Below are 55964 nucleotides of genomic sequence, written 5' to 3' on the forward strand. Positions count from 1 at the left end.
GAAAGCTCGACCGCACGGCGCTTCGGAGGCACCGGGCTGGGCCTGTCGATCAGCCGGCGGCTGGTCACACTGATGGGTGGGGCGATCGGGGTGGAGAGCGCGCCGGGGGTGGGCTCGACCTTCTGGGTGGAGCTAACGCTGGGCGCCGTGGCGGAGCACGCCCCACCCGAAGCCCCCTCGGTCCTGGCTCCCCCGGCAATCGCGGAGCCGGATCTTGCCGGTCTGACCGTGCTCGTCGGCCTGCCGGAAACGACGGAGCGCCGGATCGTCGCCGACTATCTGGAGGCCGCCGGGGCGCGGGTGCTGGCCGCCGGGGAACCCGGTGCCCTGGCCGCGCAGGCCCGGACGGCCCGCGAAGACAACGGAGCGCTGAACGTCGTCGTGGTGGACGAGGCGCTGCACACCCCCGCGGCCGCCCGGGCGCCGCAATTGCTGGGGCGCCGCATCGGGGAACCGCGGGTGCCGACGGTGCTGCTGCAGGACCCGACGGCCCACGGCGGCCGCCCCACCGACGAATCGGTCCCGGTGAGCCGCCCGGTCCGCCGCGCGCCGCTGGTTCGCGCGGTGGCGGAGGCGGCCGGGCGCATCATGGCGGACACCGCTCCAGCCGAAGTCCCGCTGTCCGAGGGGCTCCGCGCCCCGGCCCCGCTGAGTCCGGAGCGCGCCATCGCCGAGGCGGAGGCCCTCGGGCGTCTGATCCTGGTGGCGGAGGACAACGCCATCAACCGGAAGGTTCTGCAGATGCAACTGGCCTCGCTGGGCCACACGGCGGAGCTGACCAACGGCGGGGCCGAGGCTCTGGCCGTGCTGGGGCGGCGGCGCTATGCCCTGCTGCTGACCGACATCCAGATGCCCGAGGTGGACGGGTTCGAACTGACCCGGCGCATCCGCGCGGCGGAACGCGCCACCGGCGCCCATCTGCCGATCGTCGCCCTGACCGCCAACGCCGCCCCGGCGGACATCGAGAGCTACCGCGCCGCCGGCATGGACGAGGCATTGAGCAAGCCCCTGGACTTGATGAAGCTCGACGCCGCGCTGTCCCGCTTCCTGCCGCCTCCGATGTCGGACCAGGCAACGCCGCGCCTCTCCTCCCAGCCATTGGAGAACCCGCCGATCGACCTACCGCCGATCGACCTGCCCCCCATCAACGTGGATGTGCTGCGCCGGCTCTGCGACGACGACCGGGCGCTGATGGAGGAATTGCTGAACGATTTCCTCGGCATCGGCCGCCACATCGCCGACGAGGTCGCCGACGCCGTCGCCGCGCGGAACGCAACGGCGATCCGCGCTGGTGCCCACAACCTCAAGGGCTGCTCCCGCAACGCCGGGGCGACACCGCTCGGCGACGCGGCGCAGGCGCTGGAGCAGGCGGTGATGCAGGACGCCCCCTGGGAGCGGGTGATCGCGCTGGCCGCGGCCCTGGAACAGGCGATGCGGGAGGTCGAGCGCTTCATCGCCACCGCTTCGCCCCCCTGAAGTCCCCAAAACAGCCTTTGTCCGTTCGAACCGGCGTCCAGTTGGGGTATCGTCCCCACGACCCGCCACGCCGCGAGACGCGCATGAACCGTCGCCAGTTCTCCAGCCTGCTGCTTTCCCTGCCGGTGCTTCCCTACGCCGCCCCGATCGCCGCGCAGGAGAAGGTTCCCACCCTGGGGGAGGAGCTGACCCCCTTCGGTGCGGTGCGCGGCGCCAGCCGGACGCGGGCCATTCCAGCCTGGAAGGGCGGGCTGACCCAGGCGCCCGACGGCTGGACGCCGGGCACTCCGTTGCCCGATCCCTACGACGAGGATGGGCGCTGGTTCACCGTGCGCCCGGCGGATCTCGACCGCTACAAGGTCCGCCTGTCCGGCGGCCTTCAGGAGATGCTGAGCAAACACCCGTCTTTCGAGATCCCGGTCTTTCTCAGCCGCCGCAGCGCCGCCGCCCCTCAGCGCGTCTACGACGAATCGATCGCGAACGCCAGGCGCGCCAAGCTCGGCGAGAACGGTCTGGCGCTCAGCGGGGCGCGGATGGGCGTGCCCTTCCCCATCCCGGCCAACGGCGTGCAGGCGATGTGGAACCACATCCTGCGCTGGCGCGGCAATTCATTCAGCCGCACCGGCGCCACCGTCCTGCCGGAGGCCGGCGGCATTTACACCGCGGCGGTCTATCGTGAGGATTGGCAGTCCAGCTACGCCGCCGGAATCGACGGCGGCCGCCCCTTCCATTACCGCCGCACCACCCTGATGCCCAAGGCGGAGGCCGGAACCACCCTTTTGCTGCACGGCACGCTGAACCCGATCCAGGCCGGCTTCTCCGCCTGGTTCCGCCAGGGAGAAACCGGCAAGCCCGTGCGCGCGCCCGACTTCGTCTACGACACGCCGGACCCGGCCAGCGGCGGCATCCGCACCGCCGACATGCTGGACATGTTCAGCGGCCCGCTGGACCGGTTCGATTTCGCGCTGGTGACCCGGCGGGAGATGTATGTGCCCTACAACGCCAGCCGGATGAACGCCCCCGGCCTGGCACCCGTGGATTTCCTGTGGCTGGGCCACCCCAACCCGCAATTCCTGCGCTACGAGATGCACCGGGTGTGGATCGTCGAGGCACGGGTCAAGCCCAATTTCCGCCACGCCCTGCCGGAGCGCACCTATTATCTGGACGAGGATTCCTGGCAGATCGTCATGGCCGACCATTACGACGCCAAGGGCGATCTGGTCCGCTACGCGGAGGCGCACGGCGTCGCCTATCCCCAGGTGCCCGTCTTCGCTCCGGCGCTGGAGATCACCTACGACCTCACCGGCGACCGCTATGTGGTGAACGGCCTCGACAACCAGCTCGCTCCGCCGGACTTCGCCAAAACCCTGCGGCCCGAGGACTTCGCCCCCGACACGCTGGAGCGCAAGCGGCGGCGCTGGTGACGGGGCGGGCGCCGGTCAGTGGGCGGCGATCAGTGGGCGGCGATCATTGCGCTGCGGTCAGTGGCGGACCGGACCGGCCACCCATTGGCTGACGATGGTTTCCGCCTGGAAGGGCGGGGTTTCGGGATGGTGGTAGCGAAAGACGGTCACCGCCGCCTCCAGCGCGTAGCGCTCCGGCTGGCCGCAGTCGCACAGGCCGGCGTAGCAGCGCTGGACCGCGTCGCGGCAATTCAGGCTCACCGTCGGGTAGGGATCGATCGTCAGCCAGCGCATGCTTTTCATCGACGCTCCCCGCTTTTCCCAGAATTGTCATCCAGCGCGTCGCCGCCGTCGATGGAAACGCCGTCGAGCGGAACGCCGTAGATCTCCAGCCGGTGACCGACGATGCGGTAGCCCAGTTCCCGCGCGATGCGCTCCTTCAGCGCCTCCAGCTCCGGGCTGGCGAACTCGACGATCCGCCCGCTGCGCGTGTCGATCAGGTGGTGGTGATGATCGGTGGACGCCTCTTCATAGCGGGCGCGGCCGTCGCCCAGATCCACCTTCTCGATCACCTGCGCGTCTTCGAGAAGGCGCATGGTGCGGTAGACCGTGGCGATGGAGATTCGCGGGTCGATCAGCACGGCGCGGCGATGGACCTCCTCCACGTCGGGATGGTCGTCCGACTCCGACAGGACCTGGGAAATGACCCGGCGCTGGCCGGTCATCTTCAGCCCCTTTTCCAGGCACAAGGATTCGAGACGCGACGTCATTGCCCCACCGCCTTTTGCCATCCGTTGCGGCGCCGTGTCCCGCGATCCGGGGCGCCATGCTGCAGCGCCCATCATAATACTGAAATTCATTCGCAATCCTATACCCCGTTTTTTTGTCCGGGAATTCACGCGTCAAAATGCCTCACCCATCGCCGCAGCACGCTCCGCCATCCCCAACCGTCCCCCGAACCCGCCGCCCGGCCCAGGGACATTTCCGGTCCGGAACCGGGCCAAGGTCCTTGTTTGCTTGCCAAAAGCCGCCCCACCCCCTATGTGTGGTCGGTCGATTTTGCTTTGGGGCTGCCGGCTCCTCGTCGTCCCGGTACCGGCGCCGCTTGCGCCTTCCCACGGTGAATTGATGGCTCCGCGCACTCCCGCGGCGGAGCGCCCCAAGCCACGCCGCCCCGGAAAAGTCCGGGCACGGCCCAGGTGCAGCCTCTGTTCACGTGACCAGGACCCTCCCCGTATGACCGAATTCAGTGGCCTCGGCCTGATCGAGCCCCTTCTGCGCGCCGTCGCCGAAGAGGGTTACCAGACCGCCACGCCGATCCAGGCCGGCGCCATCCCCGTTCTTCTGGAAGGCCGCGACGTGCTCGGCCTCGCCCAGACCGGCACCGGCAAGACCGCCGCCTTCACCCTGCCGATCCTGCAGCGGCTGTTCCAGAACAAGAAGCGCGTGCAGGCCAAGGCGCCGCGCACGCTGATCCTGACGCCGACGCGCGAGCTGGCGCTGCAGATCGGCGAGAGCTTCCGCACCTACGGCCGGCACCTGCCGATCCGCCGCACGGTGATCCACGGCGGTGTCGGGCAGAGCCCGCAGGTCGCGGCGCTCGCCCGCGGCACCGACGTGCTGGTGGCGACGCCGGGCCGCCTGCTCGACCTGATGGCCCAGAAGCAATGCGTGCTCGACCAGATCGAGATCTTCGTCCTGGACGAGGCCGACCGCATGCTCGACATGGGCTTCATCCGCGACGTGCGGAAGGTGGTCGCGGTTCTGCCGAAGCAGCGCCAGACCCTGCTGTTCTCCGCCACCATGCCGGAAGCCGTGGTCGAGCTGGCGCACAGCATCCTGACCGACGCCGAGCGGATCGAGGTGGCGCCCCAGTCCACCACGGTGGAGCGCATCGCCCAGCGCGTGCTGTTCGTGGACCGCGCCGACAAGCGCCGCCTGCTCGCCGACCTCCTCCAGGAGGGCGCCATGGAGCGGACGATCGTCTTCGCCCGCACCAAGCACGGCGCCGACCGCATCGCCGACCATCTGAAGAAGGCCGGCGTCCCGGCCGACGCGATCCACGGCGACAAGTCGCAGTCGGCCCGCGTGCGCGCTCTTGAATCCTTCCGCAGCGGCGACCTGAAGGCGCTGGTGGCGACCGACATCGCGGCGCGCGGCATCGACATCGACGGCATCACGCACGTCATCAACTTTGACCTGCCGAACGAGCCGGAAAGCTACGTCCACCGCATCGGCCGCACCGCCCGCGCCGGCACCGACGGCAGCGCGGTGTCCTTCTGCGACGCGGAGGAGGTGGCCTATCTGAAGGCCATCGAGAAGACCATCCGCCAGCCGGTCCCGGCCGACCACGACCACCCCTACCACGCGTCGGTGGTGGCGGCGATCCACGCCTCTTCCGCCAAGCCGCCGAAGCCGGCGCCCAAGCAGCCCCGTCCAGGCCGCGGCCAGCCGCAGCAGCAGGCGGGCGGCAACAAGCCGCAGGGCCAGAAGCCGCAGGCGCCGAAGGCCCACGGCGCGAAGCCGCCGGTGCCGCAGGGCGCACGGGTTGCCGGCGCCGCCGGCGACCAGCCGCTGAAGGCCAAGGCTTCGGCCAACCAGCAGAACCGCCACAACCGCCGCCCCGCCCCGCACGGCGGCCAGCCGGGCGGGAGCAAGCGGTCCGCGGCCTAAATAAAGTCTGTTCGATGCGCGGCGGGATCATCGCCCGCCGCGCACCGCCCAGTCCGCTGCCCGATTCGCCGCGGCCTGTTCGTCGATCACCGCGCCACGCGTCGGCGCCGTACCGCTGTCGCCGTAGCGCTGGACCTGGACGGTCCCGCCGAGCTGTTTGGCGATGGCCGCGGCGATCACGTCCCGCCGCTGCGCTTCGGACATGGCGGCGGTCTGCCGCTCCAGCGCGGTCCAGTCGAGCCGCGACGCAAGCCCGTTGCTCATCTGCGTCTGACCGTCCCGCCAAACGGCGGCGACGACCTGACCGCCCTGCCGAAACACGGTGTGGGCCTGCACGGCGCGGCTGCGCGCCGCGACCGCCGGGTCCACGGCGTTGGGATCACCGGCGATCCTCATCTGCTGTTGAAAGGCGGAATCGCCGACCCCGACCCGTGCCATCATCTCCGGCGTGGCCTTGGTCGCCGCCGAAAAGCGGGTGACCCCGCCACCGTTCAGTGCGTACGCGCCTGACGGGCCATATCCCGGCGCGGAAACGGACAGGCTGCTCATAAAACACCTCCTGGTTGATCTCTCTCTTCCCTTCGGCAACTTGCCCCTTAGCAGTTTCCATGCCATCACTGGCGGCGCCTGATCGCAGGCAACCGCCGCAGCGGAAGAGGGCGGCTGAACCGGATGCGCAGGGCCGAATTTTCCCAGCGAGGGTGAAAGAAATGCCGATGGCGTCGAACCATTTCCTTGCCCATCGAAGAAAAGCCGCCGCGATGGCCGCGGCGGCTTTGCCGTTTGGTGATGATGGACCGGTCAGAGCAGCGTCGTCAGATTGACTGCGTAAGAGTCGGAGCTGTACAGATACTCGATGGTGTTGTTGCCACCCAGATAGAAGTCCTGGATGATCACGCCATCATTCAGATAGCCATCGCTGAAATCGGCCACACTGGAGATCCACAGGTCGTTGCTTCCCGTCGGACGGAAGAAGGCGAGGTTCGCCATCGTCACATCGGTGAAGTACACGACGTCGGACGTTCCGCCGCCATAGCCCGGCATTCCGGCTTCCGACTTGTCATCGTTGATGAGATCGACGCCGCCATTCGCCGAATGATAATAGACGTCGTTGCCCGCCCCGCCATACAGCGTGTCGTCACCGGCTTCGCCCAGCAGGTGATCGTTCCCCGAACTGGCCAGAAGGCTGTCGCTCCCGTTGCCGCCATACAGCGTGTCGTTGCCGTCGTCGCCGACCAGAATGTCGTTTCCATTGAAACCGTAGAGGAGATCGGCGCCGCTCCCCCCCTGGATCACGTCAGGATAGCTGCTGCCATACACGGTGTCGTTGCCGGCACCCGCCGCGGAGCCGTTGGCGGTCTCGTACGGTCCGGGGACCAATCCCCGCAGATCGATCACTTCGGACGCGGACGTTCCATTGATGACGCTCATGTCGAATCCCCACTTATTTTATGCATCGTCGAATGAATGTTCGGAAGGTTTTCTTGTTTGGTCGACCGCGCAGCGTTCACCGGGTCGGTCGATCATGTTTTCCGAACAGAGGCCCTTCAGCTGCGCTCGCCCATGCACACAACAGCATGTGGTTGAACGCAACACCTGAAATGCTCTCAAAACGAGATCTGTCATGGAGACAACAAACAGTCAACAACAATAAAATACACACGAAAGCATTAACTTCATTACTTATCTATCTAATCAAAAGCAAAGCAAAAACTGGAGCAGCAAAAGATACACCCGGCCCTGCGCCTTTCATCCGTGTTTCTATTGATACACGAACAGAACGGGGTGGAGGGTGCGGATCGACAGGAAAAGGCCCTCCACCCGGTGAGGGGGAGGGCCAATGCTCTCTTGAAAGACAAACCGTCCCTACGCGTCCATCACCGCGCGAAAATCTGCCCCATGTCCTGGAAGCTCTTGAACTCCAGGGCGTTCCCGCTCGGGTCGAGGAAGAACATGGTGGCCTGCTCGCCCGCCTGGCCTTTGAAGCGGATCTGCGGCTCGATGAGGAATTTCATTCCCTCCGCCTTCAGCTTGTCGGCCAGCGCGTGCCAGTCGTCCCAATCCAGGATCACGCCGAAATGGCTGGCCGGCACGTCCTCGCCATCGACCGGGTTGGTGGCGCGGGTCCCGGCCTCCTCGGTCACATGGGCCACCACCTGATGGCCGTACAGGTCGAAGTCGATCCAACGGTCGGATTCCCGCCCCACACCGCAGCCCAGCAGGCCGGCGTAGAAGGCGCGCGCCTCCTCCTTGTCGCGGACGGGGAAGGCGAGGTGGAAGGGCGGAACGGGTTTGCGGTCGGTTGCACTCATGCTCGTCGGGGTCTTCGCCCCCTCCCTGCTGGTGATTGCCCGAGCAGTCTACTCGGGCAATCACCAGCCTGTCTCGGGATCGAACAGGTGAGTCAGGCGATCCCTTCCGCCGCCAGCGCCGCCGCCACAGCCGGACGCTTGGCGACGCGGGCCATGTAGGCGGTGATGTTCGGGTAGCCGTCCAGAGGCAGGCCGACCCGCGGTGCCCAGCGCAGCACCGTGAACCCATAGGCGTCGGCCACCGTGAAGCGGTCGCCGGTCAGATAGTCCTTGCCGGCCAGCCCGGCCTCAACGACCGCGAACTTGGCCGTCAGCGCCTGCTTGGCGATGTCCTTGAAGGCGTCCGGCGTGGTGGGGCGGAACAGCGGGCTGAAGGTCTTGTGCAACTCCGTGCCGATGAAGTTCAGCCACTCCAGCACGCGGTAGCGCTCCATTGTCCCGACGGCCGGCAGCAGACCGGTCTCCGGCACGCGGTCGGCGACATACTGAACGATCGCCGCCCCCTCGGTCAGGATGGCGCCGTCGTCGAAGGCCAGCGTCGGCACTTGGCCCTTCGGGTTGACGGCCAGGAAATCGCCGCCGTCCTCCAGCTTCTTCGTGGCGAGGTCGACGACCGCAGCGTCGAAGGCCAAGCCGCTTTCGCGCAGGACGATGTGCGGCGACAGCGAGCAGGCGCCCGGCTTCAGGAAGAGCTTCATGGCGTTTCTTATCCTTTTTTGACGGGACATGACGGATCGGCAGGGAGGCACGGGGCGGCGGCGAATGCAACAGCGCCGCCACGCTCGATCCGGACCCGCTCAATCCGGCAAACGCCGCCCGCTCTCCGCGTCGAACAGGTGCAGGGCGTCGGGCGCCGCGCCGACGCGCAGGGTCTCGCCCTCGCGGCAGGACGGCAGGCCGGCGACCCGGACCACCAGCGCCTCGCCGTCCGGCAGGCGGCCGTAGACCACCGTGTCGGCGCCCAGCGCCTCCACCAGATCGACCGTGACGATCAGCGGCCCGTCGCTGGGGGTGACGGCGAGATGCTCGGGCCGCACCCCCAGCTTGACCGGTTGCCCGGCCATGTCGGGGCGCGGGCGCGGCAGGAGGAAGGCGGTGCCGCCGGGCAGCGCCACCGACCGACCGGCGCCGTCGAAGCGAGCGTCCAGGATGTTCATCGGCGGCGAGCCGATGAAGCCGGCCACGAACAGGCTGGCCGGGCGCTGGTAGACCTCCAGCGGCGTGCCGACCTGCTCGGCCACCCCGTGGTTCATCACCAGGATGCGGTCGGCGAGTGTCATCGCCTCCACCTGGTCGTGCGTCACATAGAGGCTGGTGATGCCCAGACGGTCCTGGAGCCGCTTGATCTCGACGCGCATCTGGGTGCGCAGCTTGGCGTCCAGGTTGGACAGCGGCTCGTCGAACAGGAAGGCGGCGGGCTCGCGCACGATGGCGCGGCCCATGGCGACGCGTTGCCGCTGCCCGCCCGAAAGCTGGCTGGGCCGGCGGTCGAGGAAGCGGCCAAGCTCCAGGATCTCAGCGGCTTTCGCCACCCGCGCCTGGATCTCCGTCTTGGGCAGGCCGCGGATCTTCAGCCCGTAGGCCATGTTGTCGAACACGCTCATGTGCGGGTAGAGCGCGTAGTTCTGGAACACCATGGCGATGTCGCGGTCCTTGGGCTCCAGCCCGTTGACCACCCGCCCGCCGATGGCGATCTCGCCGCCGGTGATGCTCTCCAGCCCGGCGACCATGCGCAGCAGCGTGGATTTGCCGCAGCCCGAGGGGCCGAGCAGCACGAGGAACTCCCCGTCCGCGACGCTGATGTCGATGCCCTTGATGGCCTCGACGGCGCCGTAGGACTTGCGGACCCGATTCAGATCGACCGTTGCCATTTCTTATTTCTCGCTGTCCACAAGGCCTTTGACGAACCAGCGCTGCATCAGCACGACCACCGCCACCGGCGGCAGCATGGCCAGCACCGTCGTCGCCATAATGAGGTTCCAGTCGGTCGCGGCCTCGCCGTTGCCGATCATCTTGGTGATGCCGATGACCACCGTCTCCATCTCCGCGCTGTTGGTGATCAGCAGCGGCCAGAGATACTGGTTCCAGCCGTAGATGAAGAGGATCACGAACAGCGCCGCGATGTTGGTGCGCGACAGCGGCAGCACCACGTCCACGAAGAAGCGCAGCGCCCCCGCCCCGTCGATCTTCGCGGCCTCCACCAGTTCGTCCGGAATGGTCAGGAAGAACTGCCGGAACAGCAGCGTCGCCGTCGCCGAGGCGATCAGCGGGATGGTCAGCCCGGCGTAGCTGTCGATCAGGCCGAGGTTGGCCACCACCTCGTAGGTCGGGATGATGCGCACCTCGACCGGCAGCATCAGCGTGATGAAGATCATCCAGAAGAAGACCATGCGCAGCGGGAAGCGGAAGAAGGCCACCGCGTAGGCCGAGATGATCGAGATGGCGATCTTGCCCAGCGCGATGACCAGCGCCATGACGAGGCTGTTCCACATCATGATGCGCACGGGCGTGTGCATGACGCGGTTGCCCTGCGACTCGCTCCAGGCCGAGGCGTAGTTGTTCAGCATCTCCCCGCCGGGCGTCAGCGGCAGGTTGCCGCGTCCGATGGTGGCGGCGTCCCAGGTCGAGCCGATGACCGTCACGTAGATCGGGAAGGCGAAGATCAGGACGCCCATCATCAGGATCAGGTGCGGGACCATGTCCATCAGGCGCCCGCCGGAGCGCGGAGTGGCGCGGTCGGGATTCATGAGTAATGCACCTTGCGCTCGACGAAGCGGAACTGGATGGCGGTCAGCGCGATGACGATGACCATCAGGATCACCGACTGCGCCGAGGAACCGCCGAGGTCGTGGTTGACCACGCCGTCCTGGTAGACGCGGAAGATCAGTGTCTCGGTCGCCTTGCCCGGCCCACCGTGGGTCAGGGCGTGGATCGTGCCGAAGGTCTCGAAGAAGGCGTAGACGATGTTCACCACCAGCAGGAAGAAGGTGGTCGGCGACAGCAGCGGGAAGGTGATCGTCCAGAAGCGGCGCACCGCCCCCGCCCCGTCGATGCTCGCCGCCTCCAGCACGGAGCGCGGGATGGCCTGCAGGCCCGCCAGGAAGAAGATGAAGTTGTAGGAGACCTGCTTCCAGCTCGCCGCCAGGATGACCATGGTCAGCGCCTGTCCGTCGTTCAGCCGGTAGTCCCAGGCGTAGCCGAGGTTGTTCAGCGCGCGGCCCAGGATGCCGATGTCCGGGTTGAAGATGAACATCCACAGCACCGCCGCCACCGCGGGCGCCAGCGCGTAGGGCCAGATCAGCAGCGTCTTGTAGGCCGACGACGCCCGGATCTTCGAATCGGCCGTCACCGCCAGGCCCAGCGCGGAAGCCAGCGACAGGATGGTCACCGACGCGCTGAAGATGATGGTGGTCTTGACCGTCTCCAGATAGTTCGGGTCGCTCAGCACCGCCTGGAAATTCTCCAGCCCGACGAACTGGCTGCGCAGCCCGAAGGCGTCCTGGAGATGCACCGACTGCCACAGCGCCTGCGCCGCCGGCCAGATGAAGAAGATCAGCGTCACCGCCACCTGCGGCGCCAGCAGCAGGTAGGGCAGCGCCTTGTTGTCGAAAATCACGCGACGTTGCATGGAATCCCTTTCAACCCTCTCCCCTCCGGGGAGAGGGAGGGACCCGCCGCGAAGCGGTGGAAGGGTGAGGGTGCCGGCAAGGATGGGTTCCTTGATCCTCGATCGACCCTCACCCGCCCGCTTCGCGGGCACCCTCTCCCGGGACGGGAGAGGGGATAAGCCACAGAACCACTCAGTTCTTGTTGGCGCGCTCGAAGTTGCGCAGGACCGTGTCGCCGCGCTTCACCGCGTTGTCCAGCGCCTGCTGGGCGGTCTGCTGGCCCTGGAATGCCTTTTCCATCTCCTCCTGGATGATGTTGCGGATTTCCGGCAGGTTGCCCAGCCGCAGCCCCATGGTGTTCTCCGTGGTGGCGGTGCGGGTCAGCTGCTCCGCCGGCACCTCGGCGCCGGGGTTCTTGTCATAGAAGCCTTCCTTCTTTGCCAGTTCGAAGCCCTGGAGCGTCACCGGGACGTAGCCGGTGTCCATGTGCCACTTGGCGTCCACCTCCGGACGGGCGAGGTAGCTGAAGAAGGCGGCCACGGCCTTGTACTCGTCGGCGGTGCGCTTGGGCGAGGTCATCACCCAGAAGGAGGCGCCGCCGATGATCGAGTTCTTCGGCGAGGAAATGGCGTCCGGCCAGTAGGGCAGCGGCGCGGCGCCCCAGTTGAACTTGGCCTCCTTGACGATGCGCCCGCGCAGGCCCGACGAGGCCTGGATCATCGCGCATTCACCCGACGGGAACAGCGAGTCCGCAGCGTTGTCGCGGCCGCCGTAGCGCAGCGCGCCTTCCTTCTGCAGGTCAATCAGCGTCTGGAGATGCTTCACGAAGAACGGGTCGTTGATCTTCAGCGTGGCGTTCAGCCCGCCGAATCCGTTGGCCTCCGACGCGAAGGGCTTGTCGTGCAGCGCGCCGACCTGCTCGAACTGGGTCCAGGTCGGCCAGGAGAAGGTCATCGGGCAGGTCACGCCCGCCGCCTTCAGCTTGCGCGCCGCGTCGGCCACCTCGGGCCAGGTCGCCGGCGGCTTGTTGGGGTCGAGCCCGGCCTTCTGGAAGGCGTCCTTGTTGTAGAAGGTGATTGTGGTGGAGCTGTTGAACGGCAGGGCCATCATCTTGCCGTCCTTGGAGCTGTAATAGCCCCGGACCGCCGGGATGTAGGCCGCGGCGTCGAGGCCCGATCCCGTCTCGCTCATCAGCTGGTGCACCGGCTTGATGGCCGGGCCGGCGGACAGCATGGTGGCGGTGCCGACCTCGAACATCTGCACGACGTGCGGGGCGTTGCCGGCGCGGAAGGCGGCGATGGCCGCCTGCATCGTCTCCGGATAGCTGCCCTTGAAGGTCGGGTTGACCTGGACCTTGTCCTGGCTGTCGTTGAAGCCCTTCACCACCTGCTCGAGCTGGCCGCCGAGCGGCTGGGGCAGGCCGTGCCAGAATTCGACGACGGTCTTCTGCTGGGCGTGGGCGGCGCCGGTGAAGCCGGCGGCGAGCGCGAAGGCGGCCGTCGAGACGGCGAGCTTGCGGCGGGTCAGCATGGTGGTCTCTCCCTGGAACCAATCGATTGCGTGATGTGCTGACATGCAGGGCGCGGGTTGCGGTCCCGCGTCGGTCTTGTGAAGATTTGATGACGTGTCCGGAACGCGCGCGCAGAGGCGCGCCGCATCCGCTCCTGGCGGTTGCAACGTCGGTCCTGCGTGGGGCACGGAACGGGACTTAGGATGGTGACGGGTGCTGCGCCGACATCGATGGTTTTCCTCCCCGTATGAGTGTTTCTTTTTTGCAAGCCTTAAGGACAGAGGGGGAGGCTGTCAATCAGCCGTACGTATCAGTACGGACTATCACCCTTACGTCATCTCTCGGGGTGCCAACTTTGGGCAAGCGCCCAGAGTGCGTTGTCGCCGCGGCACAGGGAGCCGGCGAGTTGCGACAGGCTGTCCCCCATCAGGCCGGAGGAGCGCAGCAGGCAGTAGGAGCGGCTCGGCGCCGACAGATAGAGCGACGCCGCCGGGGCCGCGACCGGCGGCGCGGGATACAGCGCGGCGGGCGGCGGGCAATAATAGGGCTGCGCGCCGGGGTTGTAGCCGGACACCAGCCGGTCCAGCCCGGGCCGGGGACCGAAGACGCAGCCGCGCTGGTCCCAGTCCAAGCTCGTCGTCTGCGCGGCGACGGGCAGGACGACGAAGGCAGCCATCGTCATCCCCGCCAGACAACCGGCCAGCCGGCACCCTGCTTTGCGATGCATGCTTCCCTCCGATCCCAGGCCGCGCCCGTGGCGCACCCAGACCATGACGCCGGGGCCGGCGGGCCGTGAACGGCCCCGGCCTTCGGAGGAAGTATGCGCGCTCCATCGACGCCCGGCGCGGCGCCGATGGACGGGTCGGCGAGCGCAAGCGAGGACGGCGCTCTCTGTTCGTTCGGTGGGAAGGAGGAAAGGCGGCTCCCCGCCCCGTCACGCCGCGCTGCTGCTCTCGACCGGCAGTTCCGCGGCGCTCTCCGCCGCCAGCGGGACGTCCACCGCGAAGACGGAGCCCTTGCCGGGCACCGAGCGCAGCGAGACCGGCAGGCCCAGCAGCGTCGCGAGACGCCGCACAATGGCAAGGCCGAGCCCCAGCCCGTGCCGGCGGTCGCGGTTCGGGTTGCCGAGCTGGCGGAAGTCGTCGAAGATCGCCGACTGGTCGGCGGGGGCGATGCCGAGGCCAGTGTCCCACACCTCAATGCGCAGCGCAGCGCCGCGTCGGCGCGCCGCCAGCAGCACGCCGCCCGACTCGGTGAAGCGCAGGGCGTTGGACAGGATCGGGCGCAGAAGCTGCTCCAGCAGGACCGGGTCGGTGCTCACCTCCGCGTCCGTGGGGCGGACGTTGAAGCGCAGGGCCTTGGCGTCGGCCTCCGGCGCGAACTCGTTGAGCAGGCGGCCCAGCGTCTCGTCGATGGGGAAGGTCTGCACCTGCATCCGGACCAGCCCGGCCTCCAGCTTCGACACGTCCAGCAGGGCACGCAGCAGCCCCTCGGCCGCCTCGATCGACATCTCCAGCTTCTCGCCGAGATCGCGCGCGCCGGGATCGGTCAGGCGGCCCATCAGCAGATGGTGGAAGAGATGCATGGCCTGGAAGGGCTGGCGCAGGTCGTGGCTGGCCGCCGACAGGAAGCGCCCGATGGCGGTGCGCCCCGTCTCGGCCTCCTGGCGGACCCGCTCGGTCTCGGCCCGCGCCCGCTCGGCCTCGGCACGGGCGGCGGCCAGGGCGGCGGCGTTGGCGTCGGCGATGGCGGCGACCGCGGTGATCACCCCGTCCGCGTCGCGCACCGGGCTCAGCACCATTTCGCCCCGGGGCAGCAGGCCGAAGGCCGACACCGGGGTTCCGGTGAGGACGACGCGACGGACCTGCGCCTCCACCTGGGACACGATGGCCGCTGGAACGCCCAGCTCGGTCAGCTCCTTGCCGTCCGCTTCCTCCGGCAGGCGGCCGAAAGCCGCGGCAAAAGCCTGGTTGACCACGAGAAGCCGCGCGTCCAGCCCAAGCAGAGCGTGAGCGGCGCCGTTGGCGGAGACCAGAGCCTCAAGCCAGATCGCACGATCGGTCATATGACCTTCGGTTGAGTTCTTCTGGGTATACTCGGCCACAACTTCACCGCAAAAACTGAGATTAGAGCACATTTATCCGGCCACTTGCCCATCCGAGTCAAATATCACATGCAAAACTCACTTGGGACAAATTCCGTTTGAATGCGAAGAAGAACGGTCCCATTGGCCCCGGCGGGCCATGCGGGCTATAAGTCAGGTATGCTTTTCCGCCGCAAATCCCACCCCTCCAAACCCCCGGCTTCACGCCCGAAGGCCCCGCGCGCCCTGGCGGTCGCCGGCCTGCCCGTGCCCCTGGAACTGCGGGAAAGCGCCCGCGCCCGCCGGATGACCCTGCGGGTGGACGCCGGGCGCGGGCTGATCCAGGTGGTGATCCCGGTGGGCGTTCCGGAGGCGGAGGCGCTGCGCTTCGTCGGCCGGCACGACGGCTGGGTGCGGGCACGGCTGGCCGCCCTGCCGCCGCAGCTTCCCTTCGCGGACGGGGCGGTGGTGCCCTATCTGGGCGCCGACCATGTCATCCGGCACAGCCCGGACCTGCGCGGGGCGACCCGGCGCGAGGACGGCGCGATCCTGGTCGGCGGCCGGGCGGAGCATGTCGCCCGCCGGGTGCGCGACTTCCTGATGGCGGAGGCGCGGCGCGAACTGGCCGAGCGGTCACGCGCCAAGGCCGCGCTGATCGGCGCGCGGGTCGCCGCCGTCACCGTGCGCGACACCAAAAGCCGCTGGGGAAGCTGCTCGGCCACCGGGCGCCTCTCCTTCTCCTGGCGGCTGATCCTGACACCGGAGTCGGTGCTTGATTACGTGGTGGGACACGAGGTGGCGCATCTGCGCGAGATGAACCACTCCCAGCGCTTCTGGACGCTGTGCGCGCAGTTGACCGGCGACGTGCGCACGCCCCGCCTCTGGCTGAAGGCCAACGGCGCGCGGCTGCTGCGGTACGGCGAGGGGGGCTGTGAGGGGACGGGAATGGTTTCACCTGCAAATGACGGTCATGCCGAAACGCCGTGACGGGGTCGCGCGAAGCCTCTGCTAGAGTGCGCCACTCCCACCGTCCCCGGCCCGGCTCTCTCTCCATGCCCCGTCCCGATTCCCTGACCGTCCGCGTGCTGCTGACGGCGCTCGTCGCCTTCGGCCCGCTGTCCACAGACCTTTACCTGCCCTCCCTGCCCACCTTGGTCACCGTGTTCGGCACGGACATCGCCACGGTGCAGCTTACCCTGTCGGTCTTCCTCGCCGGCTTCGCGGTGTCGCAGCTCGTCTACGGACCGGTGTCCGACCGCTTCGGGCGGCGGCCAGCCCTGCTCGGCGGCATCCTCATCTATCTGGTGGCGAGTGCGGCCTGCGCGCTGACCGACGACATCGAGACGCTGATCGCCGCGCGCTTCTTCCAGGCGCTCGGCGCCTGCTGCGGCCCGGTGGTGGCGCGGGCGGTGGTGCGCGACGTCTTCGGGCGCGACCGGGCGGCGACCGTCCTGGCCTATATGGCGATGGCGATGACCCTGGCCCCCGCCGCCGGTCCCATCCTGGGCGGCGTCCTGACGGAGTGGTTCGGCTGGCGGAGCAACTTCCTGCTGCTGACCGGCTTCGCCGCGCTGATCCTGGTCGCCACCTGGACCCTGATGGGCGAGACCAACGCCAACCGCGACGAGACGGCGCTTCAGCCCGGCCGGCTGCTCGCCAACTACGCGCTGCTGCTGCGCGACCGCGGCTTCGTCGGGCAGATGCTGACGGTTGCCTTCGCCTACAGCGGCATCTTCGCCTTCATCTCCGGGTCCAGCTTCGTGCTGATCGGGCGGCTGCACCTGACGCCCGCGCAGTTCGGGGCGAGCTTCGGTGCGGTGGTGCTGGGCTACGCGGTGGGTTCCTTCCTGGCCGGGCGGCTGAGCGTGCGGCTGGGCGGGCCGCGGATGATCCGCACCGGCACGGCGGTCTCGCTGGCCGGCGGGCTGCTGGGGGTGGGGCTGGCGCTGGGCGGGGTGCTGCATCTGGCGGCGGTCATCGCCCCGGTCTTCCTCTTCCTGCTGGGCGCCGGGCTCACCCTGCCCAACGCCATGGCCGGGGCGGTCGGCCCCTACCCGATGATGGCCGGGCTGGCCTCCTCGCTGGTCGGCTTCGTGCAGATGACCGTGGCGGCGCTGATCGGCGTGGCGCTCGGCCACACCCATGCGGACAGCCAGCTTCCCATGATGACGGCGATCGGGCTGGTCGCGCTTGGCGCCGCGCTGGCCCACCGGTTCCTGGTCAGTCCTCGCGCTTGACCGAGTCCGGAATCCAGCGCAGGGCGTAGGAGAAGACGATGGTGACGCCGAGGCAGAGCGCCAGCGCCATCCCCGCCAGCAGGTAGAAGCCGGCCCCGCAGGCGATGCCCAGAGCGCCGGCCATCCAGATCAGCGCCGCGGTGGTCGCACCGCGCACCGTGGCCCCGGCGCGGAACATCACCCCGGCGCTGATGAAGCCGATGGCCTGGGCGATGCCCTGGATGACGCGGGTGGGATCCATGTCGCCCCCGCCGTTCCCCTTCCCGGCCATGCCCCAGTAAAGCTCCAGCGCAACCAGGGTGGTCACCGCCGCGCTGATGGACACCAACGTGTGGGTGCGCAGCCCCGCCGCCTTGCCCCGGATCTCGCGGTCGAGTCCCAGCGCCGCCCCGCAAACCGCCGCCGCGGCCAGCCGGGCCGCCATGTCCCAGACCGGAATGGCCGTACTCAAGTCCATGTTATTCCTCCCTATTTTTACCTTTGCGTAACGCTTGCTACTTTTTTGCGCCCAGTCGCATTTTTCACTTTAAAAGGCGGCCCGTTCGATCTATGTAACCGCAACTCGCAAGCGCACGTGCCGCTGGCCCGCCCCTCGTCCTTTTCGAGATGTGGTTATGCAACGACGTAACGCGTGATCCCCGACCGTCCCTTAAGCAAGGCGGCGTCTTGGAGGTTACGATGGTTCATGTTGTTGTGGGTGGGCGCCGGCTCACCCGTCTCCGACTCTTTCCGGTTCTGTCCCGTTCAGCTCTTCCCCGCAAGGCGACACGGCAGTCCAGTATGGGCGGCCTGAGCGCCTGACCGTCTTTTCTTTCTGACCGGTCAGCAGCGCGCGGCCGCTCCGCCCCTGCTTTTTCACAATTCGTCCGACACCTTCATCTTGCGTCCGGGAGACTGAGATGACCGATAAGATTGCGCGCTTTTTCGAAGAGCAGCGTCCGCAGACCCCGTGCCTCGTCGTCGATCTGGACGTCGTGGAAGCGAACTACCACGACCTGGAGGAAGCGCTCCCGGACGCCAAGATCTTCTACGCCGTGAAGGCCAATCCGGCGCCGGAGATCCTCGGCCTGCTGACCCGTCTGGGCTCGGCCTTCGACACCGCCAGCGTCCCGGAAATCCAGATGGTTCTGGCCGCCGGCTGCGCGCCGGAGCGCATCTCCTACGGCAACACCATCAAGAAGGAAGCGGACATCCGCCGCGCCTTCGAGCTGGGCGTGCGCCTGTTCGCCTTCGACAGCGAGGCGGAGCTGGAGAAGATCGCCCGCGCCGCCCCCGGCGCCCGCGTCTTCTGCCGCATCCTGACCTCCGGCGAAGGCGCCGAGTGGCCGCTGTCGCGCAAGTTCGGCTGCGACCTCGCCATGGCGCGGGAGCTGCTGCTGAAGGCCAAGGGCATGAACGTCGTTCCCTACGGCGTGTCCTTCCACGTCGGCTCGCAGCAGAAGGACCTGATGCAGTGGGACCACGCCATCTTCCAGGTGGCGCAGCTGTTCCGCGAGCTTGAGGTGCTGGGCGTCGACCTCGGCATGATCAACCTGGGCGGCGGCTTCCCGACCCGCTACCGCACCGACGTGCCGGAGACCACCGCCTACGGCCAGGCCATCTTCGAGTCCCTGCGCACCCACTTCGGCAACCGCCTGCCGGAAGCCATCGTGGAGCCGGGCCGCAGCATGGTCGGCAACGCCGGCATCATCGAGAGCGAGGTCGTCCTCGTCTCCCGCAAGTCGACCAACGACGTGAAGCGCTGGGTCTATCTGGACATCGGCAAGTTCAGCGGTCTCGCCGAGACGATGGACGAGGCGATCCAGTACCCGATCCAGGTGATGGGGGACGACGGGGAAGGCGACACGGAAGCGGTCGTTCTGGCCGGCCCGACCTGCGACAGCGCCGACGTGCTCTACGAGCGCGCCGAGTACAAGCTGCCGATGGACCTGAAGGCCGGCGACCGCGTGCGCATCCACGCCACGGGCGCCTACACGACGACCTACTCGGCGGTCTGCTTCAACGGCTTCGCCCCGCTCCAGCAGATCTGCATCTGATCGGGCGAGGGTTCGTTTAAAGAAAAGCCCTCCGTCCTTCGGGACGGGGGGCTTTTCTTTTGTACGCTCGCGGAATGACCAGGACCCAAACGCGAAAAGGGCCGCTCCCTTAGACAGGAGCGGCCCTTTTCCTTGCGGTCTCCCGCAGCCGTGACGGCGGCATCAAGCCTTCCAGAACGGCTTGCTGATCTCGCCTTCGACGTCGATCTGGGAAATGCCGATGTCGTGCAGCATCCGGTCGTCCAGCCGAGCCAGCTCGCGGCGGGTGATGGTGCGCTGCCGCCACAGGGCGAACGTGTCCAGAACGCTGTCCAGCACATACGCCACCGGAGCAGGGCGCAGGGTACGGCCGGCGGGGGCCGTGCGCAGAGCGATTGCCATGGTGGTCATCCTATCTTTGAAGGTCCCGAGGGGGCCTGCCGGAAGTGGCCGCCGCGCCCTCGCTTTGTGAGAAAGAATATTGCTCATCCCGCGCAAACCCGCCACCGCCATGTGGGTATGAGAGCCGTGAGCTTTCTCGATAGCTGTCGTAGGAATATCACCGATGCAAGAATAATGGACGAATGCACAGCTTTTGGGCGCCACAAATTGTGCAGTTCACCAACAAACCGGGTTTGAAACGGAGCGCTGGACAGCCGCCGCGGGGCGTCCTACCTCTGGTCCCGACTGTCGTCCGACACCGAGTTCTTCCCATGATCGACACCATCGCCTTCGACGGCGACGACACGCTGTGGCACAACGAGTCCCTGTTCTCGATGACGCAGGACCGCTTCCGCGCGCTGCTCGCCAACCACTTGGCCGATCCCGCGGACATCGACCGGCGGCTGTTGCAGGCCGAGCGCGAGAACCTCCGCGTCTACGGCTACGGCATCAAGGGCTTCGTCCTGTCGATGATCGAGACGGCGGTGGACCTGACCGACGGGCGCATCGGCGGGCGGGACATCCAGAGCCTCGTCGAGTTCGGCAAGGCCATGCTGGAACACCCGGTCGACCTGCTCGACGGGGTGCAGGAGGTGGTGGAGGGGCTGTCCGGGCGCTACCGGCTGCTGCTCGTCACCAAGGGCGACCTGTTCGACCAGGAAAGCAAAATCGCCCGCTCCGGCCTCGCCGGGAAGTTCGACGCCATCGAGATCGTCAGCGAGAAGGACCCGGCCACCTACCGCCGCCTGCTCGACCGCCACGGGGTGGACCCGGCGCGCTTCGTCATGGTGGGCAATTCCGTGCGGTCGGACATCCTGCCCGTGCTGGCCGTCGGCGGCCACGCCGTCCATGTGCCGTACCACGTCACCTGGGCGCACGAGGTCGCCGAGCCGCCCACCGAGAATTACCGCCGCATCGACAGCCTGCACGGCCTGCCGCCGCTGCTCGCCGCCTGGTGAATGGACCCTGGTGAAAGGGAGACCGTGATGAGCTTCGCCCTGCTGACCGACCCCGCCCGCCCCGGCGTGGAGCCTGAGACCGGCGGTCCGGCCGCCGACCGCGTCCTGTCCGGCGCGCCGGTCTTCACCACCTGGAACGAGTACGAGTCGGCGGACGGCAAGCGCTTCGCCGGGGTCTGGCGCTCCACCCCCGGCTCCTGGCGGATCGTCTACGACGAGTGGGAGTATTGCGAGATCCTGGAAGGGACCAGCGTCATCAGCCACGCCGACGGCCGCCGCTGGACGGTCGGCCCCGGCGACCGCTTCACGCTGGAGCCGGGCTTCGAGGGCGTGTGGGAGGTGCTGGAGGCCACGACGAAGCGCTATGTTGTCATTCTTCCCTGAGGGGCAGTTCATCTGCACTCGGCCATTTTAACCCTCTCCCCAGAGGGGAGAGGGAACACCAAGCGCTTCAGCCGCGCTCCCCGAACAGGTGGACGGCGCCCAGGTCGGCGCGGTTCAGCACGACCACCGCCTTGCGCCCGATCTCCACGGCCAGCACGGCGAGCGCCAGGATCGACACCACCAGGACGATCCGCGCGATGTCGCGCGCCCAGGCGCGCCGCTTGCGCCGCCGGGCCGCCAGATGGGCAGCCAGCTTTTGCCGCAACGCGCTGCCGCGCCGCCCATAGCCGCGCGACCAGCCCCAGCCGCCCGCCGCGGGCGGCGGGTCGTCCGGCGCCATGTCCGGCGTGGGCGTGGTGGGAACAGGCAGTCCGGCGCCGCCCACAGGCGGCGAATCGGCGTCAGTCGCAGTGGTCGGTTTGGCGGTCGCGCCGGGCGGGTCGGTCGCGGTCACGGCGGTCATCCTGCGGCGGAGGAACGGTCGATGGGCCGTTATCTACGCCCTTTTCATGAAAGCGCAACACGCCGGGCCCCGGCGCCCGGAAAGGCCACATGGAAACCAGCGGGGCCGCGATTGAATGCCGCACCCCGCCTCTGCCGCCTCAGCGCCGGCCGCGCGGATCGCGGCTCAGGCCCTTGGCCTCCAGCTCCGCCAGATACTCCGCCCACAGACGATCCTGGTCCTCGCCCAACTCGTACAGCAGCTTCCACGAGTAGATGCCGCTGTCGTGCAGGTCGTCGAAGACGATCCGCAGGGCGTAATGGCCGATCGCCTCCAGGCTCATGATGCCGACATGGCGGCGGGCCGAGACGGTCTGCTTCTGGCCGGGGCCGTGGCCCTGCACCTCGGCGCTGGGGCTGTGGACGCGCAGGAACTCCGCCGGGTAGGAGAAGGTCACGCCGTTGTCGAAATCGACCTCCAGCCGCTTCTCCTCCTTCTTCAGCCGGACTTCCACCGGCCAGTGCTTGGTGCCGAAGGCGTCCGACGCGAATTGCTCGTCGGACATCAGGCCGCCCCCGGCTTCCCGTCGAGGCTGCGGGCCTCGTCGATCAGCATGATCGGAATGCCGTCGCGGATCGGATAGGCCAGCCCGGCGCGGTCGCTGATCAGCTCGGCGCGCTCGGCGTCGTAGCGCAGCGGCCCCTTGGTCAGCGGGCAGACGAGGATCTCCAGAAGCTTCGGATCGACGCGCGCCTGCGTCTTGCCGTCGGCGGGCGTGTCGTCGTGGGGATGGGCGCTCATGGATCGGGCCTCGCAGTCGGAAAGTGCAGTGTCGGTCGAAGGGAACGGTCAGTGACGCAGCGCGTTGCCGCCGTCGCCCTCATGGCCGTCGAGAATGGCCATCTCGACCAGGGCGATCAAGAGCTTCGCGCGCTCCGGCAGGTCCGGCGTCTCCAGAAGGGCCTGCTTTTCGCTGGGCGAGAAGGGGCAGATCATCGCCAGCGAGGTGACCAGCCGCTCGTCCGGCGTGCCGTCGATGGCCTTCCAGTCGACCGACAGCCCCTGCATCTTGAAATAGCCCTTTAGCCCGGCCAGCAGGCGGGGGCGGTCCAGTCCGCAGCCGTCGGCCCCGCCGCGCTCCAGCGGGTCGATCAGGTCGCCGGCGAAGCGGTCCCAATCCGCGGCGACGCGGCGGTAGCCACGCTGCCCCTCCAGCTCCCGCATGATGGCGAAGCGGCTGACCCCGGTCAGGGTGATGATGTAGCGGCCGTCCTCGGTCTCGGCGAAGCTGGTGATGCGTCCGGCGCAGCCGGTGCCGTAGACCGCCGGCTCGCGCAGGCGGCAGGCCGGATCGGTCGGCTGGACCATACCGATCATGCGGTCGCCGGCCAGCGCGTCCTCGACCATCGCGAGGTAGCGCGGCTCGAAGATGTTCAGCGGCAGACGCCCGCGCGGCAACAGCAGAACCCCCGCGAGCGGGAAGATCGGGAGCTGCCGCGGCAAGCGGTCCGGTGACGGGTCGATGGGGTTCCGGCTCATGCGACGAATATAGAACCCCCGATCACGGCGAACAGAGCGCCCACGAACAGAGCGACGGCGAACGAAGCGGCCTCCAGCGAAACAGACTCGAACAAGACAGACTTGCGGCCCGGAGGTGCCCCCGGGCCGCAGGCCTCCGTGATCAGCGGAACAGGATCGAGGACAGGCGGCGGCGCGTCTGGATCGTCAGCGGGTCGGTCGGGCCGAAGGCCTCGAAGAACTTGACGAGCTGCTTGCGGGCGGCCTCGTCGTTCCAGGTGCGGTCGCGGCGCACCAGCTCCAGAAGTTCGTCCACCGCGGCCTCGCGCTTGCCGGCGGCGAACAGCGCGAGCGCGAGGTCGAAGCGGGCCTCGTGGTCGTCCTGGTTGTGGGCGACCTTCTCCATCAGCTCCGGGATCGGGCCGGCGTTGGCGGCCTGCTCGGCGACCTCCAGCGCGCTGCGCACCGCAGCGATCTCCTTGTCCTTGGCGATCGGATCCGGCACCTTGTCGAGCATCTGCTTGGCGCGGGCCAACTCGTCGTTGACGATCAGGCAGCGGACCAGCCCGGCGTAGGCCACGGCGTTCAGGTTCTCCGGATCGGCCTGCAGGATCTCGCCGTAGATCTCCGAGGCGGTCTGGGTGTCGCCGGCCTCCAGCGCCTCCTTGGCCTGGGCCAGCGCCTCCTCCAGGATGTCGCCCTCGCCGCCGCCCGCGGCGCCGGCCAGCTTCAACAGCTTCTCCACGAAGGCCTTCACCTGCGACTCCGGCAGGGCGCCCATGAAGCCGTCCACCGGACGCCCCTGGAAGAAGGCGTAGACCGCCGGGATCGACTGCACGCGGAGCTGCGAGGCGATCATCGGGTCCTTGTCGGTGTCGATCTTGACCAGCCGCACCTTGCCCTTCGCGGCCAGCACCGTCTTTTCCAGGATCGGGCCGAGCTGCTTGCACGGGCCGCACCAGGGCGCCCAGAAATCGACGATCACCGGCACGGACTGCGACGCCTCGATGACGTCGGCCATGAAGGCGCGGTCGCTGCTGTCCTTGATCAGGTCACCGGCGGCGGGGGCGGCACCGGCGGCGACGGGCTTGTTGGCGGGCGGAATGGAGAACATGGCGGTCACGTATCCCTTTGCGATCTCGCGTGATAGATGAGCGCACGGGGCGCGTTAAGCAAGCGTCGGCTGAGAGTCCGGCGGCTCCTCGCCGAAGGGCACGATCAGCGGCTCGTGCCCGCCGGCCCGGAGGAAGCGCAGCAGGTCCGCGGCGGCGATGGCCGTGGTGCGGTCGTTCAGCAGCGGGTGGTAGTTCAGCGGGTCGTGGGCCAGCATCTGCTCCTGCAGCACCACCCTCACCCGCCGCTCGCGGTCGTTGACCACCGAGAAGGGCGTGACCGAGCCGGGCCGCACGCCGAGATGCCGCCACAGCCGGTCGGCCGAGGCGAAGGACAGCCGCGCCGACCCGATCACCTTGTCGAAGCGGTTCAGCTCCACCCGCGCGTCCTCCAGCGCGACGACCAGCCAGTGCTGCTCCTTCTTGTCCTTCAGGAACAGGTTCTTGCAATGGCCGCCGGGCAGCGCGCCGCGCAGCGCCTTGCTCTCCTCCACCGTGTGCAGCGGCGGGTGGCGGTGGGTCACGGTGCGGATGCCGAGCGCCGCGAGATGCTCCAGGAGCTGCTCCGGGCTCGTCGGCAGCGGCTCCTCGGCCCTGCCCTCGGGGGTGTCGCGGGTGTCCATGGCGCCATCTTTAGCGGCGCCGGAAACATTCGTCCGGGAAAATCCGTCCGGGCGCCCGAGAAAAGTGAAACATGACGCTTGCATTGCGCCGATCCATGAGTATAGTCCGCCGCACGCCGCCGGATGGCACCGACACAAGGGTCCGAACGGCAGCGAAACGGAGCGCGGGCGTAGCTCAGGGGTAGAGCACAACCTTGCCAAGGTTGGGGTCGAGGGTTCGAATCCCTTCGCCCGCTCCATTTTCCTGACGGAGGCGGTGATCCTCCAGGCGGGAAGCAAGACAGTGAATGGAAAGGCTGGACCTTCGGGTGCCGGCCTTTTTCGTTTTGCCCTTCCGGCTGTGCCCGTTCCCCGCGCGTTGCGCTTGCGCAACCAACGCCACCGCTTCTGCAACCGAGTCTGCGCCGCCGCCCTCAGCCGGCCGCAAGCGGCTTTCCCTCTCCTAGCGTTCCCATTCCCTACCAACGCAGCCATACAGAGGCCGCCCCGCCAAAGAACGCAATCTGGGCGAGCATAAATCCGAGATGATCATGCATTTGTAGGTCATTTTCCCTGCACATGCCCCATATGACCGCGTGAATAAATTTACTTGCCGGCAACCTACTTGCGTATGACCCCCGGAAGGACTAAGCTTCAAACACGAAACAAATAGAACTTATATCCGATTAGGGTTGTATGCACCATGGATGGTCCGGTCGCGTCGGACGGGCTGAGCCCGTGATTTCCCCGGACAGGACGTTCCTGTCCGGCCGGCGTCCGCCGCTCCGGCAACACCGGCCCTCCCCCGCCTGATCGTCACCGGCTCCGCTGTCGTCGCGCCGCGACCGGCGGTGCCGCTGGTCGCGCTCCCAAGCCCCGCTTCGTACAGCCCAGACGGCAATCCATCCAGACGACGAGAGGTCCCTCCCATGGCTATGCAACGCTACATCGTGAATTTTCCGCGCCTGTCCCCGGACATGCTGGAGATTTGGAAGACGGTCCCCAGCAGCATCGCGTCCGACGTGCAGAACCGCTGCCAGAGCATGGACGCCCGGATCAAGCCCTGCGCCCCGGGCATGCGCATCTGCGGGCAGGCCCGCACCGCCGTGTCGATGCCGGGCGACAACAGCATGCTGTTGACCGCCTGCAGCCTGGCCGAGCCGGGCGAGGTGGTGGTGGTCGCCGGCGCCGGGCTGGAGGAGGTGGCGCTGGCCGGCGAATGGGTGGTCCGCGGCTGCAAGTCGCGCGGATTGGGCGGTCTGGTGATCGACGGCTCCGTCCGCGATCTTCAGGAAATCCGCACCATCGGCTTCCCGGTCTTCGCCAAGGGCTCGGTGCCGCGCGGCCCGCACAAGTCCTTCGGCGGCAAGATGGACGTCCCGGCCGGCGTCGGCGGCATGGTGGTCAACCCGGGCGACCTCGTCATCGGCGACGACGACGGCGTGACCGTGGTGCCGCTTGCCGCGATGGACGAGGTGCTGAAGCGCTGCCTGGAGCTGATGGCCAAGGAAAAGGTGTGGTCGCAGCAGCTCGATGCCGGCAAGTCGCTGATGGAGGTGCTGGGCGTGCCGGAACCGGAGATCGTCGAAACGCCCACCCTGCGCTGATCCCCGGCATCCGCCGGGCCACGCGCGCCGGCGAACCGCACAGCCCTTCGAGCCGCCCCCAAAGACCGGTTTCCACCGCCATGACGCTCATCTTTCAAATCGTGCTGCCGATGTTCGTCCTGGTCGCGCTCGGCTTCTACGCCGGGAAATCGGGCAATTTCAGCAACACGGCGGCTCAGGGGCTGTCGCGCTTTCTCGGCATCTATGCGCTGCCGGCGCTGCTCTTCGCGGCGATGGCCAAGGCGAAGATCCCCGATCCCATCGAATGGGGCTTCGTGGCGTCCTTCTTCGTCGCGGCCTTCATCATCTTCGCGCTGGGCGCCGCCTGGATGCTGTCGATCCGGCGGCGGGACGAGGCGGCGATCGGCGGCTTCGCCCCCTCCTTCTCGTCCATCGGCCTGCTCGGCGCGCCGATCCTGATGGACGCCTACGGATCGTCGGTGGCCATCCCGGTGATGCTGCTGATCCTGTTCCAGTCGCCGCTGCTCTTCACCACGGCGACGATGATCGCCGAGGCGCAGCGGACGGCGGGCGGCCGGCCGGTCGCCGCCGCGGTCAACGCCGTCAAGGCGACCCTGCTCAGCCCGATGATCCTGTCCATCGTCGTCGGCATGGGCTTCAACCTGACCGGCGTCCATGTGCCGGACGCGGTCATGAAGGCGGCGGACTACGCCGCGGCCACCGTGCTGCCCTGCGCCTGCTTCACGCTGGGCACCTCCCTGTCCTTCGGGAAGCTGTCGGGCAAGTTCGGCCAGGCGCTGGTCCTGGCGGTAATGAAGACGGTCCTCCATCCGGTGCTGACCTGGGTGCTGGCGGTGGAGGTCTTCCACCTGCCGCCGGACTGGCTGGCGCCCGCCGTGACCGCGGCGGCGCTGCCCATCGGCGTCAATGTCTACGCCTTCGCTGAGCGCTACCAGACCGGGCGTGAGCTGGTGTCGATGTCGCTGCTGCTGTCCACCCTGATGTCCCCGATCTCGATTTCCGTCGCCTTCATGGTGGCGATGGGCTGACACGGTCATTTCGACGCAGGCGGCTTTCATTATGCGTCCATTTGACGCTCGTCATGCACGCCTGAGCGCGCGGAACTCCAAGGAACCACGCCAGATAGAAAGCATTCGTCGAAAATCACTGTGATTTCCAGCTATCGAGGGCGGTTAGGACGATTGATGCACGAATAGAGACTCTGTATCTTCCACTTTGAAGCGTCAAATGCGCTTCCATCAGGTCGATTTGACAGCGTTGGGTCTATGAACCGCTCCTTTTTGCGAGAAAGACGACCGAACTCCGCCGCCGCACCGGCGGCGGGATCGGCTACCCACGAAGACAGACATACTGAAGTATGCACTCATCCTGCTCAAGGACAGGACGGCTCTTCGTTTCGTTCATGACCCGCAAATTTCAATGCCGTCAAAATCAATGACCGTCGATCTTTACGAGAATTTCAGAAAAGGAGGCCCAGCCTGTGTCCGCATCGGGACGGGCGGGAACTCCCGGGACCCCACCGCGTCCGCGGCCACGGGGGTCTTCCGCAATACCGCAGGAAAGAAGGGCATCCAGATGATCATTCGCAGCAAGTTCCTGGCGCTGGCGACCGGGACCCTGGCGCTGGCCATGTCGACGACCGCTCTGTCGACGGCCCGGGCCGCCTATCCGGAGAAGCCGATCACCGTGGTCGTCGCCTACGACGCCGGCGGGTCGACCGACGTGACCGCGCGCCTGCTGGCTCCCTTCATCGAGAAGCATCTGGGCGGCACCCGGATCGAAGTGGTGAACAAGCCGGGCGCCGGCGGCGAGATCGGCTTCGCGGCCATCGCCGACGCAGCACCCGACGGCTACTCCATCGGCTTCTGCAACACGCCGAACATGGTGTCGATCCCGATCGAGCGTCAGGCCCGCTTCTCGGCGGACCGGCTGGACCCGCTGGTCAACGTCGTCGACGATCCCGGCGTGTGGAGCGTTCCCGGCGACAGCACCTTCAAGACGCTGAAGGACGTCGTGGAGCACGCCAAGGCCAACCCGAACACCGTCACCGTCGGCACCACCGGCGTGGGTTCGGACGACCAGCTCGCCATGCTGCTGGTGCAGCGCCAGGCGGGCGTGCAGTTCACCCATGTGCCCTTCTCCGGCTCCGCCGCCAACTACAAGGCGATGCTCGCCAAGAAGATCCAGATCAGCGGCCAGAACCTCGGCGAGGGGCTGCGCGGCCAGGCCACCGACCAGATCCGCGTGCTGGGCGTGATGAGCAAGGAGCGCTGGAAGGCCGCTCCGGACATCCCGACCTTCGCGGAGCAGGGCTACCCGGTGCTGATGGCCTCGCTGCGCGGCGTCTGCGCGCCGAAGGGCCTGCCCGCCGATGTCCGAGCCAAGCTGGTGGACGCCGTCACCAAGGCCGCGACCGATCCGGAGTTCGTGGCGAAGGCCGAGGCCAAGGAGACCTTCCAGCCGCTTCGCGTCCTCAGCCCCGACGCCTTCGCGGCGGAGCTGAAGCAGCTCGACACCGAACTGAAGTCGCTGTGGCAGTCGTCGCCCTGGCTGAAGTGATCCGGGGCTGAAGCGACCCGGGCGGGCTGGTCCGTCCGGGTCCGGCCCGTCCCCGCAACCGCCCGCCGCCGGCCGCCGGCTGGTGTCGGTGCGGTTCCAGCCCCCCATGACCATCCGGCTGACCATCCGGCGCCAACGGACCGGCCATTGGCTGAAGCAGGTGCTCCATGACTTTCCTCAATCACCTCCACATTCCCACCAAAATGGGAATCCCGGCGGCGACAGCGATCCTGGGCATGCTTGCCATCGCGTTGCTCGGCGGCTCCGCCATCACGGAACAGTCACGCCTGCTGGACACGCTGTTCAACCGCTCCTTCACGCGGGAAGCGGACGTCCAGGCGTTGACCGACACGCTGACCGTCGCCCACGCCGGCCTTTACCGGACGGTGATCCTCAGCACCGCCAACGCCTCCCCCAAGGCGGTCGAGGATGAATCGAAGGCGCTGACCGAACAGCTCTCCAGGCTGAAGGTCCAGGCGGACAAGATGAAGGGCCAGTCGGCCGCGACCGAGGAGGAGGGGCATATCCTCCAGCGCTTCGGCTCCGACACCGCCGCCTACCAGGCGAAGGTGACCAGCTTCCTCGACCTGCTGAAGATGGGCGTCGATCCGCTCGACTTCCTGCAGGAGGTCCAGGCGGCCTACGGGCGGCTGAACGGCACCTCCCGCGATTACCTGACCTACCAGCGCCAGCAGTCGGCCGACGCCTACGCCAACGTGAACGCATCGGTCGACGCGACCACCCAGGCCTTCATCGCCTCGGCGATCGTCGCCCTGCTGATCACGGTGGGCGTCGCGCTGTTCATCGGCTTCAACATCGCCCGTCCGGTGGTCCGCCTGACCACGGTGATGGAGCGGCTGGCCCAGGGCCGGCTGGAGGACGAGGTGCCCGCCGCCGAGCGCGGCGACGAGATCGGCCAGATGGCCCGCACCGTCCGCGTCTTCAAGGAGAACGCGCTGCGCGTCCAGGAGATGGCCCGCGAGCAGGAGGCCATGCGCACCCGCGCCGCCGAGGAGCAGCGCCGGGCCATGAACAGCCTCGCCGCCGACCTGGAGGCGTCGGTCAAGGCGATGATGGGCGAGGTGGTGCGCTCCGCCGACTCCATGCGCGGCGAAGCCAACGTCATGCTGGAGAACGCCCGCCAGACCAGCCACCACAGCGACTCGGTCGCCCACTCCGTGCAGGAGGCCACCAGCGAGGTGGAGAGCGTCGCCGCCGGCGCCGAGCAGCTCCGCGCCTCCATCGACGAGATCACCCGCTCCATCACCCAGTCGACCCAGCTCGCCCGCGGCGCGGTGGACGAGGCCGGGCGGACCGACTCCATCGTCCAGGGCCTCAGCGAGGCCAGCCGGAAGATCGAGGAGGTGGTCGGCCTCATCAACAACATCGCCGGCCAGACCAACCTGCTGGCGCTGAACGCGACCATCGAGGCCGCCCGCGCCGGCGAGGCCGGCAAGGGCTTCGCCGTGGTGGCGCAGGAGGTCAAGAGCCTCGCCAACCAGACCGCCAAGGCCACCGACGAGATCGGCGCGGAGATCGCGGCGGTGCAGGCGGCGACGACCGCGGCGGTCAACGCCATCCGCGCCATCGTCAACACCATCCGGCAGGTGGACGAATCGCTCAGCACCGTCGCCGCGGCGGTGGAGGAGCAGGACGCCGCCACCCGCGACATCAGCGAGCGCTCGCAGCGCGCCGCCACCGACACGGTGGCCGTTCTCCAGGAGATGCGGCTGGTGCAGCAGGCGGCGGAAACCACCGGCCATTCCGCCGGCGCCGTCCAAACCACGACGGAGGAGCTGTCGCGCAGCTTCAACCGGCTGGACAACGAGATCGAAGCCTTCATCACCCGCATCACCGCAGCCTGACCCGTCGGGACACCGCCCATCAAAAAGGCCCCTCTTCCGCGTGGAAGAGGGGCCTTTTTATGCGGCCCGTCCGGTTCGGATGTCCCGGATCACGTCAGCCTGATCACTTCAACCAGGGGAACTCGCGCCAGAGGTTGCGGAAATCGCCGTCCAGCTCCTTCAGCTCCGCGGTGAAGGCCTCCGAATCGAGGATGCGCAGCGGCTGGTAGGTGTCGCGGGCCTTGCTCTGGAACTCCGGGTCGTTGGCGGCCTTGGTCACCGCGTCGATCAGCTTGGCGCGGATCTCCGGCGGCAGGCCCTTCGGCGCGCCGACACCGCGCAGCGACGCCATGGTGATGTTGTAGCCCAGTTCCTTGAAGGTCGGCAGGTCGGGCGCCATGTCCCAGCGCTGCGTGCTCATCACGCCGAGGATGCGGATGTTGTCGCCGCCGGCCTTGCCGCGCAGCCCCTCACCGAGATTCTGGCCGCAGATCTGGGTGTGGCGGCCGAGCATGGAGCGGTAGTTCTCCGCGCTGCCCGGAAACGGCACATGGGTGAAGCGGACGTTGGACTGCCGCTGCAGCAGCAGCATGGCGAGATGGTCGTCCGACCCGACGCCGGTGGAGCCCAGCGTGATGGTGTTCGGGTTGGCCTTGGCCTGGGCGACCAGATCCTCCACCGTCTTGTAGGGGCTGTCGCCATGCACCGTCATGATGCCCGGGTCGTCGACGACGTTGACCAGCGGGTCCAGCCGGTCGAGCGTGAAGCGGGCGTTGCGTTCGATCGGGATGGTGACGACGTTCGGCGTGTTGATGAAACCGATGGTGTAGCCGTCCGGCGTGGCGTCGGCGATGGCGGCGAAGCCGATCTCCCCCCCGGCGCCGCCGCGGTTCATCACCACGATCCGCGCGCCGCCGCCCAGGTATTTTTCGATGAAGGGCGCCAGCATGCGCGCGGTCACGTCGGTCGATCCGCCGGCCCCGTAGGCGACGATCATGGTGATCGGCTTCTCCGGGTAGGCGGCCTGGGCCGCCGTCGCACCCAACAGCAGGGCGCAGGAGGTCAGAAGGCTGGAAAAGAAACGTCTGGCTTTCATGGTCGGCTCCGCCAAATGCTGCCGCCCGATTACCACAACGGAGCGCCGCCAAGGAGCGCACCCGCGGCATCGGTTGCACAATTCATAGTAACACGATTTTTTGTACACTATAGTATTTATGGCGCAACCATAATGAGAGCGCCGGACACAGCGTCGCACCGGCTGGCATCACCGCAGGACGACGGCGAAACGGCCTTTCCATTTGGGAAAGGCCGTTCGGTCTGGCTCCGTCACACAGGGATGCGGGTCAGTTGATCGGTTCGGCGCGGTTGCCGAACAGGGCGCGCAGCTTGCGCCCGATCGCCGCCACCAGCAGGCCCTGGTTGCCGCCCTCCGGCTTGGGAAACCAGTCCGGCTCCTCGGCCTGGATGCGGCGAACCACCGTCAGGAACGCCTCGACCACCAGCGGGTCGAAGTCCTTGCCCGCCCGCTCGGCGATCCAGGCAATGGCATGCTCCACCCCCCAGGCCTTGCGGTACTGGCGGTCGGTGATCAGGGCGTCGAACACGTCGGCCACGGCCATGATCCGCGCCGACACCGGGATGGCGCCGCCGCGCAGCCCTTCCATGTAGCCCGACCCGTCGTAGCGCTCGTGGTGGTAGCGGGCGATCTCCGCGGCGATCGACAGCAGGCTGCGCCCGCGCAGCGGCAGCGCCGCCTCGCTGAGGATGCGGTGGCCGATCAGCGTGTGGCGCTGGATGGCGGCCATGTCGTTGTTGGCCAGCTCGCCGGGAATGCCCAGCGTCTCGTCCGACACGCTCAGCATGCCGACGTCGTGCAGCAGGGCTGCCAGCCCGACCTTCTCCGCCAGTTCGTCGTCCAGTTCGTCGGCGAAGCGGCCGTGGACGCGCAGCTCGCGCGCGATGTCGCCGACCAGCCGCTCAATGCGCTGGAGATGGCCGGCGGCGGCGTTGTCCTTGTATTCGGCGAGCGACCCCATGGCGAGGACGGTGGCCTTCTGGGCGGTGTTCAGCTCCTCGAACAGCAGGGCGTTCTCGAAGGCGATGGAGCATTTGTTGCGGAACAGCTCCAGCAGCTGCCACTCGCGCGCGGTGCCCTCGTTGTTGTGGCCCTCGACATAGATCATGCCGATGATCCCGCCATGGGCGCGCAGCCGCAGGGCGCAATAGCCCGGCTCCACGATGGTCTCGGAACTCGGGCTCAGCCGCTCCAGCGCCGCGGCGACGTTGGGCTCGCCCAGCTCGGCGACGTCCACGTCCTTCCATTTGGCGAAGCGCCCGGTGGAGGCGCGCACGCGGATGCGGCGGTCGCGCGGCAGCGTGTCGCCCTGGATGCACAGCAGGGCGTGCCGCCCGATGCCCAGCAGCCCAACGACGCGCGGCAGGATGTTGGGGAACAGCACGTCCGGGGTGCGCATCTCCAGCAGGCCGGTGGTCGCCACCAGCATGCGGGCCAGCGCCTTGCGCCCGGCCGCCTGGGTCTGCAGGTTGAGGAAGGCGCGCAGCCGCGGGACCACCGCGGTGCGCAGCGTGCGCGCCGTCAGCCCGTCTTTCAGGCGGTAGTCGCTGACATCGTGCCCCTCCACCACCTCCTCCTCCGGCGCCCGCTCGGGATGGGCGGTGCAGACCAGGATGCGGACGCGGCTGTTCCCCAGATCCTTGCGGATGTGGTCGATGAGGCCGAGCCCTTCCGGCACCCCAGCCGCCGCGGGATCCAGCACCGGCTCCAGAAGGACGGCGGCGGTGCTGGGGTTGCGGTACAGCGCCTCGCGCGCCTCGGCGGCGGTGGCGGCGGTCAGCACCGTCACCGGCGCCCCGTCCAACGCGAAGCCGTCGAGCGCGGCGCGCGTCAGCCCGGCCAGCGCCGGGTCGGGATCGACCACGAGGACGTGCAGGCGGGGCTTGGCGGGCGGAACCGGGGGAGCCTCCGGCAGGCGGGCGTCGTCGCTGGGCATGATCGTCTCGATGGTTGCGCTCAGGAAGCGCGACGGCATGGAAAATACGCCCACTTCCGCACTCATTCAACTTTCATCGATTTGGACATGAAGCCCGCTCCGTAATAACCGCCTCTTCCGGTTACGCCCCTCCGCCTGTTGCCTGTCGCGGCAAATCGGCTACCCTCTGCCTACAACGGCGGCCAACCGCCGCAAAAAATCAGGGAAGGATTGGAGCGATGGCTCTCAGGGCCGAACAGCTCAAGGACGAGCTGACCGAAGAGGTCGTGCGGCAGGTTCGCGAGCGGCTGGGCCGCAGCCGCGCGGCACCGGCGGAGCGCTTCGTACGGCAGTTCTACGACAACGTCCCGCCCGACGACATCATCCAGGCTCCGGCGGAGCAGCTTTACGGCGCCGCCCTCGCCATGTGGCAATGGGGCCAGCAGCGCGAGGCGACCGACCGCGCCAAGGTCCGCGTCTACAATCCCCGGGTCGAGGAGCATGGCTGGCAGTCCCACCGCACGGTGGTGGAGATCGTCAACGACGACATGCCCTTCCTCGTCGACTCGGTGACCGCGGAGCTGAACCGCCAGGGGCTGACCGTCCATCTGGTCATCCACCCCGTGGTGCGGGTCAAGCGCGACGCCGACGGCCAGCTCGTGGAGATGTACGAGCCGGCGGCGGCCCCCACCGACGCGGCCCCCGAATCCTTCATGCATGTCGAGGTTGGCGCGGTCACCGGCGCCGCCGCGCTGGACCAGGCCCGCGAGGGGCTGGAGCGGGTGCTGGCCGACGTGCGCGCCGCCGTCGCCGACTGGCGGGCCATGCGCGAACAGGTGCGCGCCGCCATTGTGGAGGCCGACTGCGCCCGCGCCGCCGTCCCGGCCATCATCCCGGACGACGAGGTGGACGAGGCCAAGGCCTTCCTGTCCTGGGCCGACGACGACCATTTCACCTTCCTCGGCTACCGCGAATACCGCTTCGAGAGCGGCGCCGACGGGGCGGACTCCTCGCTGGGGCTGGTCGCCGGCAGCGGGCTCGGCATCCTGCGCGACGACTCCGTCACCGTCTTCGACGGTCTGCGCAACTACGCCACCCTGCCGCCCGACGTGCGCGACTTCCTGCGCAACCCGCGCGTCCTGATGGTGACCAAGGGCAACCGCCCCTCCCCCGTGCACCGCGCGGTGCCGATGGACGCCTTCCTCATCAAGCGCTTCGACGCCGAGGGGCGGATCATCGGGGAGCGGCTGGTCGCCGGCCTCTTCACCTCCGTCGCCTACAACCGCAGCCCGCGCGAGATCCCCTACCTCCGCCGCAAGGTCGCGGAGGTGATGGAACTGGCCGGCTTCGACCCGCAGGGCCATGACGGCAAGGCGCTGCTGCACATCCTGGAGACCTACCCGCGCGACGAGCTGTTCCAGATCCAGGTGCCGGAGCTGCTGGACATCGCCGTCGGCATCCTGCACCTGCAGGAACGCCAGCGGCTGGCCCTGTTCGTGCGCAAGGACCCGTTCGAGCGCTTCGCCTCCTGCCTCGTCTACGTGCCGCGCGACCGCTACGACACCACGCTGCGCCGGCGCATCCAATCCATCCTGGAGGCCGCCTACGACGGCACCTGCACCGGCTTCACCACGCAGCTGACCGAAAGCGTGCTGGCCCGCCTGCATTTCATCATCCGGACCGAGCCGGGCCGCGTGCCCGCCGTCGACGCCACCGATCTGGAGGCGCGGCTGGTCCAGGCGTCGCGCGGCTGGGACGACCATCTGCGCGACGCGCTGGTCGAGGCCCACGGCGAGGAGCAGGGGCGCACCCTGTTCCGCCGCTACGCCGACGCCTTCCCCACCGCCTACCGCGAGGAGTTCAACGCCGAGGCCGCGGTCTTCGACATCGAGCGGATCGAGAAGGCGACGGCCCAGGGCACGCTGGGCATCAACCTCTACCGTCCGCTGGAGGCCGAAGGGGACGAGCTGCACGTCAAGATCTACCACGAAGGCCGCCCGGTGCCGCTGTCCGACGTGCTGCCCATGCTGGAGCACATGGACCTGAAGGTGATCACCGAGGCACCCTTCGAGATCGCCATCGCCGGCCACGCCGCCCCGGTGTGGATCCACGACTTCACCGCGCGCTCCCAGAACGGGCTGCCCATCGACTGCGCGATGGTGAAGGAGAAGTTCCAGGACGCCTTCGCCGCCGTCTGGGACGGCCGGATGGAGGATGACGGCTTCAACCGCCTCGTCCTTCGCGCCGGTCTGACCGCGCGGGAGGTGACGGTGCTGCGCGCCTACGCCAAGTATCTGCGCCAGGCCCGCATCCCCTATGGGCAGGACGTGGTGGAAAGCACGCTGGCCGGCCATCCGGCCATCGCGCGCAAGCTGGTCGCCCTGTTCCACAGCCGCTTCGACCCGGCCCGCCGCCCGCAGAACGATCCGGGGCTGGCCGCGGAGATCGAACGCGCGCTCGACGGGGTGAAGAACCTGGACGAGGACCGCATCCTGCGGCGCTTCCTCAACCTGCTGTGCAACACGCTGCGCACCAACGCCTATCAGAACGGCGCGGACGGGAGGCCCAAGACCTACCTCTCCTTCAAGATCGACAGCCGCCACATCGACGACCTGCCGCTGCCCCGCCCGATGGTCGAGGTGTTCGTCTACAGCCCGCGGATGGAGGGCGTCCATCTGCGCGGCGGCAAGGTGGCGCGCGGCGGCATCCGCTGGTCCGACCGGCGCGAGGATTTCCGCACGGAGATCCTCGGGCTGATGAAGGCGCAGATGGTCAAGAACACCGTCATCGTGCCGGTCGGCTCCAAGGGCGGCTTCGTGGTCAAGCGCCCGCCGCCGCCGTCCGCCGGGCGCGAGGCGGCGCTGGCCGAGGGCATCGAGTGCTACAAGACGCTGATGCGCGGCCTGCTCGACATCACCGACAACCTCGACGCCGAGGGCGCGGTGGTGCCGCCGCCCGAGGTGGTCCGCCACGACGAGGACGACCCCTATCTGGTGGTCGCCGCCGACAAGGGCACGGCGACCTTCTCCGACATCGCCAACTCGGTGTCGGTGGACCACGGCTTCTGGCTGGGCGACGCCTTCGCGTCGGGCGGCTCCGCCGGCTACGACCACAAGAAGATGGGCATCACCGCGCGCGGCGCCTGGGAATCGGTGAAGCGCCATTTCCGCGAGCTGGGGCACGACACCCAGACGCAGGACTTCACCGTCGTCGGCGTCGGCGACATGTCGGGCGACGTGTTCGGCAACGGCATGCTGCTGTCGAAGCACATCCGCCTGCTCGCCGCCTTCGACCACCGGCACATCTTCGTCGATCCCGACCCCGACGCCGCGCGGAGCTGGGAAGAGCGGCAGCGCCTGTTCGACCTGCCGCGCTCCTCCTGGGCGGACTACGACGCGTCGCTGCTGTCCGCGGGCGGGCGCGTCTTCGACCGCTCGGCCAAGTCGCTGGAGCTGACGCCGGAGATCCGCCAGCGCTTCGGCATCGCCAAGGACCACGTCACCCCGCTGGAGCTGATGCAGACCCTGCTGAAGGCCGAGGTGGACCTGCTGTGGTTCGGCGGCATCGGCACCTACCTGAAGGCGTCGGAGGAGACCAACGCCGAGGTCGGCGACAAGGCCAACGACGCGCTGCGCATCGACGGGCGCGACGTGCGGGCCAAGGTGATCGGCGAGGGCGCCAACCTGGGCGTCACCCAGCGCGGCCGCATCGAGGCGGCGCAGCACGGGGTGCGGCTGAACACCGACGCCATCGACAATTCGGCGGGCGTGGACACCTCCGACCATGAGGTGAACATCAAGATCCTGCTGAACGACGTGGTCGCCCGCGGCGACATGACGCTGAAGCAGCGCGACCAGCTTCTGGCCGCCATGACCGACGAGGTGGCCGGTCTGGTGCTGGCGGACAACTACCTGCAGAGCCAAGCGCTGACCGTCGCCCGCGCCCAGGGTCCCGAGGCGCTGGAGGCGCAGGCCCGGCTGATCCGCTCGCTGGAGAAGGCGGGGCGGCTCAACCGCGCCATCGAGTATCTTCCCGACGAGGAGGAGCTGTCCGCCCGCATGGCCAACCGCGAGGGGCTGACCCGGCCCGAGCTGGCCGTGCTGCTGGCCTACGCCAAGATCACGCTCTACGACGATCTGCTGGCCTCGGACCTGCCGGACGATCCCTTCATGGCCGACGACCTCACCCGCTACTTCCCCAAGCCGCTGCGCAAGGCCCATGCGGAAGCGGTGGGGCGGCACCGGCTGCGGCGGGAGATCATCGCGACCAGCGTCACCAACAGCCTCGTCAACCGCACCGGCCCGACCTTCGTCAAGGAGATGATGGAGAAGACCGGCATGGGGCCGGCCGACGTCGCCCGCGCCTACACCATCGTGCGCGACGCCTTCGGCCTGCGCTCGCTGTGGACGGGGATCGAGGACCTCGACACCGTCGTCCCGGCCGCGCTCCAGACCAGCATGATCCTGGAAACGGTCCGCCACATGGAGCGCGCCGCCGCCTGGTTCCTGGCGAGCTGCCAGCAGCCGCTGGACATCGCCCGCGAGACGGAAGCCTTCCGGCCCGGCATCGAGACGCTTCTCGCCGGTCTGGACAATGTGCTGGACGCCGAGGAGACGGCCCGCCTGACCGCCCGCGTCGCCTCCTACCAGGAGCAGGGCGTTCCGGCCGAGTTGGCCCGCCGCATGGCGGCGCTGCCGGTTCTGGCCGCCGCCCCCGACCTCGTCCGCATCGCCGGGCGCACCGGGCGCGGGGTCGCGGACGTCGCCGCCGTCTACTTCATGCTCGGCCGCCGCTTCGGTCTGGAGTGGCTGCGCGACAAGGCCGCCGCGGCGAAGGCGGAGAACCATTGGCAGAAGCAGGCGGTGGCCGCCCTGGTGGACGACCTGTTCGCCCACCAGACCGCGCTGACCACCCGCGTCCTGGAGGCGGTGGACCAGCTTCCCGCGGACGCCCCCGTGGAGGCCTGGATCGCCCACCGCCGCCCGGTGGTGGAGCGGGTGGAGCAACTCCTGTCCGAGCTGCGCACCCAGCCCAACGTCGATCTGTCGATGCTGGCGGTGGCGAACCGGCAGCTTCGCGGCCTGACGGCGGGGTAAACGGCTTTAATCCCCCTCTTCCGGCCCCCTTCGGGCGGGTCCGGAAGAGGGTTTCCCATGCGTCCGCCCCGCTTTCCGGCTATGGTGCGGCCATTCCAAGGAATGTCCGCCCAACCGGAGCCGCCGCGATGACCGACCCCCAGCCGACCCTGAACGACGCCATCCGCCTGTTGCGGACGAACGATCTGGGCGGGGCGGAGGCGGCCTGCCGGGCGATCCTGGCGACCGACCCGCACAACGCGCAGGCCCTGCACCTGCTGGGCGTCGTCGCCGCCCACACCGGCCATCCCGAGGGGGCGCTCGACCTCTTCACGCACGCCATCGCCGAGGACGGCAAGGACCCGTCCTTCCACAACAGCCGCGGCAGCCTGCTTTTCCAGCTCGGCCGGGCGGCGGAGGCGGAAGCGGCGTTCCGCGCCGGCATCGCCCTCAACGACCGCCTGCCGGAGCTTCACGGCAACCTGGGCAACGCGTTGAAGGCGCTGGGCCGGCTGGAGGACGCCGAGGGCGCCTTCCGCGCCGCCCTGGCCCTGCGCGGCGACGCGCCGGAAATGCACAATTTCCTCGGCACCACCCTGCGCGAGCTGGGCCGGCTGGACGAGGCGGAGGCCGCCTTCCGCGCCGCGCTGGAGCGGGCGCCGGACTATCTGGAGGCCCGCTACAACCTCGCCGAGGCGCTGAGCACCCGCGGCGCCCTGGAGGAGGCCGAGGAGGCGTTCCGCGTGGTGATCGCGGCGGCGCCCCGCTTTGTCCCCGCCCATGTCGGCCTCGCCCACACGCTGCAGAGCCTCGACCGCGCCAGCGAGGCGGTCGAGGCCATCGAGGCCGCCCGCGCCATCGCGCCGGACCACCCGCTGGTGCAGTTCACCCGCCGGCTGATCCATTCCAACGCCGTCCCCGGCTGGCACCTGCCGATGATCAACGACTTCGAGCGCAACGACGCCTACGAAGCGGCGCTGAAGCGCGCGGTGACCCCGGACTCGCTGGTCCTGGAGATCGGCACCGGCTCGGGCATCGTCGCCATGATGGCGGCGCGCGCCGGGGCGCGGAAGGTGGTGACCTGCGAGGTGAACCCGATCCTCGCCCGCATCGCCCGCGAGACCGTCGCCAACAACGGCTACGCCGAGCGCATCGACGTGGTGCCGAAGCTGTCCACCCGCCTTTCGGTGGGCGCGGGCGGCGACCTGCCGGAGAAGGCCGACGTCTTCGTGTCGGAGCTCATCAACATCGGTATGCTGGCGCCGCGCATGCTGTCGGTGCTGCAGCACGCGCGCACCCATCTGGTGAAGCCCGGCGGCGCGATCATTCCACGCGCCTCGACCGTCTACGCCATGCTGGTGGAAACGCCGGAGCTGGCCCGCATCAACCCGGTGAAGACCATCGGCGGCTTCGACATGTCGACCTTCGACGTGTTCCGCTCCCCCGGCTATCAGCAGATCGATCTCGGCGCCGACACCCACACGCCGCTGTCGGCCGCCTTCACCGCGCTCGACTTCGACTTCACCCGCAACATGCCCGAGGAGGGCGGCCGCGAGATCGCCGTGGAGATCACGGCGGAGGGCACCTGCCACGGCGTCGCCTTCTGGTTCGACCTGCAGATGGACGAGGAGGTCGTCTACCACTCCGAAAGCCGGGCGCGGACGAACCACTGGAAGCAGGCGATGACCTATCTGGAGACGCCGATCCGCGTGCGCCCCGGCGACCGGCTGACCATCGTCGCCCGCTACGACAACAACCAGATTTCGTTCGGCGTGGGCGGTTGAGCGGGCGCGAGTCTTCGGGTTTTCCCGTGGGACGAAGCCAGCCGACCGACGCCGAACCGGAGAGGACCCATGAGCACCGACGAGACGCCCGACCGCATCGCCGTCCCGCTGCCGGACCTGTCGGATCTGGAGCGGCAGAAGGCGGAGATTGAGGCTATCCAGGCGCAGATGACGCAATTGCGCATCCGGATCGATCAACGCTTGGACGACCAGCGCCCTACCATCGACCTCGTCCCGGTCCGCCTCGACGAACCCCCAGCAGCCGCCGGGTAATCCGACCGATGGCCACCGCCAACGTCACGCCGAGCCGCCGTGCCATAGCGTCCTGGTGCCTCTACGACTGGGCGAACTCGTCGTACAACACCATCATCACGACCTTCATCTTCTCGGTCTATTTCGCCCGCGGCGTGGTCGGGGACGAGGTCGCCGGGGCCTCGCGCTGGAGTGCCGCGCTGACCGTCGCCGGGCTGCTGATCGCCCTGCTCAGCCCCGTGCTGGGCGCGGTGGCCGACCGGACGGGACGGCGCAAGCCGTGGATGGCGCTGTTCACCGGCCTGACCGTGGTCTTCTGCGCCGTCCTGTGGTGGGTGAAGCCCGACCCGTCCCACGCGCTGTTCGCCTTGGTCTGCGTGGTCATCGGCACCGTGGCCTTCGAGCTGGCGAACGTCTTCTACAACGCCAGCCTGACCGCGCTGGCCCCGCCGCGGATGCTCGGGCGGATCTCCGGCTGGGGCTGGGGCATCGGTTATTTCGGCGGACTGGCCTGTCTGGTGGTCGCCCTGTTCGTCTTCGTTAAATCCCCCGCCCCGCTGTTCGGCCTGCTCGACACGGCGGAGCAGGCGCCGGTGCGCGCCACCGCCCTTCTCGCCGCCGCCTGGTACGGGCTGTTCGCCCTGCCCTTCTTCCTGTTCGTTCCGGACGTGCCGGCGACCGGCCTCGGCATCCGTCAGGCGGCGCGGGAGGGCATGGCGACGCTGCGCCGGACGCTGGCGGAGACGCGCAAGCACCGCAACACGCTGCGCTTCCTGATCGCCAGCGCGATCTACCGCGACGGCATCAACACCATCACCGCCTTCGGCGGTATCTTCGCCGCCCACGCCTTCGGCATGACTTTCGAGGAGATCCTGCTCTTCGCCATCGCGCTGAACGTGGTGGCCGGCGTCGGGGCCATCGGCTTCGCCTGGGTGGACGACCGGATGGGGGCCAAGCCGACGATCCTGGTCAGCCTGATCGGCCTGACCGCCTTCGGCGTGCCGCTGCTTCTGGCGACGGAAAAGGCATGGTTCTGGGTGCTGGCTCTGGGGCTGGGCGCCTTCTTCGGGCCGGCGCAGGCGGCCGGGCGGTCGATGATGGCGCGGCTGGCCCCGCCGGGCATGGTGGGCGAGATGTTCGGGCTCTACAGCCTGACCGGCCGCATGGCCGGCTTCGTCGGGCCGCTCGCCTTCGGGCTGGCCACCGCGCTGTTCGAGAGTCAGCGGGCCGGCATGGCGAGCGTTGTGGCTTTCTTCGTCATCGGTTTTGGGCTTATGCTGGCGGTTCGGGAGCCGGCACCGGGCGATGCGAACGTGGTGCGACAGTCCGCCGCGGCATGACGGCGGATTCACCCAGCGGAAGCTGATACCTTGCCTTTTGCTGCGACGCACAACGATCTTGGCGCGGAGGGCGGAACGGACATGTTGCACATCAAGGACATCGAGGCCTTCGCGCACATCAACGAGGCGCTGGCCCGCGACCACGCCGCGGCGCGTGGGGAGAGCGATTCGGCGGGGCACCAGCCAGGGCATCATCCCACGATGCATCCGGCGATGCTGATCGCCATGGCGGCGACCGGGCGCCTGAAGCCGGACGAGAAGGACGGGGATTCCCAGGCCGGGGCCGCCGCTCTGCTGGCGCGGCTGATGGGGGCGCGACGGGGGTCGTAAGCGCGCGCTGGGGGTGTTGGCGTAAGGCCCCCACCCCAGCCCTCCCCCGCTGGGCGGGGGAGGGAGACAGGCCCCCAAAATCCCCTCCCCCGCCCAGCGGGGGAGGGTCAGGGTGGGGGTAACCAAACGGCTCAGTGCCGGAAGTGGCGCATCCCCGTCAGCACCATCGCCAGACCCTTCTCATCGGCGGCGGCGATGACGTCGTTGTCGCGGATCGAGCCGCCGGGCTGGATCACCGCCGTCACCCCGGCTTCCGCCGCAGCCAGCAGGCCGTCCGCGAAGGGGAAGAAGGCGTCCGAGGCGACCACCGACCCCTTGGTCAGCGGCTCCGACAGGCCGGCGGCCTTGGCGGCCTCAGCCGACTTGATGGCGGCGATGCGCGCCGAGTCGACGCGGCTCATCTGGCCGGCGCCGACGCCCACCGTGGCGCCGTTCTTGGCGTAGACGATGGCGTTCGACTTCACATGCTTGGCGACGCGGAAGGCGAAGAGCAGGTCGGCCAGCTCCTGCTCCGTCGGGGCGCGCTTGGTCACCACCTTCAGGTCGTCGAGCGTGATGCGGCCGTTGTCACGGTTCTGCAGCAGGAAGCCGCCGGAGAGCTGCTTCACCATCATGCCCGGCTCGGCCGGGTTCGGCACGTCCTTGGTCAGCAGGACGCGCAGGTTCTTCTTGGTGGCGAGCAGGGCGCGGGCCGCGTCGTCGGCGTCCGGGGCGATCACCACCTCGGCGAACAGCTTGGAAATCTCCTCCGCCGTGGCGGCGTCCAGCGGGCGGTTGACGGCGATGATGCCGCCGAAGGCGCTGACCGGGTCGCACAGCAGGGCCTGCTTGTAGGCGTCCAGCAGGTTCGTCCCCTCGGCCACGCCGCAGGGGTTGGCGTGCTTGATGATGGCGACGGCCGGGCGCTCGAATTCGGCGACCAGCTCGAAGGCGGCGTCGGTGTCGTTCAGGTTGTTGTAGGACAGCTCCTTGCCCTGGAGCTGGATCGCCGTCGCCACACCCGGACGCTGCTCACCGGTGACGTAGAAGGCCGCCTGCTGGTGCGGGTTCTCGCCGTAGCGCAGGGTCTGGCTGAGCTTGCCCGACAGGGTGGTGCGCGGCGGGAAGGTCTCGCCGAGCTGGCCGGCCAGCCAGGAGGAGATGGCCGCGTCGTAGGAGGCCGTGCGGGCGTAGGCGCGCTGGGCCAGCGTGCGGCGGAGCGTCAGCGTGACGGCGCCGTCATGGGTCGCCAGCTCGTCCAGCACCGCCTCGTAATCCTCGGGGTCGGTGACGACGGTGACGAAGTCGTGATTCTTGGCCGCGGCGCGGATCATCGCCGGGCCGCCGATGTCGATGTTCTCCACGCAATTGGCGTAGTCGGCGCCCTTCGACACCGTCGCCTCGAACGGGTAGAGGTTCACCACCACGAGGTCGATCGGCGGGATGTCGTGGGTGGTCATCGCCTCGGCGTGGATGTCGCGGCGGGCCAGGATGCCGCCGTGCACGCGCGGGTGCAGCGTCTTGACGCGCCCGTCCATGATCTCCGGGAAGCCGGTGTGGTCGGAGACCTCCTTCACCGGAATGCCGGCCTCGGCCAGCCGCTGGGCGGAGCCGCCGGTGGACAGGATCTCCACGCCCTTGGCCGCCAGCGCCTGACCGAGCGCGACGAGGCCCGTCTTGTCGGACACGGAGATCAGCGCGCGCGTGATGCGGACCAGATCGGGGGCGGGCGAGTGGGCGACGTTCGGCGGGCTCATCGGGGCATCCTGGCTGTCATGGAACCGGCAGCGGCGAACCGGGCATGGGAAGACGGGACCCGGAAAGCCGGAAAAGCGAAACACCCCGCTTCGTCACCCCCGCCCGGGCGGGGATCACGGTCGCAGGGCGAACACTCCACAGACACTCGAAACAGGCACCGATCCGTATTCCCACGGCCTGTCCGCCGCGGATGCGCGCGGTTTACCCCCCCTTGCGCTCGCGGCGCAAGGCCCATTTCACCGTCTTGATGGCGGGGCCGGTATGTCCGGAGACGGCGATCTGGGTGGTCCGCCGCGGCTCGTCGCCGCTGCCCAGATAAATGCTCTCCTCCAGCTCCAGCGTGGCGCCCGAGGCGCGCAGCCGCCAGGCGGCACCGCTCGGCAGCTTCAGCTGCACCTGCCCGCCCTGGACGAGGCTCGCCTGGACCGCGGGATGCAGGTGGAAGCGGATGGTGAAGGGCCGCGGCTCCGGCGTGGCGCCGATCACCGGCTCCAGCATGTCCTCGCCACGCAGATCCTCGCCGTTCTCCGCCAGATAGACGCGGCGGCGGTGCAGATAGCCGAAGTTGCGGCTGTAGCCGTTGTGGGTGGCGACGACCAGCACCGCCCCGTCGTTCTCCTGCCGCTCGCAGCCGACATGGGAGGGGCGGCGGCCCAGCCCGCCCGCCTCGATCACCTCCGACGAGTTGGTCTCGGCCAGCACGACGGTGGAATGGGCGGCGGTGCCGGCCAGCGCGGCGCGCCACGGGCCGGTCTTCACCGGATGGGCGCCGCAATTGACGATCAGCCGCTCCTTGCCGACTGACATCTCCAGCGACAGGGTGCCGGCGTGGGCGGTGGCGTCCAGCCCGGTGACCGGCGGCACGCCGGTGTCCATCAGCACCATGGTCCGCCCGGCGATCAGCCGCTCGAAGCCGGTGTGAGGCGCGCTCTTCAACGGGCGCCCGCGGGCGTCGGCCTGGGCCAGCACCGTGTCGACCAGCGCCGCGTCCTCCTCCCGCCCGCCGTTGAACAGGGCGAGGCCGCCGTCGCCGTGGCGGAAGAAGCGCAGGGCCGGGGTCATGCGGTCGATGGCGTGCTGCAACGCCTCCGGCACGTCGGCGCGGGCGGTGCGCAGGACCGACCGCATGTCGATCAGGTCGCGCAGGATGCGCAGTTGCACCGAGGGGCAACGCTCGACATGGCCGCCGTCCGGCAGGATCTGGCGCGGCAGTTCCCGCTCCAGCAGCTTCAGCGCGTCCTGGCCGATCCGCTCATGCTCCGGCAGGCAGAAGCCGCCATAGACGAGGCCCTTGGCCGCGGTGACCAGCGCCTTGCCGTCCAGCGCGCCGGGCACGACGCGGGTCAGGTGCTTGACCTGCCGGGCGAGGCTGTCGAAGACCGCGGCGCGGAACTCGTCGTCGGCGGAGGCGCAGTAGAAGTCGTGCAGGCCGATCCAGGCGGCGATGCGGGCGCCCAGCACCTCCGGCGCCCAGGTCTGGGCGTTCCAGCTCCCGTTGTGGTCCAGCCAGGACAGCACCAGCGCGCGGGCGCGCCGCCGCGCCGTGTCGCCGCCGACCGCGCGCAGGTCGCGCAGCCATTCGAAGCCGTGCAGGGCGTCCTGCCAGACGGTGCTGCCGGCCCGCCAGTTCGGCGCGCCGTGGGCGTCGGCCGCCGCGGCCTGCCCGCCGAAGCGGAAGACGCCGGCAAGGATCGCCGAGCCGTCCCCGGCGTCGCCCGGCCAGGGGTCCGGCGGCACGGCGGACAGGGCGGTCGGCGCGCGGCCGCCCAAGGTCAGCTTGTAGATCGGGTTGCCGAAGGCGATCTGCGCGACGCCGTCCCGCAAGCGGCCCATTTTCCCACGCCCGGCGCTCATCGGCTCACCCCGTCACACGGCAGGGGGAGGCGATGGCCGGCGCTTCGCTGAAGGCATTCGGGCGATCGGGGGGATGCATCCTGTTGTCGTATCAAATTCGCCTCGACCCCCGCAAGCCGGTGGTGCCCTAATCGTGCAACCGTCGCAGCCGTGCCACGAAGAACCCATCGATGCCGCCGAGGTCCCCGAGCATGCCCGGCAGGGATCGTACCTCACCGCGCTCGTTGATCAACTCGGCCAAATTGCCATCCCCCGCATGGCCGCCACCCAGATCAACCGGTGTGATGGGCAGGCGCTCGACCCGCTTGTCGCGGGCCAGGATGCGGTCGACCTGCGCCTCGCCCTCCTCCGGCTGGATGGAGCAGGTGCAGTAGACCAGCGTTCCGCCCGGCTTGACCAGATCGACGGCGTGGGCCAGCAGGCGGCTCTGCGCCTTGGCCAGCTTGGCGATGTCCTCCGGCGACTTCACGCGCAGGATGTCGGGATGGCGGCGGATCGCCCCGGTGGCCGAGCAGGGGGCGTCGAGCAGCACCGCGTCGGCGGGCTGGTCCGGGGTCCAGGTGGCGGCGTCGGTCGCCAGCACCTCCGCCGACAGGTTGAGGCGGGCCAGATTCTCCCGCACCCGCTCCAGCCGCTTGGCGGAGCGGTCGACCGCCGTCACTTCCGCGCCCTGCGCGACGAGCTGCGCGGTCTTGCCGCCGGGAGCGGCGCACAGGTCGTAGACGCGCTTGCCCGCCAGATCGCCGAACAGCTTGGCCGGCAGCGAGGCGGCGAGGTCCTGCACCCACCAGGCGCCCTCGGCGAAGCCCGGCAATTCCGTCAGGTTGCCGCCGGCGGCGCGGCGCAGCGTGCCGGTGGGCAGCAGCTTTGCCTCCAGCCGCTCGGCCCACACCGCGGGATCGGCCTTGACGGTGATGTCCAGCGGCGCCTCGTGCAGGTGCGCCTCGACGATGCCGCGGGTGCGGCCGATACCGTAGGCCTGCCGCCAGGCCAGCCACAGCCAGTCCGGCGTGTTGAGGCGCCCGGCGTCCTGCTGGGCGGCCAGTTCCGCCCCCTCGCGCCCGATGCGGCGCAGGACGGCGTTGATCAGACCCTTGTAGGGTTCCGCCCCCTTGGCCGCAGCCAGCTCCACCGCCGTGTCGACGGCGGCGTGGGCGGGCGTGCCGAGGAAGACGAGCTGGGCCACGCCCAGCCGCAGGATGTCGTGCACGGTGGCCTTGGGCAGGCCCGGCTTGGCGAGGCTGCCCTGGATCAGCGCGTCGATCTGGCCGAGCCGGCGCAGCACCGTGGCGGTCAGCAGCCGCACGAAGCCGCGGTCGCGCGGGTCGAGCCCTCGCAACTCCGGATGCGCGTCGAACGCATCGTCGAAGGGAATGGACTTGCGCAGCACATCGCGCAGAAGGTCGAGCGCGGCGGAGCGCGCGGCGAGGGAGGCGTCGGACATGCCGCTGGATGTAGCGCGCCGGACGGCGGGTGTCGAGTAGCCGCAGCACGGGACCGAACGGATTCCGGCCCCCTCGGCGGAACGCCTCAGCGGGCCAGCGCCCCCCGCCGTCCGCCCTCGTGGTCGGGATAGGGGCCGACGTCCTCGACGAAGAAGCAGGCGACGCCGCGCAGCTCGCCCCGGCGCAGGATGAAACGGTTGCCGTTGCCCGCCTTCATCCCCCACAGCGCCGTCCCTTCCAGCGGGCCCAGCTCCAGCTCCGGCGGCACCGGGTCCTCCCCCAGCCGCTTGAGGAAACGGTCGGCGCGCACGCGGTCGTCCGGCGGCAGGCTGCGCGTCGCGCGGGCGTCGTAGCGGTCGCTCTTGACGTAGCGGGTCCCCGTTCCCTGGATGGGGCTGGACGGCCCGCCAGGGTCGGCGGCGGCGCGCTCCAGCATCAGCGCCCAGCGGGCATCCCGCGCGACCGCCAGCGCGCGGCGGTGAAAGGCGCGGCACTGCTCGGCCAGCGCGTGGAAGCGGGGCATCAGGTCGCGCTTGCGGAAGCCGACCTCCATCATGACGCGCTCCACCGCCCTGTCCGCCGCGGCGCCGGAAGCGGGGATGCCGTGCGTCTCCAGCGCCAGCAGGGCGTCGATGCGCCGGTCGCGCTCCGCCGCCGCGACGCCCTGTCCCAACATCCGGGCAAGCTCATCCAGCGCCTCCTCGGCGCGGCGCTCCGCTTCGGCGATGCACAGCAGCACGTCATCCCGGCTGGTGGCGGCGGACACGCCCAGCCACCCCGCGTCGAACAGCGGGGTCTTGTCGAGAAACAGGTCCGGCACGATTCCCGTCAGCCGTCGGCGCGCATGCGCCCGACGATCTCCTCCAGCACTGTTTCGGCCTTGTCGTTGTCCACTTGGCAGGTGCCCGCCGCCTCGTGCCCGCCGCCGCCATACTCCAGCATCAGCGGGCCGATGTTGGTCCTGGAGCTGCGGTTGATGATCGACTTGCCGCAGGCCAGCACCGTGTTCTGCTGCTTCAGCCCCCACAGCACGTGGATCGACACGTTCGATTCCGGGTACATCGCGTAGATCATGAAGCGGTTGCCGGCGTAGATGGTCTCCTCCCGCCGCAGGTCGATGACCACGACGTTGCCGCGGATCGTGCTGCAGCGGGCGAGCTGGTCGGAGAACTTCGCCTCATGCTCGGTGTAGAGGTCCACCCGCTCCTTCACGTCGGGCAGGGCGAGGATCTCGTCGATGCCGTGGCTGCGGCAATAGTCGATCAGCTCCATCATCAGCTGATAGTTGGAGATGCGGAAATCGCGGAAGCGGCCGAGGCCGGTGCGCGCGTCCATGATGAAGTTCAGCAGGGCCCAGCCCTGCGGCTTCAGGATGTCCTCGATGCCGTATTGGGCGGAGTCGGCCTGATCGACCGCGGCCATCATCGCGTCGGAGATGGTCGGGAAGCGCTCCTTGCCGCCGTAGTAATTGTAGACGACGCGGGCGGCGGAGGGGGCGTCGGCCTCGATGATGTGGTTGTCGCGCTTCCCGACGCGGATCGTCTCCGACAGATGGTGGTCGAAGGCGAGATGGACGCCGGGGACATAGGGCAGGTTGGTGGTGATGTCGCAGTCGGAGATTTCGACCTTGCCGTCCTGCATGTCCTTGGGATGCACGAACTTGATCTCGTCGAGGATGCCCAGCTCCTTCAGGAGCACGGCGCAGACCAGCCCGTCGAAGTCGGACCGGGTGACGAGGCGGTATTTCGTGACGTCGGACATGCGGTGTTCCCCCTGATCGCCCCACAATCGGAAAGCGGAGGGAAGGTAGACGTACGTCTTCAGGCGTGCAACCGCGAACCGAGCCGCCTTCGCTCACCCCCAGGGGCTGCGCGGCATGAAAGAGGGGCCGGCCATGCCGCGCAGGCGGCGCACCCGTTCCTCCATGTTCGGGTGGGTGGAGAACAGGCTGTCGAAGCTGCGCCCGTGCAGCGGGTTGGCGATGAACAGGTGCGCCGTCGCCGGGTTGGATTCCGCCGCGTAATTGGGAATCTGGTGGGCGTAGTTGTGAATGCGGGTCAGCGCGTCGGCCAGCCACAGCGGGCGCCCGCAGATTTCCGCGCCGATCCGGTCGGCCTCGTACTCGCGGGTGCGGCTGATCGCCATCTGGACGATCATCGCGGCGAAGGGAGCCAGCACGGCGATCAGGATGCCGCCGATCAGCCCCAGCGGGTTGCCGCCCTGCCCGTTCTGGCTGTTGCCCTGCGACGCGCCGAAGAACATGCCGAAGTTGGCGAGCATGGAGATGGCGCCCGCGATGGTCGCCGTGATCGTCATGATCAGCGTGTCGCGGTTCTTCACATGGGCCAGCTCGTGCGCCATGACGCCGGCGATCTCTTCTGGGCTCAGCAGGCGCAGCAGGCCGGTGGTGGCGGCGACCGCGGCGTTCTCCGGGTTGCGCCCGGTGGCGAAGGCGTTGGGCTGGTCGTTTTCCATGATGTAGACGCGCGGCATCGGCAGGCCGGCGCGCTCGGCGAGCTGCTGGACAATGCCGTAATATTCGGGGGCGGTGTAGGCGTCGACCTCCCGCGCGCCGTACATGGACAGCACCATGTCGCCGGAATTCCAGTAGCTGAACAGGTTCATGCCCAGCGCCATGACGAAGGCGATCATCATGCCGCCCTTGCCGCCGATCAGATAGCCGATGCCCATGAACAGGGCGGTCAGGCCGGCGAGGAGGATGGTGGTCTTCACATAACTGGTCATGGCGGTGTTCTCTTGACGGTGTTCCGGGCGATCTTCTGGACGGTTTCACTGTTGGTTGGACAGGATGGCCCCGGCGGGGCTTTCCGCCGGGCCTGTCTGGTGATATGGGCTTGGCGGAAGGCATCGTTCAAGATGGCCAAGCACCGCACCCGACCCCAGAGGACGGCCATGACCGAGACGAAGACCACCGGCCCGGCACCGCAGGATGCCGCGAAGCCCGACGCCGAAAAGACCCCCGAAACCGGCGCCAAGGGACCCGAACAGATGCCCGGCGAGATCGGCGGTCCGCAGGGACCGGAGCCGACCCGCTTCGGCGATTGGGAGTTCAAGGGCCGCTGCTCGGACTTCTAAGCCAGCGCTTTTAGGATCGATTGCCTCTGCATTCCCGTTTGAGAATTGAACACATACGCATTCAGGACAAAATACCTAGGTTGTGCTTGATGCGTTCTGGTTCGCGCGCTACTCTGTGACCGGTTCGCCGCTTCGCGAACCGGTGCCCGGAGAGGTCGCGCCATGGGATCGCCCGTCATGGGATCGCCCAAGTCCATTCCCCCATGCCCGGTCCGCTCCGCCGGGATATGGCTGGCGTTTCTCCCCATTCTGCTGGCCGGCACCGTCCAGGCTGCTCCGCCCACCCTGCCCGGCCCGATCCCGGCGGAGGTGCTGGAGGTCCTGGATGGCGACACGCTGCTGGTGCGCGCCACCATCTGGCTGGGTCAGGTGGTGGAAACCCACATCCGGGTGGACGGGCTGGACGCGCCCGAGATGCGCGCCCGCTGCCCCCGCGAGCGGGAACTGGCCGAGACCGCCCGCGACCACGCGCGCCGCCTGATCGGGGCCGCCCCGGTGCGGCTGCTCGACATCCAGCCCGACAAGTACGGCGGGCGGGTGCGCGCCCGCGTGCTGACCGGCGGAGGGGACGACCTGTCGGCCGCGCTGATCGAAGCGGGACTCGCCCGCCCCTACCACGGCGAACGGCGCCAGCCCTGGTGCGACGGGACGGGCATGGGCTAACCCGGTTCCACCAACGGGTGAGCTGGGAACCCGCCGTCTCGCTCCGCTGTTGCCCCTCCCACCAAGGAGGAGAGCGAACCATGACGACCCAGGCCTCGTCTTACGTCCCCGGCGCCATCGCCTTGCTGGCCGCCAGCCTCGCCCTGTCCGGAGCCGCCGTGGCGCAGGACGCCAAGACGATGGAGGGCGGTCTCGGCGCCGCCCCGCCGTCCCAGGGCGAAGCCTGGATGGAATCGACCGGCGCCCAGGACCCGACGTTGGGCGAGCGCCGCACCGAGAAGCAGAAGAACGCGGCGGAGACCCGCGCGCAGGGCCGCATCGGCGCCGTCCCCGACGCGGCAAGCGGCGAGTCCGGCCTGAAGCCCGGCACCGCCGAGTCCGTGAAGAATCAGTCCGGCAGCGGAGCCTCCGGCGGCTCGGACACCGCTCCCAAATAACGGCTCCAAAACGAAACCGGGGGCCACGAAGGCCCCCGGTCCGTAGACAGATCCGATGAACGCCGTGGTCAGGCGTTGTTCATGCGGTTCTCGATCAGGTCGGTCACGACGGTCGGATCGGCCAGCGTCGAGGTGTCGCCCAGGCTGTCGTGCTCGTTCGCGGCGATCTTGCGCAGGATGCGGCGCATGATCTTGCCCGAGCGGGTCTTCGGCAGGCCCGGCGACCACTGGATCAGGTCCGGCGAGGCGATCGGGCCGATCTCCTTGCGCACCCAGGCCACCAGTTCCTTGCGCAGCTCCTCGGTCGGGCTTTCCCCGGCGTTGAGCGTGACGTAGGCGTAGATGCCCTGGCCCTTGAGGTCGTGCGGGTAGCCGACGACGGCGGCCTCGGCGACCTTCGGGTGGGCGACCAGCGCGCTTTCCACTTCCGCCGTGCCCATGCGGTGGCCGGACACGTTGATCACGTCGTCCACGCGGCCGGTGATCCAGTAGTAGCCGTCCGCGTCGCGGCGGCAGCCGTCACCGGTGAAGTAATAGCCCGCGAAGGTCGAGAAGTAGGTCTGGACGAAGCGCTCGTGGTCGCCGAACACCGTGCGCATCTGGCCCGGCCAGCTGTCGGCGATGCACAGGTTGCCTTCCGTCTCGCCCTCCAGCTCCTTGCCGTCGTTGTCCACGACGACCGGCTTGACGCCGAAGAAGGGCTTGGTGGCCGAACCCGGCTTCTGGCCGATGGCGCCCGGCAGCGGGGTGATCAGGATGCCGCCGGTCTCGGTTTGCCACCAGGTGTCGACGATCGGGCAACGGCCGTCGCCGACCACGTTGTAGTACCACAGCCAGGCTTCCGGGTTGATCGGCTCGCCCACCGATCCCAGGATGCGCAGCGAGGACCGCGAGGTCTTCTTCACCGGAGCCTCACCCTCGCGCATCAGCGAGCGGATGGCGGTCGGGGCGGTGTAGAAGATGTTGACCTTGTGCTTGTCCACCACCTGCCAGAAGCGGGAGATGTCCGGATAGGTCGGCACGCCTTCGAACATCAGCGTGGTGGCGCCGTTGGCCAGCGGGCCGTAGACGATGTAGCTGTGGCCGGTGACCCAGCCCACGTCGGCGGTGCACCAGTAGACCTCGCCGTCCTTGTAGTCGAAGACGTACTGGTGGGTCATCGACGCGTAGACGAGATAGCCGCCGGTGGTGTGCAGCACGCCCTTCGGCTTGCCGGTCGAGCCCGAGGTGTAGAGGATGAACAGCGGGTCTTCCGCGCTCATCTCCTCCGGCGGGCAGTCGGCGGAGACCGACGCGATCTCCTCGTGGTACCAGAGGTCGCGGCCCTCGGTCCAGGCGACGTTGCCGCCGGTGTGCTTGACGACCAGCACGTGCTTGACGCCCGGCGCCGCGGCGACGGCCTTGTCGGCGTTCGCCTTCAGCGGAACCTTGCGGCCGCCGCGCAGGCCTTCGTCGGAGGTGATGACGAAGTGGCTGTCGCAGTCGACGATGCGGTCCTTCAGGCTGTCCGGCGAGAAGCCGCCGAACACGATGGAGTGGATGGCGCCGACGCGCGCGCAGGCCAGCATGGCGTAGGCGGCCTCGGGGATCATCGGCAGGTAGATGGTGACGCGGTCGCCCTTCTTGACGCCGTTCTTCTTCAGAACGTTGGCGAGGCGGCAGACCTGCTCGTGCAGTTCCTTGTAGGTGATGTGCTTGGAAACGCCCGGATCGTCGCCCTCGAAGATGATGGCGGTCTGGTCGCCGCGCGTCGCCAGATGGCGGTCGACGCAGTTGGCGGAGACATTCAGCGTGCCGTCGTAGAACCACTTGATGTGGACGTCGCCGGTGTAGCTGACGTCCTTCACCTTGCTGTAGGGCTTGATCCAGTCGATGCGCTTGCCCTGCTCGCCCCAGAAGGCTTCCGGATCGTTGATCGATTGCTCGTACAGGCGGGCGTAGGCGGCTTCGTCCACGTAAGCGGTCTTGGCGATTTCCGGCTTAACAGGAAAAAACGAATTGTCGGACATTGGCTCGCGATTCCCCCGTAGTGCTTCTGGTTACGCCCTGAAGGGCTGTTGGGGAGCGGCTTCCGACCGCTCCTGTTGCGGGACATTATCCACACAAGTTCCCGTCACCACAAGCAGAACGGCTGATTGTCCGCCCTCTCCATCGGAGCTTTCCGCTCCACTTTGTTGCAGCGCACCGCCCGTTCCTTTGACTTCACCAGCGTCCACGGCCGCACGACCGCGCGACTATTTGTCGCGGATAATACGAAAGCATGATGACGCCCTTCGCGGGGCCGCTTAACCCGGTCTTAACCGCCGCATCGTTAGCGTGCATGCTGTTCACCCAACAGCAGGGCACCGGGATGGCCAGCACGACCAACGCGGACGGCACGGCCGGAAACGGCACCACCGGAAACGGCACGTCTGGCGGCAGCGCCGGACAGGGCATGGAACTGGGCATGGAACTGGCCGGGCGCCTGTCGGAGATGGGCAGCCGCACCAGCCTGATGGTGATCGACGCCACCCTGCGCACGGCGTCGCTGGCGGAGCTGGAGGCGTCCGGTTCCGCCGCCCTGGCGCCGTTCGGGCAGGAGGCCGGCTTCGCCGGAGCCGCGGCGGAGATGCAGGCGCTGGCCCGCCGGATGCTTCAGGCCACGCAGGATTTCCAGGCGGCCATCTGCGAGCCGGCGGACTGATCCGCCGCCACAGACGGCCGCGCTCTCAACAGATTCAGGGAACCGTCACGCCTCGATCCCGGCCAGCGCGCAGACATGCGCCCATTCGGCGTCCGACACCGGGCAGACCGACAGGCGCGACTGCTTGACCAGAGCCATGCCCTGAAGCAGCGGATCGGCCTTCATCGTCTTCAGCGTGACCGGCTTCTTGACGGGCAGCAGCGCCCGCACGTCGACCATGCCGAAGCGCCCCGCCTCGTCGCTCGGGTCCGGGTAGTATTCCCGAGCGATCTCGACGACGCCGACCACCTCCAGCCCCTCGTTCGAGTGGTAGAAGAAGGCCCGGTCGCCGACCTTCATGGCCTTCAGGTTGTTCGACGCCTGATGGTTGCGCACGCCGTCCCAATGGGTGGTGCCGTCAGCGACCATGCGCTCCCACGAATATTTGAAGGGCTCCGACTTCAGAAGCCAGCGGGCCATCGCCGTCCGCCCCGGTCAGGACTTCGGGTAGACCCGGCGCCACGCCCGGATCTCCACGTTCTCGAACAGGCCGGCCTGGGCGTAGGGGTCGTTGGCGGCGAACGCCTTGGCGTCGGCCTCGTCGGCGCACTCCACGATCAGCAGGCTGCCGGCCATGCCCTGCCCGTCGTCGGACAGCAGCGGGCCGGCGGCGAACAGGCGGTCGGCGTGCGCCTCCAGATAGGCCAGATGGGCCGGGCGGTTGTCGGTCCGCACCTGAGCGGCGCCGGCCTTGTCGGTGCAATGGAACATGTACAGCATGGCTTGAGTCTCCCGTTCGGTCGGGCGCGAGCCTAGCGCAGCCGGGGCCGCCGCGGAAGGTGCCGAACCTCCTCGTGAAGGCCTTTCTGTCGTCGTGGTGCTTTCCTCAGCGCCCTTCCCCGCGGAACGGCCGCGACAGCAGCCCGTCGATCGTCGCGTCCAGCCCGGCGCCGCGGTTCAGGATGGCGTCCACGGCGGCACACAGCGGCATGTCGACGCCCTTCTTCCCGGCCAGCCCGACCACCGCGGCGGCGGTGTAGACGCCCTCGGCGACGGAGCGGCGCTCCGCCAGCACCTCGGCCAGCGCCCGGCCGGCGCCCAGGGCGGCGCCCAGCGACATGTTGCGCGATTGCAGGCTGGAGCAGGTCAGCGTCAGGTCGCCCAGCCCGGACAGCCCCATCAGCGTCTCCGGCCGGCCGCCGAGCGCCAGGGCCAGCCGGGTGATCTCGGCCAGCCCGCGGGTGATCAGCGCCGCCCGCGCGTTGTCGCCCAGCTTGCGGCCTTCCACCACGCCGCAGGCGATGGCCAGCACGTTCTTCACCGCCCCGCCGATCTGCGAGCCCACCACATCGTCGGACAGGTATGGGCGGAAGGTGCGGCTGCCCAGCGCCTCGACCAGCCGGGCGCCCAGCGCGGCGTCGGCGCAGGCCAGGGTCACCGCGGTCGGCAGGCCGCGCGCCACCTCCGCCGCGAAGGTCGGGCCGGACAGCACGGCCAACGGGGTCCCCGCCGGCAGCGCGGCCGCCGCCGCC

The 55964-nt window shown here is 68.7% G+C and carries 53 protein-coding genes and 1 tRNA gene (2 of these 54 cut by a window edge); 22 read left to right on the plus strand and 32 right to left on the minus strand.

What is annotated here, in order from left to right; genetic code table 11:
• Together FHW79_RS25150 and FHW79_RS25155 are read left to right on the plus strand one after the other, a co-directional pair.
• On the plus strand, positions 1 to 1476 hold the 3' portion of the coding sequence (locus FHW79_RS25150; protein ID WP_183181431.1) for an ATP-binding protein. 1485 nt of this gene lie to the left of the window's left edge; the window shows 1476 of its 2961 coding nt (coding positions 1486-2961); the start codon falls outside the window, past its left edge; the stop codon is at positions 1474 to 1476.
• Between the two features lie 83 nt (positions 1477 to 1559).
• The gene (locus FHW79_RS25155; protein ID WP_183181432.1) at positions 1560 to 2900 is read left to right on the plus strand and encodes a DUF1329 domain-containing protein; all 1341 of its coding nucleotides are present in this window, start codon (positions 1560 to 1562) and stop codon (positions 2898 to 2900) included.
• 57 nt (positions 2901 to 2957) lie between these two features.
• Here the strand turns inward: FHW79_RS25155 and FHW79_RS25160 are convergent, their stop codons facing one another.
• Together FHW79_RS25160 and FHW79_RS25165 are read right to left on the minus strand one after the other, a co-directional pair.
• A complete protein-coding gene (locus tag FHW79_RS25160; protein WP_183181433.1) occupies positions 2958 to 3182 on the minus strand; it encodes a hypothetical protein in 225 nt (74 codons plus the stop codon).
• Entirely contained in the window at positions 3179 to 3649 is a 471-nt protein-coding gene (locus FHW79_RS25165; RefSeq protein ID WP_247884598.1) for a Fur family transcriptional regulator, read from the minus strand. The genes FHW79_RS25160 and FHW79_RS25165 overlap by 4 nt, the downstream gene beginning before the upstream one ends.
• A 466-nt stretch (positions 3650 to 4115) precedes the next feature.
• Here FHW79_RS25165 and FHW79_RS25170 point away from each other — a divergent pair, with 466 nt between their 5' ends.
• On the plus strand, positions 4116 to 5552 hold the full coding sequence (locus FHW79_RS25170; protein WP_183181434.1) for a DEAD/DEAH box helicase: 1437 nt from the start codon (positions 4116 to 4118) through the stop codon (positions 5550 to 5552).
• Between the two features lie 27 nt (positions 5553 to 5579).
• On the opposite strand, the gene FHW79_RS25175 is transcribed toward FHW79_RS25170, so the two are convergent.
• The 10 genes from FHW79_RS25175 to FHW79_RS25220 all read right to left on the minus strand — a co-directional run bounded on the left by FHW79_RS25175 (position 5580) and on the right by FHW79_RS25220 (position 15047).
• Positions 5580 to 6101 carry a hypothetical protein gene (locus FHW79_RS25175; protein WP_183181435.1) on the minus strand — a complete coding sequence of 174 codons (522 nt, stop codon included), beginning with the start codon at positions 6099 to 6101 and terminating at the stop codon, positions 5580 to 5582.
• Between the two features lie 252 nt (positions 6102 to 6353).
• Entirely contained in the window at positions 6354 to 6983 is a 630-nt protein-coding gene (locus tag FHW79_RS25180; RefSeq protein WP_183181436.1) for a calcium-binding protein, read from the minus strand.
• 446 nt (positions 6984 to 7429) lie between these two features.
• Entirely contained in the window at positions 7430 to 7864 is a 435-nt protein-coding gene (locus FHW79_RS25185; RefSeq protein ID WP_183181437.1) for a VOC family protein, read from the minus strand.
• A gap of 92 nt (positions 7865 to 7956) precedes the next feature.
• Complete coding sequence (gene gstA / locus FHW79_RS25190) at positions 7957 to 8562, minus strand: glutathione transferase GstA (protein ID WP_183181438.1); 606 nt, start codon at positions 8560 to 8562, stop codon at positions 7957 to 7959.
• A gap of 99 nt (positions 8563 to 8661) precedes the next feature.
• Positions 8662 to 9735: a sn-glycerol-3-phosphate import ATP-binding protein UgpC gene (locus tag FHW79_RS25195; RefSeq protein ID WP_183181439.1), complete on the minus strand. Its 1074-nt coding sequence runs from the start codon at positions 9733 to 9735 to the stop codon at positions 8662 to 8664.
• A gap of 3 nt (positions 9736 to 9738) precedes the next feature.
• Positions 9739 to 10611, minus strand: coding sequence for a sn-glycerol-3-phosphate ABC transporter permease UgpE (gene ugpE / locus FHW79_RS25200; protein WP_183181440.1), 873 nt, complete (start codon positions 10609 to 10611; stop codon positions 9739 to 9741).
• Positions 10608 to 11492 carry a sn-glycerol-3-phosphate ABC transporter permease UgpA gene (gene ugpA / locus FHW79_RS25205; RefSeq protein WP_183181441.1) on the minus strand — a complete coding sequence of 295 codons (885 nt, stop codon included), beginning with the start codon at positions 11490 to 11492 and terminating at the stop codon, positions 10608 to 10610. Before ugpA ends, ugpE begins: the two co-directional genes overlap by 4 nt.
• Positions 11493 to 11664: 172 nt before the next feature.
• On the minus strand, positions 11665 to 13002 hold the full coding sequence (gene ugpB, locus FHW79_RS25210) for a sn-glycerol-3-phosphate ABC transporter substrate-binding protein UgpB (RefSeq protein WP_183181442.1): 1338 nt from the start codon (positions 13000 to 13002) through the stop codon (positions 11665 to 11667).
• Between the two features lie 314 nt (positions 13003 to 13316).
• Positions 13317 to 13709 (minus strand): hypothetical protein, encoded by a 393-nt coding sequence (locus FHW79_RS25215; RefSeq protein ID WP_183181443.1) that lies wholly within the window; start codon positions 13707 to 13709, stop codon positions 13317 to 13319.
• A 207-nt stretch (positions 13710 to 13916) separates the two neighbouring features.
• Entirely contained in the window at positions 13917 to 15047 is a 1131-nt protein-coding gene (locus FHW79_RS25220) for a PAS domain-containing sensor histidine kinase (RefSeq protein ID WP_183181444.1), read from the minus strand.
• A gap of 198 nt (positions 15048 to 15245) precedes the next feature.
• Between FHW79_RS25220 and FHW79_RS25225 the strand changes: the two genes are divergently transcribed.
• Positions 15246 to 16052 (plus strand): SprT family zinc-dependent metalloprotease, encoded by an 807-nt coding sequence (locus FHW79_RS25225; protein WP_183181445.1) that lies wholly within the window; start codon positions 15246 to 15248, stop codon positions 16050 to 16052.
• A gap of 65 nt (positions 16053 to 16117) precedes the next feature.
• Positions 16118 to 17302, plus strand: coding sequence for a multidrug effflux MFS transporter (locus tag FHW79_RS25230; protein ID WP_183181446.1), 1185 nt, complete (start codon positions 16118 to 16120; stop codon positions 17300 to 17302).
• On the opposite strand, the gene FHW79_RS25235 is transcribed toward FHW79_RS25230, so the two are convergent.
• Positions 17286 to 17759, minus strand: a complete 474-nt coding sequence (locus FHW79_RS25235; protein WP_183181447.1) for an MgtC/SapB family protein — start codon at positions 17757 to 17759, stop codon at positions 17286 to 17288. The two genes, FHW79_RS25230 and FHW79_RS25235, sit on opposite strands and share 17 nt — an antisense overlap.
• A gap of 442 nt (positions 17760 to 18201) precedes the next feature.
• Here FHW79_RS25235 and FHW79_RS25240 point away from each other — a divergent pair, with 442 nt between their 5' ends.
• Positions 18202 to 19338 (plus strand): type III PLP-dependent enzyme, encoded by a 1137-nt coding sequence (locus FHW79_RS25240; RefSeq protein WP_183181448.1) that lies wholly within the window; start codon positions 18202 to 18204, stop codon positions 19336 to 19338.
• A gap of 162 nt (positions 19339 to 19500) precedes the next feature.
• On the opposite strand, the gene FHW79_RS25245 is transcribed toward FHW79_RS25240, so the two are convergent.
• A complete protein-coding gene (locus FHW79_RS25245) occupies positions 19501 to 19719 on the minus strand; it encodes a DUF1127 domain-containing protein (protein ID WP_014238561.1) in 219 nt (72 codons plus the stop codon).
• Between the two features lie 311 nt (positions 19720 to 20030).
• Between FHW79_RS25245 and FHW79_RS25250 the strand changes: the two genes are divergently transcribed.
• Positions 20031 to 20717, plus strand: a complete 687-nt coding sequence (locus tag FHW79_RS25250; protein ID WP_094305187.1) for an HAD family hydrolase — start codon at positions 20031 to 20033, stop codon at positions 20715 to 20717.
• A 27-nt stretch (positions 20718 to 20744) separates the two neighbouring features.
• Positions 20745 to 21101, plus strand: coding sequence for a cupin domain-containing protein (locus FHW79_RS25255; RefSeq protein ID WP_183181449.1), 357 nt, complete (start codon positions 20745 to 20747; stop codon positions 21099 to 21101).
• A 67-nt stretch (positions 21102 to 21168) separates the two neighbouring features.
• On the opposite strand, the gene FHW79_RS25260 is transcribed toward FHW79_RS25255, so the two are convergent.
• From FHW79_RS25260 to FHW79_RS25285, 6 genes are all read right to left on the minus strand, one after another.
• Entirely contained in the window at positions 21169 to 21555 is a 387-nt protein-coding gene (locus FHW79_RS25260) for a hypothetical protein (protein ID WP_183181450.1), read from the minus strand.
• Positions 21556 to 21703: 148 nt separating this feature from the next.
• Positions 21704 to 22108 carry a DUF971 domain-containing protein gene (locus tag FHW79_RS25265; RefSeq protein ID WP_183181451.1) on the minus strand — a complete coding sequence of 135 codons (405 nt, stop codon included), beginning with the start codon at positions 22106 to 22108 and terminating at the stop codon, positions 21704 to 21706.
• Complete coding sequence (locus tag FHW79_RS25270) at positions 22108 to 22344, minus strand: Trm112 family protein (RefSeq protein WP_014238566.1); 237 nt, start codon at positions 22342 to 22344, stop codon at positions 22108 to 22110. The genes FHW79_RS25265 and FHW79_RS25270 overlap by 1 nt, the downstream gene beginning before the upstream one ends.
• 48 nt (positions 22345 to 22392) lie before the next feature.
• The gene (locus FHW79_RS25275; protein ID WP_183181452.1) at positions 22393 to 23082 is read right to left on the minus strand and encodes an LON peptidase substrate-binding domain-containing protein; all 690 of its coding nucleotides are present in this window, start codon (positions 23080 to 23082) and stop codon (positions 22393 to 22395) included.
• A 142-nt stretch (positions 23083 to 23224) separates the two neighbouring features.
• Positions 23225 to 24175: a co-chaperone YbbN gene (locus FHW79_RS25280; protein ID WP_183181453.1), complete on the minus strand. Its 951-nt coding sequence runs from the start codon at positions 24173 to 24175 to the stop codon at positions 23225 to 23227.
• 54 nt (positions 24176 to 24229) lie between these two features.
• The gene (locus FHW79_RS25285) at positions 24230 to 24796 is read right to left on the minus strand and encodes a prolyl-tRNA synthetase associated domain-containing protein (protein WP_038529754.1); all 567 of its coding nucleotides are present in this window, start codon (positions 24794 to 24796) and stop codon (positions 24230 to 24232) included.
• Positions 24797 to 24960: 164 nt separating this feature from the next.
• Between FHW79_RS25285 and FHW79_RS25290 the strand changes: the two genes are divergently transcribed.
• The 5 genes from FHW79_RS25290 to FHW79_RS25310 all read left to right on the plus strand — a co-directional run bounded on the left by FHW79_RS25290 (position 24961) and on the right by FHW79_RS25310 (position 30788).
• Positions 24961 to 25035: transfer RNA gene (locus tag FHW79_RS25290), tRNA-Gly, on the plus strand.
• Positions 25036 to 25704: 669 nt separating this feature from the next.
• On the plus strand, positions 25705 to 26382 hold the full coding sequence (locus FHW79_RS25295; protein WP_183181454.1) for an RraA family protein: 678 nt from the start codon (positions 25705 to 25707) through the stop codon (positions 26380 to 26382).
• A gap of 80 nt (positions 26383 to 26462) precedes the next feature.
• Positions 26463 to 27392, plus strand: a complete 930-nt coding sequence (locus FHW79_RS25300; protein WP_183181455.1) for an AEC family transporter — start codon at positions 26463 to 26465, stop codon at positions 27390 to 27392.
• Between the two features lie 547 nt (positions 27393 to 27939).
• Entirely contained in the window at positions 27940 to 28923 is a 984-nt protein-coding gene (locus FHW79_RS25305) for a tripartite tricarboxylate transporter substrate binding protein (protein WP_183181456.1), read from the plus strand.
• A gap of 167 nt (positions 28924 to 29090) precedes the next feature.
• Positions 29091 to 30788 carry a methyl-accepting chemotaxis protein gene (locus FHW79_RS25310; RefSeq protein WP_183181457.1) on the plus strand — a complete coding sequence of 566 codons (1698 nt, stop codon included), beginning with the start codon at positions 29091 to 29093 and terminating at the stop codon, positions 30786 to 30788.
• Positions 30789 to 30891: 103 nt separating this feature from the next.
• Here the strand turns inward: FHW79_RS25310 and FHW79_RS25315 are convergent, their stop codons facing one another.
• Positions 30892 to 31863, minus strand: coding sequence for a tripartite tricarboxylate transporter substrate binding protein (locus tag FHW79_RS25315; protein WP_183181458.1), 972 nt, complete (start codon positions 31861 to 31863; stop codon positions 30892 to 30894).
• 247 nt (positions 31864 to 32110) lie between these two features.
• On the minus strand, positions 32111 to 33817 hold the full coding sequence (locus tag FHW79_RS25320; protein WP_247884599.1) for a DUF3369 domain-containing protein: 1707 nt from the start codon (positions 33815 to 33817) through the stop codon (positions 32111 to 32113).
• 179 nt (positions 33818 to 33996) lie between these two features.
• Between FHW79_RS25320 and FHW79_RS25325 the strand changes: the two genes are divergently transcribed.
• The 5 genes from FHW79_RS25325 to FHW79_RS25345 all read left to right on the plus strand — a co-directional run bounded on the left by FHW79_RS25325 (position 33997) and on the right by FHW79_RS25345 (position 42538).
• Positions 33997 to 38853, plus strand: a complete 4857-nt coding sequence (locus tag FHW79_RS25325) for an NAD-glutamate dehydrogenase (RefSeq protein WP_183181459.1) — start codon at positions 33997 to 33999, stop codon at positions 38851 to 38853.
• Between the two features lie 128 nt (positions 38854 to 38981).
• Positions 38982 to 40616: a tetratricopeptide repeat protein gene (locus tag FHW79_RS25330; protein ID WP_183181460.1), complete on the plus strand. Its 1635-nt coding sequence runs from the start codon at positions 38982 to 38984 to the stop codon at positions 40614 to 40616.
• A gap of 69 nt (positions 40617 to 40685) precedes the next feature.
• Positions 40686 to 40889, plus strand: a complete 204-nt coding sequence (locus FHW79_RS25335) for a hypothetical protein (RefSeq protein WP_183181461.1) — start codon at positions 40686 to 40688, stop codon at positions 40887 to 40889.
• Positions 40890 to 40897: 8 nt separating this feature from the next.
• Positions 40898 to 42208: an MFS transporter gene (locus tag FHW79_RS25340; RefSeq protein WP_183181462.1), complete on the plus strand. Its 1311-nt coding sequence runs from the start codon at positions 40898 to 40900 to the stop codon at positions 42206 to 42208.
• An 81-nt stretch (positions 42209 to 42289) separates the two neighbouring features.
• Positions 42290 to 42538 carry a hypothetical protein gene (locus tag FHW79_RS25345; protein ID WP_183181463.1) on the plus strand — a complete coding sequence of 83 codons (249 nt, stop codon included), beginning with the start codon at positions 42290 to 42292 and terminating at the stop codon, positions 42536 to 42538.
• 131 nt (positions 42539 to 42669) lie between these two features.
• On the opposite strand, the gene purH is transcribed toward FHW79_RS25345, so the two are convergent.
• From purH to htpX, 6 genes are all read right to left on the minus strand, one after another.
• Positions 42670 to 44274 carry a bifunctional phosphoribosylaminoimidazolecarboxamide formyltransferase/IMP cyclohydrolase gene (purH, locus tag FHW79_RS25350; protein ID WP_183181464.1) on the minus strand — a complete coding sequence of 535 codons (1605 nt, stop codon included), beginning with the start codon at positions 44272 to 44274 and terminating at the stop codon, positions 42670 to 42672.
• Between the two features lie 202 nt (positions 44275 to 44476).
• Positions 44477 to 46108 (minus strand): heparinase II/III family protein, encoded by a 1632-nt coding sequence (locus FHW79_RS25355; RefSeq protein WP_183181465.1) that lies wholly within the window; start codon positions 46106 to 46108, stop codon positions 44477 to 44479.
• Positions 46109 to 46256: 148 nt separating this feature from the next.
• On the minus strand, positions 46257 to 47573 hold the full coding sequence (locus tag FHW79_RS25360) for a transcription antitermination factor NusB (protein ID WP_183181466.1): 1317 nt from the start codon (positions 47571 to 47573) through the stop codon (positions 46257 to 46259).
• Positions 47574 to 47659: 86 nt separating this feature from the next.
• On the minus strand, positions 47660 to 48394 hold the full coding sequence (locus FHW79_RS25365) for a hypothetical protein (protein ID WP_183181467.1): 735 nt from the start codon (positions 48392 to 48394) through the stop codon (positions 47660 to 47662).
• A gap of 8 nt (positions 48395 to 48402) precedes the next feature.
• On the minus strand, positions 48403 to 49335 hold the full coding sequence (locus FHW79_RS25370; protein WP_183181468.1) for an exopolyphosphatase: 933 nt from the start codon (positions 49333 to 49335) through the stop codon (positions 48403 to 48405).
• 93 nt (positions 49336 to 49428) lie between these two features.
• Complete coding sequence (htpX, locus tag FHW79_RS25375; protein WP_183181469.1) at positions 49429 to 50319, minus strand: zinc metalloprotease HtpX; 891 nt, start codon at positions 50317 to 50319, stop codon at positions 49429 to 49431.
• A gap of 168 nt (positions 50320 to 50487) precedes the next feature.
• Between htpX and FHW79_RS25380 the strand changes: the two genes are divergently transcribed.
• The 3 genes from FHW79_RS25380 (at position 50488) to FHW79_RS25390 (ending at position 51770) form a co-directional block, all read left to right on the plus strand.
• Positions 50488 to 50670 carry a succinate dehydrogenase assembly factor 4 gene (locus tag FHW79_RS25380; protein WP_183181470.1) on the plus strand — a complete coding sequence of 61 codons (183 nt, stop codon included), beginning with the start codon at positions 50488 to 50490 and terminating at the stop codon, positions 50668 to 50670.
• Between the two features lie 162 nt (positions 50671 to 50832).
• Positions 50833 to 51333, plus strand: a complete 501-nt coding sequence (locus FHW79_RS25385; RefSeq protein ID WP_247884600.1) for a thermonuclease family protein — start codon at positions 50833 to 50835, stop codon at positions 51331 to 51333.
• Positions 51334 to 51413: 80 nt separating this feature from the next.
• On the plus strand, positions 51414 to 51770 hold the full coding sequence (locus FHW79_RS25390; protein WP_183181471.1) for a hypothetical protein: 357 nt from the start codon (positions 51414 to 51416) through the stop codon (positions 51768 to 51770).
• A 68-nt stretch (positions 51771 to 51838) separates the two neighbouring features.
• Here FHW79_RS25390 and acs read toward each other — a convergent pair whose 3' ends face one another.
• Positions 51839 to 53779, minus strand: coding sequence for an acetate--CoA ligase (acs, locus tag FHW79_RS25395; RefSeq protein ID WP_145677153.1), 1941 nt, complete (start codon positions 53777 to 53779; stop codon positions 51839 to 51841).
• A gap of 311 nt (positions 53780 to 54090) precedes the next feature.
• Between acs and FHW79_RS25400 the strand changes: the two genes are divergently transcribed.
• Complete coding sequence (locus FHW79_RS25400) at positions 54091 to 54453, plus strand: hypothetical protein (protein ID WP_183181472.1); 363 nt, start codon at positions 54091 to 54093, stop codon at positions 54451 to 54453.
• A gap of 45 nt (positions 54454 to 54498) precedes the next feature.
• Here FHW79_RS25400 and FHW79_RS25405 read toward each other — a convergent pair whose 3' ends face one another.
• The 3 genes from FHW79_RS25405 to FHW79_RS25415 all read right to left on the minus strand — a co-directional run.
• Positions 54499 to 54912: an EVE domain-containing protein gene (locus FHW79_RS25405; protein WP_183181473.1), complete on the minus strand. Its 414-nt coding sequence runs from the start codon at positions 54910 to 54912 to the stop codon at positions 54499 to 54501.
• Positions 54913 to 54927: 15 nt separating this feature from the next.
• On the minus strand, positions 54928 to 55212 hold the full coding sequence (locus tag FHW79_RS25410) for a YciI family protein (protein ID WP_183181474.1): 285 nt from the start codon (positions 55210 to 55212) through the stop codon (positions 54928 to 54930).
• Positions 55213 to 55318: 106 nt separating this feature from the next.
• Positions 55319 to 55964, minus strand: partial view of an NAD(P)H-dependent glycerol-3-phosphate dehydrogenase gene (locus FHW79_RS25415; protein WP_183181475.1) — the 3' portion only. It continues 365 nt past the right edge of the window; 646 of the gene's 1011 nt are visible here — the last part of the coding sequence; its start codon lies off the right edge, out of view; it ends in the stop codon at positions 55319 to 55321.

The organism is Azospirillum sp. OGB3 (assembly GCF_014192915.1).
Classification (GTDB): Bacteria; Pseudomonadota; Alphaproteobacteria; order Azospirillales; family Azospirillaceae; genus Azospirillum.

Coding starts and splice junctions, on each gene's coding strand:
- FHW79_RS25285 (WP_038529754.1), bottom strand. CDS start 24,796: ATGGACACCCGCGACACCCCCGAGGGCAGGGCCGAGGAGCCGCTGCCG.
- FHW79_RS25345 (WP_183181463.1), top strand. CDS start 42,290: ATGTTGCACATCAAGGACATCGAGGCCTTCGCGCACATCAACGAGGCG.
- FHW79_RS25295 (WP_183181454.1), top strand. CDS start 25,705: ATGGCTATGCAACGCTACATCGTGAATTTTCCGCGCCTGTCCCCGGAC.
- FHW79_RS25340 (WP_183181462.1), top strand. CDS start 40,898: ATGGCCACCGCCAACGTCACGCCGAGCCGCCGTGCCATAGCGTCCTGG.
- FHW79_RS25240 (WP_183181448.1), top strand. CDS start 18,202: ATGACCGATAAGATTGCGCGCTTTTTCGAAGAGCAGCGTCCGCAGACC.
- FHW79_RS25410 (WP_183181474.1), bottom strand. CDS start 55,212: ATGCTGTACATGTTCCATTGCACCGACAAGGCCGGCGCCGCTCAGGTG.
- FHW79_RS25405 (WP_183181473.1), bottom strand. CDS start 54,912: ATGGCCCGCTGGCTTCTGAAGTCGGAGCCCTTCAAATATTCGTGGGAG.
- acs (WP_145677153.1), bottom strand. CDS start 53,779: ATGTCCGACAATTCGTTTTTTCCTGTTAAGCCGGAAATCGCCAAGACC.
- FHW79_RS25325 (WP_183181459.1), top strand. CDS start 33,997: ATGGCTCTCAGGGCCGAACAGCTCAAGGACGAGCTGACCGAAGAGGTC.
- FHW79_RS25195 (WP_183181439.1), bottom strand. CDS start 9,735: ATGGCAACGGTCGATCTGAATCGGGTCCGCAAGTCCTACGGCGCCGTC.
- FHW79_RS25215 (WP_183181443.1), bottom strand. CDS start 13,709: ATGCATCGCAAAGCAGGGTGCCGGCTGGCCGGTTGTCTGGCGGGGATG.
- gstA (WP_183181438.1), bottom strand. CDS start 8,562: ATGAAGCTCTTCCTGAAGCCGGGCGCCTGCTCGCTGTCGCCGCACATC.
- FHW79_RS25385 (WP_247884600.1), top strand. CDS start 50,833: ATGGGATCGCCCGTCATGGGATCGCCCAAGTCCATTCCCCCATGCCCG.
- FHW79_RS25180 (WP_183181436.1), bottom strand. CDS start 6,983: ATGAGCGTCATCAATGGAACGTCCGCGTCCGAAGTGATCGATCTGCGG.
- ugpA (WP_183181441.1), bottom strand. CDS start 11,492: ATGCAACGTCGCGTGATTTTCGACAACAAGGCGCTGCCCTACCTGCTG.
- htpX (WP_183181469.1), bottom strand. CDS start 50,319: ATGACCAGTTATGTGAAGACCACCATCCTCCTCGCCGGCCTGACCGCC.
- FHW79_RS25360 (WP_183181466.1), bottom strand. CDS start 47,573: ATGTCCGACGCCTCCCTCGCCGCGCGCTCCGCCGCGCTCGACCTTCTG.
- ugpE (WP_183181440.1), bottom strand. CDS start 10,611: ATGAATCCCGACCGCGCCACTCCGCGCTCCGGCGGGCGCCTGATGGAC.
- purH (WP_183181464.1), bottom strand. CDS start 44,274: ATGAGCCCGCCGAACGTCGCCCACTCGCCCGCCCCCGATCTGGTCCGC.
- FHW79_RS25185 (WP_183181437.1), bottom strand. CDS start 7,864: ATGAGTGCAACCGACCGCAAACCCGTTCCGCCCTTCCACCTCGCCTTC.
- FHW79_RS25330 (WP_183181460.1), top strand. CDS start 38,982: ATGACCGACCCCCAGCCGACCCTGAACGACGCCATCCGCCTGTTGCGG.
- FHW79_RS25160 (WP_183181433.1), bottom strand. CDS start 3,182: ATGAAAAGCATGCGCTGGCTGACGATCGATCCCTACCCGACGGTGAGC.
- FHW79_RS25250 (WP_094305187.1), top strand. CDS start 20,031: ATGATCGACACCATCGCCTTCGACGGCGACGACACGCTGTGGCACAAC.
- FHW79_RS25235 (WP_183181447.1), bottom strand. CDS start 17,759: ATGGACTTGAGTACGGCCATTCCGGTCTGGGACATGGCGGCCCGGCTG.
- FHW79_RS25175 (WP_183181435.1), bottom strand. CDS start 6,101: ATGAGCAGCCTGTCCGTTTCCGCGCCGGGATATGGCCCGTCAGGCGCG.
- FHW79_RS25225 (WP_183181445.1), top strand. CDS start 15,246: ATGCTTTTCCGCCGCAAATCCCACCCCTCCAAACCCCCGGCTTCACGC.
- FHW79_RS25390 (WP_183181471.1), top strand. CDS start 51,414: ATGACGACCCAGGCCTCGTCTTACGTCCCCGGCGCCATCGCCTTGCTG.
- FHW79_RS25400 (WP_183181472.1), top strand. CDS start 54,091: ATGCTGTTCACCCAACAGCAGGGCACCGGGATGGCCAGCACGACCAAC.
- FHW79_RS25380 (WP_183181470.1), top strand. CDS start 50,488: ATGACCGAGACGAAGACCACCGGCCCGGCACCGCAGGATGCCGCGAAG.
- FHW79_RS25300 (WP_183181455.1), top strand. CDS start 26,463: ATGACGCTCATCTTTCAAATCGTGCTGCCGATGTTCGTCCTGGTCGCG.
- FHW79_RS25220 (WP_183181444.1), bottom strand. CDS start 15,047: ATGACCGATCGTGCGATCTGGCTTGAGGCTCTGGTCTCCGCCAACGGC.
- FHW79_RS25230 (WP_183181446.1), top strand. CDS start 16,118: ATGCCCCGTCCCGATTCCCTGACCGTCCGCGTGCTGCTGACGGCGCTC.
- FHW79_RS25165 (WP_247884598.1), bottom strand. CDS start 3,649: ATGACGTCGCGTCTCGAATCCTTGTGCCTGGAAAAGGGGCTGAAGATG.
- FHW79_RS25370 (WP_183181468.1), bottom strand. CDS start 49,335: ATGTCCGACGTCACGAAATACCGCCTCGTCACCCGGTCCGACTTCGAC.
- FHW79_RS25320 (WP_247884599.1), bottom strand. CDS start 33,817: ATGCCGTCGCGCTTCCTGAGCGCAACCATCGAGACGATCATGCCCAGC.
- FHW79_RS25310 (WP_183181457.1), top strand. CDS start 29,091: ATGACTTTCCTCAATCACCTCCACATTCCCACCAAAATGGGAATCCCG.
- FHW79_RS25335 (WP_183181461.1), top strand. CDS start 40,686: ATGAGCACCGACGAGACGCCCGACCGCATCGCCGTCCCGCTGCCGGAC.
- ugpB (WP_183181442.1), bottom strand. CDS start 13,002: ATGCTGACCCGCCGCAAGCTCGCCGTCTCGACGGCCGCCTTCGCGCTC.
- FHW79_RS25155 (WP_183181432.1), top strand. CDS start 1,560: ATGAACCGTCGCCAGTTCTCCAGCCTGCTGCTTTCCCTGCCGGTGCTT.
- FHW79_RS25265 (WP_183181451.1), bottom strand. CDS start 22,108: ATGTCCGACGAGCAATTCGCGTCGGACGCCTTCGGCACCAAGCACTGG.
- FHW79_RS25275 (WP_183181452.1), bottom strand. CDS start 23,082: ATGAGCCGGAACCCCATCGACCCGTCACCGGACCGCTTGCCGCGGCAG.
- FHW79_RS25170 (WP_183181434.1), top strand. CDS start 4,116: ATGACCGAATTCAGTGGCCTCGGCCTGATCGAGCCCCTTCTGCGCGCC.
- FHW79_RS25245 (WP_014238561.1), bottom strand. CDS start 19,719: ATGGCAATCGCTCTGCGCACGGCCCCCGCCGGCCGTACCCTGCGCCCT.
- FHW79_RS25280 (WP_183181453.1), bottom strand. CDS start 24,175: ATGTTCTCCATTCCGCCCGCCAACAAGCCCGTCGCCGCCGGTGCCGCC.
- FHW79_RS25315 (WP_183181458.1), bottom strand. CDS start 31,863: ATGAAAGCCAGACGTTTCTTTTCCAGCCTTCTGACCTCCTGCGCCCTG.
- FHW79_RS25255 (WP_183181449.1), top strand. CDS start 20,745: ATGAGCTTCGCCCTGCTGACCGACCCCGCCCGCCCCGGCGTGGAGCCT.
- FHW79_RS25270 (WP_014238566.1), bottom strand. CDS start 22,344: ATGAGCGCCCATCCCCACGACGACACGCCCGCCGACGGCAAGACGCAG.
- FHW79_RS25305 (WP_183181456.1), top strand. CDS start 27,940: ATGATCATTCGCAGCAAGTTCCTGGCGCTGGCGACCGGGACCCTGGCG.
- FHW79_RS25355 (WP_183181465.1), bottom strand. CDS start 46,108: ATGGGCCGCTTGCGGGACGGCGTCGCGCAGATCGCCTTCGGCAACCCG.